Source organism: Paracoccus sp. S3-43 (assembly GCF_029027965.1).
GTDB lineage: Bacteria > Pseudomonadota > Alphaproteobacteria > Rhodobacterales > Rhodobacteraceae > Paracoccus.
Genome location: NZ_CP119082.1, coordinates 515002 through 568551, shown reverse-complemented (window position 1 = coordinate 568551; position 53550 = coordinate 515002). Strand labels below are relative to the sequence as shown.

Annotated in this window: 62 protein-coding genes (2 of these 62 cut by a window edge); 26 read left to right on the top strand and 36 right to left on the bottom strand. The window is 68.2% G+C overall.

Translation table 11 applies throughout. From position 1 onward, the window contains the following. Nucleotides 1-778, top strand: partial view of an alpha-glucosidase gene (locus PXD02_RS02875; protein ID WP_275105457.1) — the 3' end only. The gene continues 824 nt to the left of window position 1, outside the view; 778 of the gene's 1602 nt are visible here — the last part of the coding sequence; the start codon falls outside the window, past its left edge; its stop codon occupies nt 776-778. Nucleotides 779-780: 2 nt separating this feature from the next. Here the strand turns inward: PXD02_RS02875 and PXD02_RS02870 are convergent, their stop codons facing one another. Continuing rightward, nucleotides 781-963 carry a hypothetical protein gene (locus PXD02_RS02870; RefSeq protein ID WP_275105456.1) on the bottom strand — a complete coding sequence of 61 codons (183 nt, stop codon included), beginning with the start codon at nt 961-963 and terminating at the stop codon, nt 781-783. A gap of 71 nt (nt 964-1034) precedes the next feature. Further along, complete coding sequence (locus PXD02_RS02865) at nt 1035-1931, bottom strand: LysR family transcriptional regulator (RefSeq protein WP_275105455.1); 897 nt, start codon at nt 1929-1931, stop codon at nt 1035-1037. A 123-nt stretch (nt 1932-2054) separates the two neighbouring features. Between PXD02_RS02865 and PXD02_RS02860 the strand changes: the two genes are divergently transcribed. Genes PXD02_RS02860 through PXD02_RS02850 form a run of 3 tightly spaced genes read left to right on the top strand, consistent with a single transcriptional unit; the run spans nt 2055 to nt 4362 of the window. Beyond that, complete coding sequence (locus PXD02_RS02860; RefSeq protein ID WP_275105454.1) at nt 2055-2996, top strand: ring-cleaving dioxygenase; 942 nt, start codon at nt 2055-2057, stop codon at nt 2994-2996. A 50-nt stretch (nt 2997-3046) separates the two neighbouring features. Next, nucleotides 3047-3607, top strand: a complete 561-nt coding sequence (locus PXD02_RS02855) for an NADPH-dependent FMN reductase (protein WP_275105453.1) — start codon at nt 3047-3049, stop codon at nt 3605-3607. Next, nucleotides 3604-4362: a VOC family protein gene (locus PXD02_RS02850; protein WP_275105452.1), complete on the top strand. Its 759-nt coding sequence runs from the start codon at nt 3604-3606 to the stop codon at nt 4360-4362. The genes PXD02_RS02855 and PXD02_RS02850 overlap by 4 nt, the downstream gene beginning before the upstream one ends. Before the next feature lie 28 nt (nt 4363-4390). On the opposite strand, the gene PXD02_RS02845 is transcribed toward PXD02_RS02850, so the two are convergent. Both PXD02_RS02845 and PXD02_RS02840 read right to left on the bottom strand, forming a co-directional pair. Then, on the bottom strand, nt 4391-4717 hold the full coding sequence (locus PXD02_RS02845) for a GNAT family N-acetyltransferase (RefSeq protein WP_275105451.1): 327 nt from the start codon (nt 4715-4717) through the stop codon (nt 4391-4393). Beyond that, nucleotides 4710-6233: a VOC family protein gene (locus PXD02_RS02840; RefSeq protein WP_275105450.1), complete on the bottom strand. Its 1524-nt coding sequence runs from the start codon at nt 6231-6233 to the stop codon at nt 4710-4712. Before PXD02_RS02840 ends, PXD02_RS02845 begins: the two co-directional genes overlap by 8 nt. 162 nt (nt 6234-6395) lie before the next feature. On the opposite strand from PXD02_RS02840, the gene PXD02_RS02835 reads away from it, so the two are divergent. The 5 genes from PXD02_RS02835 (at nt 6396) to PXD02_RS02815 (ending at nt 9658) form a co-directional block, all read left to right on the top strand. Then, the gene (locus tag PXD02_RS02835; protein WP_275105449.1) at nt 6396-7337 is read left to right on the top strand and encodes a pirin family protein; all 942 of its coding nucleotides are present in this window, start codon (nt 6396-6398) and stop codon (nt 7335-7337) included. Nucleotide 7338: 1 nt separating this feature from the next. Next, nucleotides 7339-7896, top strand: coding sequence for a DUF924 family protein (locus PXD02_RS02830; RefSeq protein WP_275105448.1), 558 nt, complete (start codon nt 7339-7341; stop codon nt 7894-7896). Nucleotides 7897-7935: 39 nt separating this feature from the next. Then, nucleotides 7936-8577, top strand: a complete 642-nt coding sequence (locus tag PXD02_RS02825) for a GntR family transcriptional regulator (RefSeq protein WP_275105447.1) — start codon at nt 7936-7938, stop codon at nt 8575-8577. A 74-nt stretch (nt 8578-8651) separates the two neighbouring features. Further along, nucleotides 8652-9215: a biotin transporter BioY gene (locus PXD02_RS02820; protein ID WP_275105445.1), complete on the top strand. Its 564-nt coding sequence runs from the start codon at nt 8652-8654 to the stop codon at nt 9213-9215. After that, complete coding sequence (locus tag PXD02_RS02815) at nt 9212-9658, top strand: DUF1284 domain-containing protein (RefSeq protein WP_275105444.1); 447 nt, start codon at nt 9212-9214, stop codon at nt 9656-9658. The genes PXD02_RS02820 and PXD02_RS02815 overlap by 4 nt, the downstream gene beginning before the upstream one ends. Here the strand turns inward: PXD02_RS02815 and PXD02_RS02810 are convergent. Together PXD02_RS02810 and hmuQ are read right to left on the bottom strand one after the other, a co-directional pair. Next, the gene (locus PXD02_RS02810) at nt 9634-11241 is read right to left on the bottom strand and encodes an acyl-CoA synthetase (protein WP_275105443.1); all 1608 of its coding nucleotides are present in this window, start codon (nt 11239-11241) and stop codon (nt 9634-9636) included. The two genes, PXD02_RS02815 and PXD02_RS02810, sit on opposite strands and share 25 nt — an antisense overlap. Before the next feature lie 41 nt (nt 11242-11282). Continuing rightward, entirely contained in the window at nt 11283-11603 is a 321-nt protein-coding gene (hmuQ, locus tag PXD02_RS02805) for a heme-degrading protein HmuQ (protein WP_275105442.1), read from the bottom strand. 184 nt (nt 11604-11787) lie between these two features. Here hmuQ and PXD02_RS02800 point away from each other — a divergent pair, with 184 nt between their 5' ends. After that, entirely contained in the window at nt 11788-12477 is a 690-nt protein-coding gene (locus tag PXD02_RS02800; RefSeq protein ID WP_275105441.1) for a fumarylacetoacetate hydrolase family protein, read from the top strand. Nucleotides 12478-12559: 82 nt separating this feature from the next. Here the strand turns inward: PXD02_RS02800 and PXD02_RS02795 are convergent, their stop codons facing one another. Genes PXD02_RS02795 through PXD02_RS02785 form a run of 3 tightly spaced genes read right to left on the bottom strand, consistent with a single transcriptional unit; the run spans nt 12560 to nt 17022 of the window. Beyond that, a complete protein-coding gene (locus tag PXD02_RS02795; RefSeq protein ID WP_275105440.1) occupies nt 12560-12712 on the bottom strand; it encodes a hypothetical protein in 153 nt (50 codons plus the stop codon). Then, nucleotides 12709-15819 carry an efflux RND transporter permease subunit gene (locus tag PXD02_RS02790; RefSeq protein ID WP_275105439.1) on the bottom strand — a complete coding sequence of 1037 codons (3111 nt, stop codon included), beginning with the start codon at nt 15817-15819 and terminating at the stop codon, nt 12709-12711. Before PXD02_RS02790 ends, PXD02_RS02795 begins: the two co-directional genes overlap by 4 nt. Before the next feature lie 3 nt (nt 15820-15822). Continuing rightward, nucleotides 15823-17022 carry an efflux RND transporter periplasmic adaptor subunit gene (locus PXD02_RS02785; RefSeq protein WP_275105438.1) on the bottom strand — a complete coding sequence of 400 codons (1200 nt, stop codon included), beginning with the start codon at nt 17020-17022 and terminating at the stop codon, nt 15823-15825. Nucleotides 17023-17126: 104 nt separating this feature from the next. On the opposite strand from PXD02_RS02785, the gene PXD02_RS02780 reads away from it, so the two are divergent. Further along, nucleotides 17127-17720: a TetR/AcrR family transcriptional regulator gene (locus tag PXD02_RS02780; protein WP_275105437.1), complete on the top strand. Its 594-nt coding sequence runs from the start codon at nt 17127-17129 to the stop codon at nt 17718-17720. Between the two features lie 10 nt (nt 17721-17730). Here the strand turns inward: PXD02_RS02780 and PXD02_RS02775 are convergent, their stop codons facing one another. The 7 genes from PXD02_RS02775 to PXD02_RS02745 form a co-directional block, all read right to left on the bottom strand. Further along, complete coding sequence (locus tag PXD02_RS02775; RefSeq protein ID WP_275105436.1) at nt 17731-17943, bottom strand: hypothetical protein; 213 nt, start codon at nt 17941-17943, stop codon at nt 17731-17733. Further along, nucleotides 17940-18548: an RBBP9/YdeN family alpha/beta hydrolase gene (locus tag PXD02_RS02770; RefSeq protein ID WP_275105435.1), complete on the bottom strand. Its 609-nt coding sequence runs from the start codon at nt 18546-18548 to the stop codon at nt 17940-17942. The genes PXD02_RS02775 and PXD02_RS02770 overlap by 4 nt, the downstream gene beginning before the upstream one ends. 223 nt (nt 18549-18771) lie before the next feature. Further along, nucleotides 18772-19698 carry an AEC family transporter gene (locus tag PXD02_RS02765; protein ID WP_275105434.1) on the bottom strand — a complete coding sequence of 309 codons (927 nt, stop codon included), beginning with the start codon at nt 19696-19698 and terminating at the stop codon, nt 18772-18774. A 14-nt stretch (nt 19699-19712) separates the two neighbouring features. Further along, entirely contained in the window at nt 19713-19991 is a 279-nt protein-coding gene (locus tag PXD02_RS02760) for a sulfurtransferase TusA family protein (RefSeq protein ID WP_275105433.1), read from the bottom strand. Between the two features lie 10 nt (nt 19992-20001). Beyond that, a complete protein-coding gene (locus PXD02_RS02755) occupies nt 20002-20514 on the bottom strand; it encodes a DUF2478 domain-containing protein (RefSeq protein ID WP_275105432.1) in 513 nt (170 codons plus the stop codon). 5 nt (nt 20515-20519) lie between these two features. After that, the gene (locus tag PXD02_RS02750) at nt 20520-21143 is read right to left on the bottom strand and encodes a response regulator (RefSeq protein WP_275105431.1); all 624 of its coding nucleotides are present in this window, start codon (nt 21141-21143) and stop codon (nt 20520-20522) included. Between the two features lie 14 nt (nt 21144-21157). After that, nucleotides 21158-22480 (bottom strand): ATP-binding protein, encoded by a 1323-nt coding sequence (locus PXD02_RS02745; RefSeq protein ID WP_275105430.1) that lies wholly within the window; start codon nt 22478-22480, stop codon nt 21158-21160. 85 nt (nt 22481-22565) lie between these two features. Between PXD02_RS02745 and PXD02_RS02740 the strand changes: the two genes are divergently transcribed. Genes PXD02_RS02740 through PXD02_RS02725 form a run of 4 tightly spaced genes read left to right on the top strand, consistent with a single transcriptional unit; the run spans nt 22566 to nt 24658 of the window. After that, entirely contained in the window at nt 22566-23018 is a 453-nt protein-coding gene (locus PXD02_RS02740; protein ID WP_275105429.1) for a GAF domain-containing protein, read from the top strand. Next, on the top strand, nt 23011-23388 hold the full coding sequence (locus tag PXD02_RS02735; protein WP_275105428.1) for a GFA family protein: 378 nt from the start codon (nt 23011-23013) through the stop codon (nt 23386-23388). The genes PXD02_RS02740 and PXD02_RS02735 overlap by 8 nt, the downstream gene beginning before the upstream one ends. Further along, entirely contained in the window at nt 23385-24011 is a 627-nt protein-coding gene (locus PXD02_RS02730; RefSeq protein WP_275105427.1) for a LysE family translocator, read from the top strand. The genes PXD02_RS02735 and PXD02_RS02730 overlap by 4 nt, the downstream gene beginning before the upstream one ends. Next, complete coding sequence (locus tag PXD02_RS02725) at nt 24008-24658, top strand: pseudouridine synthase (protein WP_275105426.1); 651 nt, start codon at nt 24008-24010, stop codon at nt 24656-24658. Before PXD02_RS02730 ends, PXD02_RS02725 begins: the two co-directional genes overlap by 4 nt. Here the strand turns inward: PXD02_RS02725 and PXD02_RS02720 are convergent. Next, complete coding sequence (locus PXD02_RS02720) at nt 24655-25107, bottom strand: RrF2 family transcriptional regulator (protein WP_275105425.1); 453 nt, start codon at nt 25105-25107, stop codon at nt 24655-24657. The genes PXD02_RS02725 and PXD02_RS02720 overlap by 4 nt on opposite strands. Before the next feature lie 147 nt (nt 25108-25254). Here PXD02_RS02720 and PXD02_RS02715 point away from each other — a divergent pair, with 147 nt between their 5' ends. Next, nucleotides 25255-25728 carry an Lrp/AsnC family transcriptional regulator gene (locus PXD02_RS02715; RefSeq protein WP_275105424.1) on the top strand — a complete coding sequence of 158 codons (474 nt, stop codon included), beginning with the start codon at nt 25255-25257 and terminating at the stop codon, nt 25726-25728. Between the two features lie 175 nt (nt 25729-25903). On the opposite strand, the gene PXD02_RS02710 is transcribed toward PXD02_RS02715, so the two are convergent. Beyond that, nucleotides 25904-26389, bottom strand: coding sequence for an Lrp/AsnC family transcriptional regulator (locus PXD02_RS02710; protein WP_473092044.1), 486 nt, complete (start codon nt 26387-26389; stop codon nt 25904-25906). A gap of 130 nt (nt 26390-26519) precedes the next feature. Here PXD02_RS02710 and hppD point away from each other — a divergent pair, with 130 nt between their 5' ends. Both hppD and PXD02_RS02700 read left to right on the top strand, forming a co-directional pair. Continuing rightward, nucleotides 26520-27632, top strand: a complete 1113-nt coding sequence (gene hppD / locus PXD02_RS02705) for a 4-hydroxyphenylpyruvate dioxygenase (protein WP_275105422.1) — start codon at nt 26520-26522, stop codon at nt 27630-27632. Nucleotides 27633-27692: 60 nt separating this feature from the next. Next, nucleotides 27693-28118 (top strand): Rieske (2Fe-2S) protein, encoded by a 426-nt coding sequence (locus PXD02_RS02700; RefSeq protein WP_275105421.1) that lies wholly within the window; start codon nt 27693-27695, stop codon nt 28116-28118. On the opposite strand, the gene PXD02_RS02695 is transcribed toward PXD02_RS02700, so the two are convergent. After that, nucleotides 28033-29070: a trypsin-like serine peptidase gene (locus PXD02_RS02695; protein ID WP_275105420.1), complete on the bottom strand. Its 1038-nt coding sequence runs from the start codon at nt 29068-29070 to the stop codon at nt 28033-28035. The two genes, PXD02_RS02700 and PXD02_RS02695, sit on opposite strands and share 86 nt — an antisense overlap. A gap of 85 nt (nt 29071-29155) precedes the next feature. After that, nucleotides 29156-31453 (bottom strand): multicopper oxidase family protein, encoded by a 2298-nt coding sequence (locus tag PXD02_RS02690; protein ID WP_275105419.1) that lies wholly within the window; start codon nt 31451-31453, stop codon nt 29156-29158. A gap of 332 nt (nt 31454-31785) precedes the next feature. On the opposite strand from PXD02_RS02690, the gene PXD02_RS02685 reads away from it, so the two are divergent. After that, nucleotides 31786-32573, top strand: a protein-coding gene (locus PXD02_RS02685; RefSeq protein ID WP_275103592.1) for an IS5 family transposase whose coding sequence is annotated in 2 segments (ribosomal slippage) — nt 31786-32125 and nt 32125-32573 — 789 coding nt in all. Because the reading frame shifts where the segments join, the coding sequence is not laid out codon by codon here. Between the two features lie 404 nt (nt 32574-32977). On the opposite strand, the gene PXD02_RS02680 is transcribed toward PXD02_RS02685, so the two are convergent. The 3 genes from PXD02_RS02680 to PXD02_RS02670 form a co-directional block, all read right to left on the bottom strand. Further along, nucleotides 32978-33304 (bottom strand): DUF6525 family protein, encoded by a 327-nt coding sequence (locus PXD02_RS02680; RefSeq protein WP_275105418.1) that lies wholly within the window; start codon nt 33302-33304, stop codon nt 32978-32980. Then, nucleotides 33301-33954: a DUF1826 domain-containing protein gene (locus tag PXD02_RS02675; protein ID WP_275105417.1), complete on the bottom strand. Its 654-nt coding sequence runs from the start codon at nt 33952-33954 to the stop codon at nt 33301-33303. Before PXD02_RS02675 ends, PXD02_RS02680 begins: the two co-directional genes overlap by 4 nt. Before the next feature lie 87 nt (nt 33955-34041). Then, complete coding sequence (locus tag PXD02_RS02670; RefSeq protein WP_275105416.1) at nt 34042-35265, bottom strand: GTP-binding protein; 1224 nt, start codon at nt 35263-35265, stop codon at nt 34042-34044. Between the two features lie 133 nt (nt 35266-35398). Here PXD02_RS02670 and hisI point away from each other — a divergent pair, with 133 nt between their 5' ends. The 4 genes from hisI (at nt 35399) to PXD02_RS02650 (ending at nt 38265) form a co-directional block, all read left to right on the top strand. Continuing rightward, on the top strand, nt 35399-35863 hold the full coding sequence (gene hisI, locus PXD02_RS02665; RefSeq protein ID WP_275105415.1) for a phosphoribosyl-AMP cyclohydrolase: 465 nt from the start codon (nt 35399-35401) through the stop codon (nt 35861-35863). 43 nt (nt 35864-35906) lie between these two features. Next, nucleotides 35907-36143 (top strand): hypothetical protein, encoded by a 237-nt coding sequence (locus tag PXD02_RS02660; protein ID WP_275105414.1) that lies wholly within the window; start codon nt 35907-35909, stop codon nt 36141-36143. A gap of 38 nt (nt 36144-36181) precedes the next feature. Beyond that, nucleotides 36182-37381: a CobW family GTP-binding protein gene (locus tag PXD02_RS02655; protein WP_275105413.1), complete on the top strand. Its 1200-nt coding sequence runs from the start codon at nt 36182-36184 to the stop codon at nt 37379-37381. An 86-nt stretch (nt 37382-37467) separates the two neighbouring features. After that, complete coding sequence (locus PXD02_RS02650) at nt 37468-38265, top strand: class I SAM-dependent methyltransferase (protein WP_275105412.1); 798 nt, start codon at nt 37468-37470, stop codon at nt 38263-38265. Nucleotides 38266-38293: 28 nt separating this feature from the next. Here the strand turns inward: PXD02_RS02650 and PXD02_RS02645 are convergent, their stop codons facing one another. Then, nucleotides 38294-39310, bottom strand: a complete 1017-nt coding sequence (locus PXD02_RS02645; protein WP_275105411.1) for a GlxA family transcriptional regulator — start codon at nt 39308-39310, stop codon at nt 38294-38296. 127 nt (nt 39311-39437) lie between these two features. Between PXD02_RS02645 and PXD02_RS02640 the strand changes: the two genes are divergently transcribed. Beyond that, on the top strand, nt 39438-40601 hold the full coding sequence (locus PXD02_RS02640; protein ID WP_275105410.1) for an S-(hydroxymethyl)glutathione dehydrogenase/class III alcohol dehydrogenase: 1164 nt from the start codon (nt 39438-39440) through the stop codon (nt 40599-40601). A 43-nt stretch (nt 40602-40644) separates the two neighbouring features. Here PXD02_RS02640 and PXD02_RS02635 read toward each other — a convergent pair whose 3' ends face one another. From PXD02_RS02635 to PXD02_RS02600, 8 genes are all read right to left on the bottom strand, one after another. Further along, nucleotides 40645-41526 (bottom strand): NAD(P)/FAD-dependent oxidoreductase, encoded by an 882-nt coding sequence (locus tag PXD02_RS02635; protein ID WP_275105409.1) that lies wholly within the window; start codon nt 41524-41526, stop codon nt 40645-40647. Nucleotides 41527-41545: 19 nt separating this feature from the next. After that, a complete protein-coding gene (locus PXD02_RS02630) occupies nt 41546-42649 on the bottom strand; it encodes a CobW family GTP-binding protein (RefSeq protein ID WP_275105408.1) in 1104 nt (367 codons plus the stop codon). Further along, complete coding sequence (locus PXD02_RS02625; RefSeq protein WP_275105407.1) at nt 42633-43553, bottom strand: arsenic resistance protein; 921 nt, start codon at nt 43551-43553, stop codon at nt 42633-42635. The genes PXD02_RS02630 and PXD02_RS02625 overlap by 17 nt, the downstream gene beginning before the upstream one ends. A 136-nt stretch (nt 43554-43689) precedes the next feature. Then, the gene (locus PXD02_RS02620; RefSeq protein ID WP_275105406.1) at nt 43690-44133 is read right to left on the bottom strand and encodes a VOC family protein; all 444 of its coding nucleotides are present in this window, start codon (nt 44131-44133) and stop codon (nt 43690-43692) included. Nucleotides 44134-44159: 26 nt separating this feature from the next. After that, entirely contained in the window at nt 44160-45518 is a 1359-nt protein-coding gene (gene cysS, locus PXD02_RS02615; RefSeq protein ID WP_275106342.1) for a cysteine--tRNA ligase, read from the bottom strand. 45 nt (nt 45519-45563) lie between these two features. Beyond that, nucleotides 45564-46715 (bottom strand): NAD(P)/FAD-dependent oxidoreductase, encoded by a 1152-nt coding sequence (locus tag PXD02_RS02610; protein ID WP_275105405.1) that lies wholly within the window; start codon nt 46713-46715, stop codon nt 45564-45566. After that, nucleotides 46712-47794, bottom strand: a complete 1083-nt coding sequence (locus PXD02_RS02605) for a CobW family GTP-binding protein (protein WP_275105404.1) — start codon at nt 47792-47794, stop codon at nt 46712-46714. Before PXD02_RS02605 ends, PXD02_RS02610 begins: the two co-directional genes overlap by 4 nt. After that, nucleotides 47791-48267: a helix-turn-helix domain-containing protein gene (locus PXD02_RS02600; protein WP_275105403.1), complete on the bottom strand. Its 477-nt coding sequence runs from the start codon at nt 48265-48267 to the stop codon at nt 47791-47793. Before PXD02_RS02600 ends, PXD02_RS02605 begins: the two co-directional genes overlap by 4 nt. A 198-nt stretch (nt 48268-48465) precedes the next feature. On the opposite strand from PXD02_RS02600, the gene PXD02_RS02595 reads away from it, so the two are divergent. Next, nucleotides 48466-48759 carry an ArsR/SmtB family transcription factor gene (locus PXD02_RS02595; RefSeq protein ID WP_275105402.1) on the top strand — a complete coding sequence of 98 codons (294 nt, stop codon included), beginning with the start codon at nt 48466-48468 and terminating at the stop codon, nt 48757-48759. Between the two features lie 19 nt (nt 48760-48778). Next, nucleotides 48779-49138 (top strand): hypothetical protein, encoded by a 360-nt coding sequence (locus tag PXD02_RS02590; RefSeq protein ID WP_275105401.1) that lies wholly within the window; start codon nt 48779-48781, stop codon nt 49136-49138. Nucleotides 49139-49159: 21 nt separating this feature from the next. Here PXD02_RS02590 and PXD02_RS02585 read toward each other — a convergent pair whose 3' ends face one another. The 4 genes in view from PXD02_RS02585 to PXD02_RS02570 are tightly spaced (each overlapping or abutting the next) and all read right to left on the bottom strand, a layout consistent with a single transcriptional unit that may run on beyond the window. Next, nucleotides 49160-50596 carry an ABC transporter ATP-binding protein gene (locus tag PXD02_RS02585; RefSeq protein ID WP_275105400.1) on the bottom strand — a complete coding sequence of 479 codons (1437 nt, stop codon included), beginning with the start codon at nt 50594-50596 and terminating at the stop codon, nt 49160-49162. Beyond that, nucleotides 50593-51417, bottom strand: a complete 825-nt coding sequence (locus PXD02_RS02580) for an ABC transporter permease (protein WP_275105399.1) — start codon at nt 51415-51417, stop codon at nt 50593-50595. The genes PXD02_RS02585 and PXD02_RS02580 overlap by 4 nt, the downstream gene beginning before the upstream one ends. Further along, nucleotides 51414-52349, bottom strand: a complete 936-nt coding sequence (locus PXD02_RS02575) for an ABC transporter permease (RefSeq protein WP_275105398.1) — start codon at nt 52347-52349, stop codon at nt 51414-51416. The genes PXD02_RS02580 and PXD02_RS02575 overlap by 4 nt, the downstream gene beginning before the upstream one ends. Then, nucleotides 52346-53550, bottom strand: the 3' portion of a protein-coding gene (locus PXD02_RS02570; RefSeq protein WP_275105397.1) for an ABC transporter substrate-binding protein. Its footprint extends 313 nt past the window's final position; 1205 of the gene's 1518 nt are visible here — the last part of the coding sequence; its start codon lies off the right edge, out of view; the stop codon is at nt 52346-52348. Before PXD02_RS02570 ends, PXD02_RS02575 begins: the two co-directional genes overlap by 4 nt.

Genomic DNA, 53550 nt, shown 5'->3' with positions numbered 1-53550 from the left:
ATACACGGCGGGCGGCGACCGGCTGCACATGTGCTACAGCTTCGAGATGCTCAGCCCGCAATTCACCGCCGAACATTTCCGCCACACGATCGAGGGCGTCCATAACAGCGCGCCCGACAGCCATGCCTGCTGGTCCTTTTCCAACCACGACGTGTTCCGCCACGTCACCCGCTGGCTGCCCCATGCGGAATCGCCCGAAGCGATCGCCCGGCAGGCGGCGGCGATGCTGCTGTCCTTCCCCGGCACCATCTGCCTGTATCAGGGCGAGGAGCTGGGCCAGACGGAAACCGAACTGACCTATGACGACCTGACCGACCCCCCGGCCCTGCGCTTCTGGCCCGAGGTCAAGGGCCGCGACGGCTGCCGCACGCCGATGGTCTGGGACGACGGCGCCAATGCCGGGTTTTCCGACGCCAGGCCGTGGCTGCCGGTCAAGGAACCCCAGGCCGCGCGCCATGTGGCGGGCCAGCAGGAAGGCAACGACAGCGTGCTGTCGGCCTATCGCGCGACCATCGCCTTTCGCAAGTCCCAGCCGCCGCTGCGGCGGGGCGAAACGTCCTTCCTGGACCTGCCCGAACCGATCCTGGCCTTCCATCGCGGCATCGGCGGGCAGGCGCTGACCTGCGTGTTCAACCTGTCCAAGACCCCGGCGACGCTGACGCTGTCGGACAAGGCGGATCTGACCGGCCCGTCGCAGGCCGCCCTGTCGGGCCGGGTGCTGAGCCTGCCGCCCAACGGCTTTGCCTGGCTGGACCGCGCGGTCGGCCTGCTGGCCTGACCTCAGCCGGGATCGCGGCGCAGGAACAGCTCATAGGCCAGATAAAGACCGGCGGCCCCCGACAGAAGCGCCCAGAAGGGGCTGCCGGCATAAATCTCGACCCCCGCCCAGGCCAGCGGCACGGCCACGCACAGGATCCGCACCCACAGGTGCCGGAAGAACGGCGCATTCGGATCAACCAGCATCTTTACGGCTCCTGCTTTTGCCTTGGTTCAAATATCCTCGGGGGGTCCGGGGGGCGAAGCTCCCCCGGCCTTTACAATCCCGCCAGCCACGGCGGCGCCCCGGCAAAGGCGTCGGCCACATGATCGACAAAGGCGCGGGTCTTCCTCGGCATCGGCCGGACCGGCGGCCAGACCACGCTGATCGGCAGGGACCGCTGCGGCAGGCCCGGCAGCAGCCGCACCAGCCGCCCGTCGCGCAGCGCGTCATGGACGATGAACATCGGCAGCAGCGCAAGCCCCAGCCCGCCGATCGCCAGGTCACGGATCGCATCGCCATTGTTCGCGGTGATCGGTCCCAACGGCGGCGGCGCGATGCCGTCGAAGGGCCAGATGTCGCCCAGCCGGGCGTTCAGATATCCGATGGCGCGGTGCCGAGCCAGGTCGGCGGGCGCGCGGATCGCGCCATGCACACCCAGGTAATCGGGGCTGGCCACCAGGACGCGCGGATCCTCGCAGACGCGGCGGGCCATCAGGCTGCTGTCCTTCAGCTCACCGATGCGCAGGCCCGCATCGAAACCCGCCCGGCCCAGGTCGGCCAGCTGGTCGTCGTAATCCAGCACGATCTCCAGCCCCGGATGGGCGCGGGCGAAACCGGCGATCACCGGGCCGAGATGGCGGATGCCAAAGCTCATCGGCGCGGCGATGGCCAGCCGGCCGCGCAGATCGTCCTGCGCGCCCACGCTTTCGGTGGCGGCAATCAGTTCGGCAAGCGCCGGGCGCAGCCGCTCGGCCAGGGTCAGCGCGGTGTCGGTGGGCGCGATCCGGCCCGCGTTGCGGACGAACAGGGCCACGCCCAAAGCGGCCTCGAAATCGCTGATGCGCTTGCTGACGACGGATTTCGACAGATCGGCCCGTGCCGCGGCGGCCGATATGCTGCCCGCGTCCAGAACGGACAGGAAGGTCTGGATGTCGCTGATCGACCAGTTCATGCCGCAACCATAACCGCCGCCCGCCCGTTCGCAAGAAGCGAACGCCGCTTTGCGCAGGGGGCGGCTGTTCCGAACGGGACCGCCGCGCCATATTGGCGTCGACCAAGGACAAGGAACCGCATCATGCAACTGACCGGCATCCATCACCTGACCGCCATCACCGCCGACGCGCCCGGCAACAACCGCTTCTATACCGAAACGCTGGGCCTGCGCCGGGTGAAGAAGACCGTGAACCAGGACGACACCTCGGCCTATCACCTGTTCTTCGCGGATGGCGCGGGCACGCCCGGCACCGACATCACCTTCTTCGACTGGCCCGCCGCCCGCGAACGGCGCGGCACCCATTCGATCAGCCGCACCGGGCTGCGGGTGGCGGAAGCCAGCCTGGAGTTCTGGGCCGCGCGCCTGGCCGACCTGGGCGTGTCGACCGGCAGGGTGGCCGCGCTGGACGGCCGCGCCAGCTTGGATGTCGAGGATCCCGAAGGCCAGCGCCTGCGCCTGGTCGCCGCCCCCGATCCGGCGGGCCAGCCCTGGGACCGAAGCCCGGTTCCGGCAGAACACCAGATCCGGGGCCTGGGGCCGGTCACCATCTCGGTCCCCGACCTGGCTCCGACCGAGGCCGTGCTGACCCAGGCGATGAACATGCGGAAGGTCCGCGACTATCCCAGCCCGGACGGCGAAGGCCAGATCCATGTCTTCCAGATGGGCGACGGCGGGGCGGCGGCGGAACTGCATGTCGCGGTCCAGCCCGGCCTGCCCGTGGCCCGGCAGGGCGCGGGCGGCGTCCATCACGTCGCCTTCCGCGTGCCCGACCCCACGGCCCTGACCGAATGGACCGCCCGCCTGCGCGGATTGCGGATCGCCAATTCGGGCGAGGTCGAACGGTATTACTTCCGCTCGCTCTATTTCCGCGAACCGGGCGGCAACCTGTTCGAACTGGCGACCGACGGTCCCGGCTTCGACGTGGACGAACCGCGCGAGACGATGGGCCAGGGCCTGTCGCTGCCCCCCTTCCTGGAGGGCCGCCGCGCCGCCATCGAGGCCGGGCTGAAACCGCTGGACTGACCCCGGCGCCGGGGGCACCCTGCCCCGGCATCGTCACAGGAGATCCCATCATGACCACCATCCTCGGCCTGTCGGGCAGCCTGCGCCGCGCCTCGTTCAACAGCGGGCTGCTGCGGGCCGCGCGCGACGGGGCGCCCGAAGGCGTCACCATCCGCATCGGCGACATTTCCCAAGTGCCGCTGTATAACGGCGATCTTGAGGCTGCGGACGGCACGCCCCCCGCCGTCGCGGCGCTGAACGATCAGCTTGCCCAGGCCGATGGGCTGCTGCTGGTGACGCCGGAATACAACAACGGCATCCCCGGCGTCTTCAAGAACGTCATCGACTGGATGTCGCGCGGCGACGGCCTGGCGCTGTTCGTGAACAAGCCCGTCGCGGTCATCGGCGCCTCGCCCGGCGGGTTCGGGACGACGCTGGCACAGACGCACTGGCTGCCGGTGCTGCGGACCCTGCGGACCCGGCCCTGGTGGGACGGGCGGCTGATGGTGTCGCGCGCGGGCGGGCTGTTCGACGCGGACGGCAGCCTGACCGACGACAAGACCCGGCAGCTGCTGGCCGATTTCATCGCGGGCTTCGCGGCCAGCCTGCGCACCGGAAAGGAAACCTCATGACCCCCGCCATCGACCACGTCGCCCTGACGGTGCGCGACCTGCCCGCCATGACGGCGTTCTATCGCGACGCTCTGGGCCTGAACCCGCTGGGCGGCGACGGCGAAACCGCGCGGCTGGGCGCGGGCGGGCGGACACTGCTGGAACTGCGCGGCGACCTCGCCGCCCGAACCCGCGATCCGCGCCAGGCGGGGCTGTTCCACACCGCCTTCCTGCTGCCGGAACGCGCCGATCTGGCCCGCTGGCTGCGCCATGCCGCCGAAACCCGCCTCCACCTGACCGGCGCCAGCGACCACGGCGTCAGCGAGGCGATCTATCTGGACGACCCCGAAGGCAACGGGATCGAGATCTATTGGGACCGCCCGCCATCCGAATGGCAGCGCGACGGCGACCGGATCCGGATGGTCACGCTGCGGCTGGATCCGGACGGCCTGCTGGCCCTGGCCGACCGGCCCTGGTCCGGCGCGCCCGACGGCAGCCGCATCGGCCATGTCCATTTGCAGGTGGGCGACCTGGACCGGGCCGAGGATTTCTTCGCGGGCGATCTGGGGCTGACGCGGACCTTCGACGGGCCGGGCGGGGCCTGGTATGGCTGGAACGGCTATCACCACCACCTGGCCGGGAACGTCTGGAACAGCCGGGGCGCGGGTCCGCGCGACCGCGGCACGACCGGTCTTGCCGAGATCGCCATCCGCGATCCTGCCCGCGCGGGCAGGACGATCGCCGACCCTTGGGGAACCCCGTTCCGCTTCCTGTGACGCCGCAGGGGGCGTGCCTGCACGCTCCTTATCCCAGATCCGCCCGTTCCCCCGGCGCCGTCGCGAAGGCATCCGCCCATTCCGGGTGCCGGGCATAGCGCGCCGCGACATAAGAACACAGCGGAACGATCCGAAAGCCCGTCTTGCGGGCATCGGCGACCATCGCATCCACCAGGGCGCCCGCCGCGCCGGTGCCGCGCAGGGCCTCGGGCGCGCCGGTATGATCGGCGCTGATCCGGTCCGGGCCGCGACGGGTGAAGGTCAGTTCGGCCTCGGCACCGATGCCCGCCACGCGCGCCACATAGCGGCCGTGGCGGGGGTCGATGTCTTCCCTGGAAATCGCGATCTCAGCCATCCTGCGGTCCTTTCATCCAATCCGCGGCCTCTGCCAGGTCGTCGGGCGACAGGTCATGCCCGCCCGCGACCACCCGCGCGTCCAAGGTCGCGCCGCGCGCCGCCAGCCAGTCGTTCAGGCGCGGCGCGTGCGGACCATAGGGATCGCGCGCCCCGGTCAGGGTCAGCACCGACAGGCCGGTCAGGTCGGCCTGCGGCAGATCCTCCAGCACCGCCATCGGCCGCATCAGGATCGCGCGGCGGATCAGGCCGGGAGAGAGGCCCATCACGGCGGCCGCGAAATTCGCGCCGTTGCTGTATCCCATCACCGTGATCCGCGCCGGATCCAAGTCATAGGCCGCCACCGCGCCCTGCCAGAAGGCCGCGAAAGCTTCGGCCTCGGCGCGGATGTCGTCCTGGTCGAAGCTGGTCATCGAGGTGCGGCGGAAGAATCGCGCCACGCCCTCCTCGGTCGATCTTCCGCGCACGCCCAGCAGGGTCGCGTGCGGCGCGATCCGGTGGGCCAGCGGCATCAGGTCGGCCTCGTTCCCGCCGGTGCCGTGCAGCAGCACCATGACCGAGCCGTCGGGCTGGTCGGGCTGGCGCAGCCGGTGAACGAAGGGAAGCTCTCTCATCCTTATCCTTTCCTCGCCCGGCCGGGCGAATTGAGGCAGTCGCAGGGGCAAATCCTCGGTCCCGGCAAGATGCGGCGGGATCATCAGGATCCGCCCCAGGCGATCCGCATCCTCGTCCACCGCCATGCCCGGCCCGTCGGTCGCAAGCTCGATCAGCGTATCGCCCGGTTCACGGACGTATAGGGACATGAAATAGGTGCGGTCGTGAACCGTCACATCGCCCGCGTGGCGGGCCTTCAAGGCATCGTGATGGCGCTGCAATGCCGCCGCATCGGGCACCCGCAGCGCCACATGGTCGACGACCCCGGTCCCCGGAATACCCGGCACGAAGCCCGAGGCGTCGCGAATGTCGATGGCGTCGGTGTCCGACAGCAGCCGCCGCAGCCCGCCGTCGGCGCCGCCGTCGCGATAGCCGAAGGGGCGCAGAAAGGCGGCGGTCTGATCGGGAACCTCGGACCACAGGGTCACGGCGCGCAGGGCGGCGGGGGCGGCGGGCCAGCCGGTATCGGGCAGCTCCAGGCCCACCAGCTTGACGATGATGCCATCAGGATCCTTCAGCCGCAGCACGGATTCGCCGAATTCGCGGACCGGGCCTTCGATGCGCAGGCCGCGCTGCATGGCGCGGGTCAGCCAGTCGCCGATCCGGGCGCGCGGGATCGCCAGCGCGATTTCCGCCACCCGGCCATGGCCGGTGCGGCCCGGCGCGCCGTCCTGCCAGACCAGGAAGCTGACCAGGCTGCCGGGCGTCCCGGCGGGATCGCCATAGAACAGGTGCAGCTGCTCGGCATCCTCGAACCCCGCCGTCTGCTTGACCAGAGACAGGCCCAGAAAGCCCATCCAGAAATCGACATTCGCCTGAACGTCGCGGGTGATCGCCGTCACATGATGGAGTCCGCTGGTCATCGCCCTTCCCCCGGCTTGAAAAACTATCGCGCCAAGATGCGGTTCCGCGCGCGGCCGCGCCACCGGCCTGCCCGCCAAACCGGCGTTCGGTCCCGCCGAACATGCGCGGGCTTGGCACCTTGCGGCAACCGACCATATCCTTGTGACGACAGGAGGAACGACATGAGCTGGAACCCCGCCCTGACCCCCGGCTGCCCCGACGAGATCGGCGCGGACGCCATCGAGACGCTGATCATCCCCCGCGCCCGCGACCTGGGCGGGTTCGAGGTCCGCCGCGCCCTGCCCGCGCCGAAACGCCAGATGGTCGGCCCGTTCATCTTCTTCGACCAGGCCGGCCCGGCCGAATTCCTGACCGGCAAGGGCATCGACATCCGCCCCCATCCCCATATCGGCCTGGGCACCGTCACCTATCTGTATCGCGGCGATTTCCACCACCGCGACAGCATCGGGTCCGACCAGATCATCACGCCGGGCGCGCTGAACTGGATGGTGGCGGGCCGGGGCGTGACCCATTCCGAACGCACGTCAAAGGCCGGGCGCGAGGGGCCGCACAGCCTGTTCGGCATCCAGACCTGGATCGCCCTGCCCGAGGCGCACGAGGATATCGCCCCCGCCTTCGAACATCACGGCCGCGACGCGCTGCCGGTGATTCGCGACGCGGGCATCGACGCCCGGCTGATCCTGGGCCGGGCCTATGGCGAGACGGCGCCCGCGACGATCTATTCCGACACCTTCTATCTGGACGTGACGCTGGATCCGCGCGCCCGCTTTCCGCTGCCCGGCGATCACGAGGATCGCGGCCTCTATGTCACCCAGGGCAGCATCCGCATCGCCGGGCAGGATTTCGAGGCTGGGCGGATGATGGTGTTCCGCCCCGGCGACGCGATCACCGTGCAGGCGGGCGACCGGGGCGCGCGGCTGATGGCCCTGGGCGGGGCGACGCTGAACGGGCCGCGCCATATCTGGTGGAACTTCGTGGCATCGTCGCGCGACCGCATCGAAGAGGCGAAACGCCAATGGCGGGCCGAGCGTTGGGGGGCGGGTCTGTTCGACCTGCCGCCCACCGACCGGGCCGAACATATTCCGCTGCCGGAAAGGAACTGACATGACCATCAAGACCGCCGCCGCCACGGCCCAGGACGTGCTGGATTTCTGGTTCTCGGACCGGATGGAGCCGAACTGGTTCGCCAAATCCGATCAGGTCGACGCGGCCATCCGCGACCGCTTCGCCGCCACCTACGAGGCCGCGCATCGGCGCGAACTGGACGACTGGGCCGCCGCGCCCGAGGGCGCGCTGGCCCTGGTGATCGTGCTGGACCAGTTTCCCCGCAATATCTTCCGGGGCGACGGCCGGGCCTTCGAATCGAACGACCTGGCCCTGGAACATGCCCGCGCCGCCATCGACGCGGGCTTCGACCAGCAGGTGGACGCCAGGCGGCGGCAGTTCTTCTATTTGCCCTTCATGCACAGCGAGGATTTGCCGGACCAGACCCGGTCGGTCGAGCTGTACGAGGCCCTGGGCGATCCGGGCGGGCTGGATTATGCCGTTCAGCACCGCGACATCATCCAGCAATTCGGCCGCTTCCCGCATCGCAACGCCGCCCTGGACCGCCCGAACACCCCGGACGAGGATGAATTCCTGAAGACCCATCAAGGCTTCTGACGGCTGGACGGCGGGCTTGGACCGGATTATCTATAATCCATGACCCAGGAACCCCTTGCCCATCGCATCAGCCGCGAACTGGCGGCCCGCATCGTGTCCGGCCGGATCGCCCCCGGCGAACGTTTGCGCCAGGATCACGTCGCCGCCGAATTCGGCGCCAGCCATGTCCCGGTGCGCGAGGCGTTCCGGCAGCTGGAAAGCCGGGGCCTTGCCGTCAGCGAGCCCCGGCGCGGCTTCCGTGTCGCGGGCTTTTCGCTGGCCGAGGTGCGCGAAGTGGCCGAGATGCGCGCCGCGCTTGAGGTTCTGGCCCTGCGCCACGCCGCGCCGCACCTGACCCGCGCCCTCCTGGACCGGGCCGAGGACGCCACACGGGCGGGCGATCATGCGGGCGACGTGGAAACCTGGGAACGGGCGAACCGGCAGTTCCACCGGCTGATCCTGGATCCCTGCGGGATGCCGCGCCTGCTGAAATCCATCGCCGACCTGCATACCGCAAGCGCGCGCTTCCTGTTTTCCGGCTGGCGCGCGGAATGGGAGGCGCCGACCGACCGCGACCACCGCGCCATCCTGCACGCCCTGCGGTCGGGCGACGTGGACCGGGCGGCATCCGTGCTGGCGCGGCATGTCCAGTTCAGCGGCCAGAGACCGCGTTCGGGAAGTAAAGGGAATCCTTTCTCTTGATCTGATAGATAATTCATGGAGTATCTGGTCACGACGACTCAACAATTATCTATAATACAGAAAGAGGGATAACCATGACCACATCCTCCGCCTTCAGCCCCGTGGACCTGCAATCCCGGTCCCTGCCCGTCCGCCTGCTGGCCGTCGCCTTGGGCACCGTGCTGCTGGCCGTCTCCTCTCGGATCGAGGTGCCGATGGTACCGGTGCCGGTCACCATGCAGACATTCGCCGTGGCGATGGTCGGCGCGCTGTATGGCTGGCGGCTAGGCACGATCACCGTGCTGGCCTGGCTGGGCCAGGCGGCTGCTGGCCTGCCGGTTCTGGCGGGCGGCGCCGCGGGGCTGGCGCATTTCGCGGGGCCGACCGGTGGCTATCTGGCTGCCTTCCCGATCATGGCGGCGCTGATCGGCTGGCTGGCGGAACGCGGCTGGAACGGCAACCGCGCCGGGCTGGCCTTCCTGTCGATGCTGGCCGGGAACCTGCTGTGCCTGGCCCTGGGCGGGGCTTGGCTGGCGCGCGGCATCGGCTGGGACGCGGCGATCACCCATGGCGTCACGCCCTTCCTGCTGGGGGCGGTGCTGAAATCCGCTGTGGGCGCGCTGGCGCTGCGCCAGGTGGGCCGTCCGCGCCGCGCATGACCATCCGCCTGCGCGCGCATCACCTGCTGTGCCTGCTGACCTGGGCGGGCAAGGGCTACAGCCCCGCCTTCACCGCGGGGTTCACCGCCATCGCCGCCCGCATCGCGGCGGGCGAGGCGGTGACGGTCGTGGACGGTCCCGACGATGTCTGCGCGCCGATGCTGGACGACCCCGGCTGCCATTGCCGGGGCGACAGCGTGGCGCGGCGCGACGCGCGGGCCGCGCGCGACGTGGCGGCCCTGCTGGGCCGTCCGGTCGCGCCCGGACAGCGCCTGGTGCTGGACCCGGCCGCCCTTGACCGGATGCGGCGCGCCTTTGCCCAGGGCCGCATCCGCAGCGCCTGCGCGGGCTGCGACTGGGCGGGCCTGTGCCGCGACATCGCCAAGGACGGCTTTGCCGCGACAGTGCTGCCCGCCCCTCAGCCCGACAGGCTGCGGGCCTGATCGCGCAGCACGAATTTCTGGATCTTGCCCGTCGAGGTCTTGGGCAGCGGCCCGAACAACACCGTCTTGGGCGCCTTGAAATGGGCCATGTGGTCGCGGCAGAAGGCGATGATGTCGGCCTCGGACGCCTGCTTGCCGGGCCGCAGATCGACGAAGGCACAGGGCGTCTCGCCCCATTTCGCGTCCGGCCGGGCGACCACGGCGGCCTCGTTCACGGCGGGGTGGCGATACAGCACATCCTCGATCTCGACCGAGGAGATGTTCTCGCCGCCCGAGATGATGATGTCCTTGCTGCGGTCCTTGATCTCGACATAGCCATCCGGGTGCATAACGCCCAGATCGCCGGTCGCGAACCAGCCGCCCCGGAACGCCTGGGCCGTGGCCTCGGGGTTCTTGAGGTATCCGCGCATGACATTGTTGCCGCGCATGAAGATCTCGCCGATCGTCTCGCCGTCATGGGGAACCGGGACCAGCGTGTCGGGATCGGCGACCATCAGCCCGGCAAGGGCCGCGTTGCGCACGCCCTGGCGCGCCTTCAGCCGGGCGCGGCGATCCGGCGGCAGGCCGTTCCATTCCGGCTTCCAGACGCAGACGACCGAGGGGCCATAGACTTCGGTCAGGCCATAGACATGCGTGACCTCGACGCCCATGTCCTCCATCGCCTGGATGACGGCGGCGGGGGGCGAGGCACCCGCGGTCATCGCCTTGACCGCATGGTCGAAGCGTTTCAGATGCGCGTTCTGCGCCAGCATGTTCAGCACGATGGGCGCGCCGCAGAAATGCGTGACGCCCTCGTCCGCGATCAGGTCGAAGATCGGTTCCGCCCGCACCGCGCGCAGGCAGACCGACACCCCGGCATTCGCGGCCATCGCCCAGGGGAAGCACCAGCCGTTGCAGTGAAACATCGGCAGCGTCCACAGATAGACCGAATGCGCGGGCATCCCCCAGTCCTGCAACTGCGAGATCGCGTTCAGCGCCGCGCCCCGGTGGTGATAGACGACGCCCTTGGGATTGCCGGTGGTGCCTGACGTATAGTTCAGCGCGATGGCGTCCCATTCGTCGGCGGGCGGCTGCCAGTCATAGGCGGGATCGCCCTGGGCCAGCAGCGCCTCGTAATCAAGGCTGCCCACGGGATCGCCATGCGCGATCGTCGGATCCAGGATATCCACCACCAGCCCGATGTCGCAGCCTTGCAGCGCCTCGGCCGCGAGGGGGGCGAATTCGCTGTCCACCAGCAGGGCCTTGGCCTCTCCATGTTGCAGGATGAAGCGGACGGCCTCGGCGTCCAGGCGGGTGTTGATGGCGTTCAGCACCGCGCCCAGCATCGGCACGCCGAAATGCGCCTCGTAGAGTTCGGGGATGTTGGGGGCGATCACCGCGACAGTGTCGCCGCGCCCGATGCCGCGCTCGGCCAGGGCGCTTGCCAGGCGGGCGGCCCGGTCACGGACCTGCGCCCAGGTCCGCCGGATCGGGCCATGGACCAGGGCCAGCCGGTCGGGATGGATCGCGGCGGTACGCGCCAGGAAATCCAGCGGCGTCAGCTGCGCGAAATTGGCCGCGCAGGCATCCAGCCCCCCGGTCATAGATGGTCTTGGTCATGTCCCCCTCTCCTTTTCGATCCTATCTATCCGGCGCGGCCGATGGCCTGGATGGCGGTGAAGCCTTCGAACCGGGGCGCGCCTTCGTGCAGTTTCTTCGTGTCGCCCGCGCGGGCATGGGCGTCGCGGAACTGCTGGCTGCGGGTCCAGCCCCGGAAATGTTCCTCGCTTTCCCACACGGTGTGCGAGGCATAAAGGCGCCGCCCGTCTTCCTCGGGGCCTTTCAGCATGTGGAATTCGACGAAGCCGGGAAGCTCGTTCAGCTTGCTGTCGCGCGACAGCCACAGGGCCTCGAACGCCTCGGCATTCTCGACCGGCACGGTAAAGCGGTTCATGGCGATGAACATCGTTCGTCCTTTCCAAAGGGTTCCGGCTGGCGATCCCGCAGGCTTCGGTGCCCCTGGATAGGCCCTTGTCCGCCCGCTGTCACGCGGTTGTAAAGAGGGCGATGCGATGCGGCGATCCGTCCCGGCCTTGACGGGGCGCGGCGGGCGCGGGACAGTCCGCCGCGAACCAGCAAAGGCCCGGCCCATGCCCGATTTCGTCATCCCGCCCGCCGCCATCCCGTCCCTGCCCGTGTCGGGCGACAGCCGCCGCTTTCCGGTGCGGCGGATTTTCTGCGTCGGCCGCAACTATGCCGACCACGCGCGGGAAATGGGTCACGACCCGGACCGAGAGCCGCCGTTCTTCTTCGGAAAGCCCGCCGATGCGCTGCTGACCGATGGCGGCGATCTGCCCTATCCGCCGCAGACCGGCGACCTGCATTTCGAGGCGGAACTGGTCGTCGCCCTGGCCGGCGGCGGCACCGGCATCGCGCCCGGCGATGCGCGGGGGCTGATCTGGGGTTATGCGGCGGGCAACGACTTCACCCGGCGCGATCTCCAGGCGGCGGCGAAGAAGGCCGGGCGGCCCTGGGATCTGGCCAAGGGCTTCGATCTGTCGGCGGCCTGCGGGCCGCTGCATCCGGCGGCGCAGACCGGCCCGCTGGATCGGGGCCGCATTGCGCTGACGGTCGATGGCGACCTGCGGCAGGACGGCGACCTGTCGCAGATGATCTGGCCGGTGGCCGACGTGATCGCGCATCTGTCGCAATCGGTGCGGCTGGCGGCGGGGGATCTGATCTTCACCGGCACGCCCTCGGGGGTGGGCGCGGTCACGCGCGGCCAGGTGGTGACGGTCGAGATCGAGGGGCTGACGCCGCTGGTCACGCGGATCGTTTAGGGCGATTCAGCAGTCTTTGGCTGAACCGTCCCTGATGGGGTAAAACCCCCACCCCACCAGGCTGCCGGGCGGGCCGGCGCCGTCAGAACTGCGCGGTCTGGCCCGGCCCCTGCCCGATCAGCCGGTTCAGGCTGGCGTCGCTACATCCCGACCAGAGGCCGCCGGGGGCGGGGATCGCCGCGCCAGGCGCCAGATCCGATCCCAGCGGCGCGCGGCGGCGCATTCCCCTCGTCATGCGGGTCGTCCCTTTCTTCTTCCGAGAAGCTCGACCGCCTTCAGCACGGCCACATAGAAGACCGGCACCAGGAAGATCCCGATCACGGCCGAGGACGCCATGCCGCCCAGAACCCCGATCCCGATCGAGTTCTGCGCCCCCGCCCCCGCGCCCGAGGCGATGGCCAGCGGCAGCACCCCCAGCATGAAGGCGAAGGTGGTCATCAGGATCGGGCGCAGGCGCATCTTCGACGCCTCGATGGCGGCCTCCAGCAGCGGACGCCCCTGGGCCACCAGCGATTGCGCGAATTCCACGATGAGGATGGCGTTCCGCGCGGCAAGGCCGATGGTCGTCAGCAGCCCGACCTTGAAGTAGACATCGTTGGTCTGGTCGAAGAACAGCGCCGCGGCCAGCGCGCCCAGGATGCCCACCGGCACGGTCAGCATCACCGCCAGCGGCACCGTCCAGCTTTCATAGAGCGCGGCCAGCGCCAGGAACACCACCAGCCCCGAAAGCGCGAACAGCAGGGGCGCCTGGTTGCCCGACAGCCGTTCCTGATAGGACAGGCCCGTCCAGGCGGCGCCATAGCCGCCGGGCATGTCGGCCACCATCTCCTCCATCGCATCCATCGCCGCGCCAGAGGACAGGCCCTGCGCCGCAGCCCCCGACAGTTCCAGCGCGCGGGTGCCGCCATAGCGGGCCAGGGCCTGCGGCTCCTGGTCCCAGACGCGGGTGGTGAAGGCGCCGAAATTCACCATGTCGCCGTCGGAATTGCGGGCGAACCAGCGGTCGATGTCTTCCGGCTGGGATCGGGCATAGGCCTCGCCCTGAACGATCACCGGGCGCAGTTCGGCGCCAAGCGCGAAATCGTTCACGTCCCGGCCCGAGAAGATGATCGACAGCATCGCGTTCACCTCGGAGATCGACAATCCGAAGGCGGCGGCCTTCTGCTGGTCGATGTCCAGCCGCAGCGAGGTCTGGAACGGCGCCTCGTTGCCGCGCAGGTTGGTGACGCGGCCATCGGTCTGGGCCGTGGCGACCAGCTGGTCGGCGGCCGCCGTCAGCGCCTCTTGCCCGCGCCCCGACTGGTCGACCAGATACATCGAAAAGCCCGAGGACGCGCCCATGCCGGGAATCGCCGGCGGTTGCAGGAAATAGGCCTGCCCCGCGCGGTTGTTCATGAAGAAATAGCCGTTGGCCCGCGTCACCAGCGAGGCCACGTCAAGGTCGGGGCGATCCTCGTATTCGCGCAGCTTGGCAAACAGCATGGCGTTGTTCTGGCCCGCGCCGCCGAAGCTGAAGCCCAGGACCGAGAAGGTGGATTCCACCGTGTCGGCTTCCTGGACGCGCAGATAGTCCTCGACCCTCTCGACCAGGGCCAGGGTCTGCGCGGTGGTCGATCCGTCGGGCGTCTCGATCATCACCATCATCACGCCCTGATCCTCGTCCGGCAGGAAGGAGCCGGGCAGGCGTTCATACAGGGCAAGCGCGCCAAAGCCGATGGCGGCCAGCACCACCAGCATCCTGAACGGACGGCGCACCAGCCGGGCCACGGCATGGCCATAGCCGTTCGTCGCGCGGTCCAGGTTGCGGTTGAACCAGCGGGCGGGCGCGATGCCGTCGCCATGCCCGCGCGGCTTCAGCAGGCTGGCGCACATGGCGGGCGTCAGGATCACCGCGACGCCCAGCGACAGCACCATGGCGGTGATGATCGTCAAGGAAAACTGGCGATAGATCACCCCGGTCGCGCCCGACATGAAGGCCATCGGCAGAAACACCGCCGACAGCACCATGACGATGCCGACCAGGGCCGAGGTGATCTCCTCCATGCTTTTCTGGGTGGCCTCGACGGGGCCGAGACCCTCTTCCTCCATCACCCGCTCGACGTTTTCGACGACGACGATGGCGTCATCGACCAGCAGGCCGATGGCCAGCACCAGCGCGAACATGGTCAGCGTGTTGATGGAAAAGCCCGCCGCCGCCAGCACCCCGAAGGTGCCCAGCAGCACCACCGGGATGGCGATCACCGGGATGATCGTGGCGCGCCAGCTTTGCAGGAAGGCCAGGATCACCAGAAAGACCAGCACCACGGCCTCGGCCAGGGTCTTGTAGACTTGGTGGATGGATTTTTCGACGAAGGGCGCGGTGTCATAGGGATAGACGACCTGCACGCCCGCGGGCAGCGACGGCGCGATACCGTCGATCACCGCGCGCACGGCATGGGCGGTGTCCACGGCATTGGCGCCCGTCGCCAGGTTGACGCCGAAACCCGCCGCCGGATTGCCGTTATAGCGCGCAGCCCCGCCATAGGATTCCTGGCCGATCTCGATCCGGGCCACGTCGCCTAGGAAGACCGTCGATCCGTCCGGGTCCACGCGCAGCAGGATGCGTTCGAATTCCGGCACGGAGCTGAATTGCGACTGCGCCGACAGGGTCATGGTCAGCCGCTGGCCTTCCGCCGACGGCTCGGCGCCCAGTTCACCCACGGTGACGTTGGTGTTCTGTTCGGATACGGCGGCGGTCACGTCGGCGGGCGTGACCTGGTATTGCGCCATCTTCATCGGATCCAGCCAGATGCGCATCGCATAGCCCGACCCGAAGGTGTTGATGGACCCGACTCCGGGGGTCCGCTTGACCGGATCCTCGATCATCTGCGCCACCAGATCGCCCAGTTCCACCGACGAAAAGCTGCCGTCCGTGCTGGTCAGCGCCCCCACCAGCAGGATCGACGAGGTGGAGCGCGACACGTTCACCCCCCGCTGCTGCACGATGTCGGGCAGCTGGCTGGTCACCAGTTGCAGCTTGTTCTGGACCTGGACCTGCGCGATGTCGGCATCGACCGTATCGTCGAAGGTCAGCGACACGGATGCCGATCCCGGCGTCGAATTCGAGGTCATGTAGATCAGCCCGTCGATCCCGGTCATGCCGTCCTCGATCACGGTGGTGACGGAATTCTCGACGATCTCGGCCGATGCGCCGGTATAGGTGGCGCTGATGCGGACGGTGGTGGGGGCGATCTGGGGATATTGCTCGATCGCAAGGGTTTGCAGACCAAGGGCGCCGACCAGCATGGTCACGAAGGCCAGAACCCAGGCGAAGACGGGGCGATGGATGAAAAAGCGTGCCATGGGTTACTCTGCCGCGGCCGGGGCGGGTTGGGCGTCGGCGGCGGCATCGGGGGCGGCGGCGGGCGCCGCTTCGCGGACCACGCCGTTGTCGTCCAGCGTGACGGGCACGGTCGTGACCGTCGCGCCTTCGGTCAGCGCGGCCAGGTTGTCGACCGCCAGCAGGTCGCCGGGTTCCAGCCCGTCCGTCACGATCCAGTGGTTCCGATAGCTGCCGTCGTCGGTCAGGTTCACCTCTGCGGCCCTGCCGTCGCGGATCACCCAGGCCGTCAGTCGCCCCGTCTTGTCGCGGGTCGCGGCGTTCTGCGTGACCAGGAAGGCCTCGGTCGTGCCCATCTCGATCTGGCCGCGCAGGAACATGCCGGGCAGGATCAGGCGGCGCGGGTTGTCGAAGCGGAACCGCGTATCCACCGCCCCGGTCGAGGTCGAGACGGTGACCCCCGGCGCGACCAGCCTGCCCGTGGCCTCATAGGTCTCGCCGGTTTCCAGCGTCAGCGTCGCTTGCAGCGTTTCGTTCAGCCGCAGCCGGCCCGCGCTGATATCCTCGCGCAGCGACAGCAGCCGGGCCGAGGGTTCGTACATGTCCACGTCGATCGGATCCAGGCTGGTGACGGTGGCCAGCGCATCGGCCTGCCCCGCCGTGACCAGATCGCCGACCGAGACCGCCGCGACGCTGGCCACGCCGTCGATCGGGCTGGTGACGGTGGTCCAGTCCAGTTCCGCCTGCGCAAGGGTCAGCGCGGCCTCGGCCGATTGCAGCGCGGCCTGGGCCTGTTCCAGCGTGGCGCGCGATGCGTCGACCTGCGCCTGGGTGGTGCCCGATCCCAGCAGCCGTTCGGTCCGCCCGAACGAGGTTTCCGCCTGGGTCAGTGCTGCGCGGGCGGAACTGACCTGCGCCTCGGCGCTGGACAGGTTGGCCCGATAGGTCGCCGGGTCGATCTGGAACATCGGCGCGCCCCGTTCCAGGGCGGTCCCCGGCTCATACAGGATTTCCGTCACCAGCCCGCCCACGCGCGGACGGATCGCGGCCTCGGACTGGGCCACGGCGCGGCCCGGCAGCGTCACGATGCGCGGCACCCGCTGAGGCTGCACCGTCACCACGCCGACCGCGGGCGGCGGCATGTCGTCCTGTTGGGCAAGGGCCGGCAGGGACGAAAACCAGACGGCGATCAGGACCACACAGGCCAGCAGGCGGAAAAGGGGCATCGGAATCGGTCCTTCGGACAGGCGGAGGGGCTTTGCCGCCTTGTTGCACATCAATGCACAGTGTGCAATGTTTGCCTGATATGAATATCCGGGGGAAATGCGCCATGGCCGTGAAATCATCGCTTCGTGATCGAAGGCGGTTGCAGACCTCGCGCGAGATCCAGCGCGCGGCGCTGACTCTGGCGCTGCGCCACGGCCATGACAGCGTGACGACCGAGGCGATCGCGGCCGAGGCGGGGATCAGCCAGCGCACGTTCTTCAACTATTACCTGAACAAGGATGCCGCGATCATCGGCACGGCGCCCAGTTTCGACGACGATACCGTGGCCCGGTTCCGCGACTCGTCGGGACCGCTGCTGGCGGATCTGTTGCAGGCGCTGCGGCAGCTGCTGTCGAACAGCGACCTTGACCGCGCCACCTCGCGCCTGATTGAGCGGCTGCTGGACCGTTCGCCCGATCTGCTGCCGATCTTCTACGGATCGCTGAAACGCCTGCGCGACCAGATCGCCGATCTGGCCGTCATGCGCCTGGGCGAGGATGCCCGTCCCGACGCCGAACTGCTGGCCGAGGCGATTTCCCACGCCCTGGCCGACACGTTCCGCATCTGGGCCAATGACGACGGCATGTCGGGGGACAGCATCGTCGACACCGCCGCCGCCAAGTTGCAGGTCTTGCGCGGTTTCCTGGCGCAGGCCTGACGCCCGGCGCTTAGCCCAGCGCCGCCGCCAGCACCGTCAGGCCGGACAGGCTGGCCAAGACCAGCAATGCCGCGGCCCCGATCCGGCCGTGATCGGCGGCCGGGGCGTCCTGGTCGAGGCGGCGCAGGTGCAGCTCGGTCTGGATCTCGAACATGAAGGGCACCCCGAAGTCGATGATCGGGCAGGGTTCCGCGCGGCGGTCAAAGCTGCGGGCGGGCATCATGCACCTGCCACCGGCACCCGGCGCGGGGCCGTTGCCTGGCTCAGCAACCTGCGCAGCATCGACGGCCGGGCGGTCCGGTCCAGCAGCCCGTCGCGGATCACCTTGCCCCCTGGCCACGGCCCAAAACCCGAGGCGACGTTGATATGCCCCGCATGGCCCAAGTCGATCAGATCCGCCCCCAGGTCGTCGGCCAGATCCTGACAGCGGCCGAAGGACATCCAGGGATCGTTGCGGCTGGCCACCACGACCGCAGGCACGTCCAGCGCCCGTTCCGGCAGCGGCCCGAAGCGGCGGATGCGCTTGCAATCCTCGAACCCCGCCAGCGGATCGGCGGGGGCCACCAGGACGGCGCCGCGCACCCGCAGCCCCGCCCAGCGGTCCAGCATCTGCGCGATCAGCACCGATCCCAGCGAATGGCCGACCAGGATGCTGCCCGGATGGCGCAGGACCATTTCGGCCAGCGTCGCCTCCCACGCCTCGCGCACGGGGCGGCGAGGGTCGGGCAGATCGACGATCATCGCGTTCGGATCGGTGCGCGCCCACCAGTCCTGCCAATGCGGCGCGGGCGATCCGTCAAGACCGGGAACGATCAGAGTCTTGGACATGGTGCGCTTCCTTTCATCCGTCCCGATAAGACTACAATCCTGGTCGTGATTTTGTTCCCAAAGATCCCGGCCCAAAGAGAACGGGGATCTCTGACGGTCGTCGCCAATCTGGACCGGATGGAGAACGCGGACGAGGATATCACGCGGTGAGCTGGGAACACCCAGGCGACCCGCAAGCTGCGCCTCGGCGGTTTCCGGCGCGGCCCCGCGCGCGGTCCCCGGCCTATCCCTGCCCGATCAGCAGGATGATCAGCGGAACCGTCACGATGCTGCCTGCGGTGGACATCAGGATCGCGGCCGACACGCGCTGCTGCGCCACGCCGAAATATTGCGCCAGGATATAGACGTTGCCTGCGACCGGCAGGGCGGCGGCGGCGACCATGACACCTGCGGCGAAGGGCTCGACGTGAAAGGCCCAGGCGGCCAGGCCCACGGCCAGGGGATGCAGGATCAGCTTGGCGACCGTCAGCCAGGCCGAGGCCGCAAGTCGGCCGATGCGCCGCCCCGCCAGGCTGGCGCCGATGGCGAACAGCGCGCCGGGGGTGGCGGCGGCGCCCAGCATCACCAGGAACTCGTCGAAAGGGCCGGGCACGGGCAGGCGCATCTGCGCCCAGGCCAGGCCCGCCAGCATCGACAGGACCATCGGATTGGCGACGATGCCGCGCAGGATCGGAACCGCCGTGGCAAGGCGCAGCCCGCCGCTGCGGCCCGCATGGATGATCAGGGTGATCAGCGTGGAAAACACCAGCATGTCGATGGTCAGGACCATCAGCACCGGCCCCACGGCGCGTTCGCCCAGCAGCGCGACCAGCATCGGCACGCCCAGAAATCCGGTATTGCCGATCATGCAGCACTGCGCCTCCATCGCGGCCTCGGGCAGGGACAGGCCCCGGCCGCGCGCCACGGCCATGCCGACCAGCCAAAGCCCGAAGGATCCCGCCAGATAGGCCAGCGCGAAGGACCGGTCGAACAGCGCCGCCAGATCCAGGCGCGCGGCAAAGCGGAACAGCATCGCCGACAGCGCGAAGTAAAAGACGAATTTGGTCAGCCAGGCCGCCCCCTCATGGGGAAAGAACCGCGTCCGCGCGGCCAGCCAGCCCAGGCCGATCATCCCGAAAAAGGGCAGGGTCTTCAGGAACACGGCCAGCATGGCTTCTTCTTCGCTCAAATATCCTCGGGGGTGAAGGCCGCCCTGGCGGCCGAGGGGGCGGAAAGCCCCCTTTCGACGATGAATTCCCGCACGCCGCCGCCGATGTCGCGCTGTTCGACCAGCCGGTGCCCCGAGCCTTCGCAGAAATGCGGCACATCGACCAGGGCCATGGCGTCGGTCGCCCACAGCCGCACCCGCGCGCCCGGCGGATGGTCGGGCAGCAGCTTGCGCAGCCGCAGGACCGGCAGCGGGCACAGCAGCCCGCGCGCGTCGATCAGCGGAAGGTCGGTCACCGGACGCCCGTCACTGAAGACCCGTCACCTGGTCCAGGCACCATTCGGCCAGCTGGCCCGGCGGAACGCGCTGGCCCAGCCCCTCGCAGAAGCGGTCGAAATCGGCGCGCTGTTCGGGGGGCACATGCAGCAGGATCGGCACGTCCTGGGCCACCGCCTGCGCGATCACGCTGCGAAAGCCCCGGCCGATGGCCTCTTGGCGGCCGAACTTGGGCAGGATCAGCAGTTCCGCCCCCGCCAGCCGGGCCGAGACCCGCGCCGCCGCCATTTCCAGCGCGCCGGGATCCAGGCGGCAGCCGGTCGATCCGCTGCCGAGGGACTGGGAAATGCGGATCGGCATGTCTTCCTCGCCCAGCACCAGCACGTCCATGTCGCAGGCGCAGTCGGCGCCCCGGTCGGTGTTGACCTGGATGGCGCCCGCCAGCCGCAGGCCCGCATCCGCCAGACCGGCCGACAGGCGCGCCAGGATCCGGTCGGCCTCGCCCGGTGCTGCGTCGTCGTCCAGACTGAACCATCCCAGCATCGCCGTCATATCCCGCTGTCCAGGGCGAATTTCATCAGCCCGTTGATGCCGTCCACGCCCAGCTTCTTCTTCAGCGCCGAGGAGGTGTTGGCCGCCGTCTTGTAGCTGACATCCAGGTGATCCGCGATGGCTTGCAGGCTGAGCCCCCGGCCGATCAGCGCCAGCACCTGCCGTTCCCGGTCCGACAGCGCCCCCAGCGGATCGGCCGAGGCCCCGGCCCGCAGCGTCGCCAGCGCCATCGCGTGGCGGGGCGACAGATAGAATTCGCCCGATTCCAGCATCCGCACCGCCTCGCGGAAATCGGCGGGGGGCGCGTTCTTCGACAGAAACCCCTGCGCGCCCGACTGCAAGGCGCGAGCGGCAAAGCCGGTCTGGTCGTTCATCGAAAAGATCAGGATCGGCGCATCCGGCGCCGCGTCGCGCAGCGGCGCCACCAGATCCAGCCCGCCCTGGCCCGGCAGGCTGATGTCCAGGACGATCAGGTCCGGCGCGTCGCCGCCCGCCAGTTGCGACAGCGCCTCCTCGCCCGACATGGCCTGGCCGATACGCTCGTATCCCAGTTCGCGCAGCAGGCGGTTCGCGCCCAGATGGGTGATCGGATGATCGTCGATGACAAGCGCGGACTTCATCTGCGGTCGGGCCTTCATTCAGGCTGTTGCAAGGGCAGGCTGGCGCCGATGGTGGTCCCCCCGCTGCCCGAGGACAAGGTCAAATCGCCCCCCAGCAGGGTGATGCGTTCGCGCATCCCGGTCAGGCCGGTGCCTTCGCGCGCGTCCGGCGCCATGCCCCGCCCGTCATCGGCCAGGACCACCCGCCAATGCGCCGGATCGGCCCACAGGCGCACCGTCACGCGGGACGCCGCGGCATGGCGCAGGGCGTTGGTGGTGCCTTCCTGGACGATGCGGAACAGCGTCAGGGCGGTCGCCTCGTCCGGTTCCGGCAGGCCGGGGGCCAGATCCAGGCCGATGTCCAGATCCGGGAAGCGCCGCTCCAGGTCGGCCAGGTAATCGCCCAGCACCGCTGCCCGCGGCAACTGCCCGATGGCGGCGGGGCGCAGGTCGCCCAGCAGGGCGCGGTTCACGCGGGCGATTTCCTCGGCGATGTCGGCGATGGCCTGGGCATGGGCCTCGACGGCGGGGGTGGGGGCGGCCTTGCGCAGGGCGTCGGCCTCGACCCGCAGGCCGAACAGGCAGGGGCCCATCTCGTCATGCAGGTCGCGGGCCACGGCCTTGCGTTCCTCGTCGCCGCGCGTGACGACGCGACGTTGCAGCCGGGCGCGGTCGGCCTGGGCCTGCCCAAGCGCCTGGGCCAGGTCGTCCACCCCGGCGGCGATGGGTGCCAGGTCGCGCTGCGCCACCGGCCCCACCCGCGCCGTCAGATCACCCCGGCGCAGGTCGCCCAAGCGGCTGGCGATGGCCGCCACGGGCCGCAGCGCCTGGCGCGTGGCCCACAGGATCAGCAGCCCCTGGGCAACCGCCGCCATCGCCGCCAGCCCCAGGAAGGCCGACAGGTCGCGCCAGGCCAGCGCGATTTCCGCCCCCGGATCGGTCGCGATGAAGACATAGCCGCGCGGCCGCCCCTCCAGCACCACGGGAAGGCGGGTTTCCAGCAGGTCGGGCGCGACCAGGGACGCGAACCAGGGCGGTGCCGGGGCCTGCGCCTGCACCGGCGCGCGGGCGCGGCGCACCACCCCGTCCAGGATGTCGACGGTCCCCAGCGTGACATGGCGCGGCACCACCAGCCGTTCGGGCAGAAGCTGCATGATCCGGTCGGGCGGGACCGCCCCCTGCATGGTTCCGATCGTCGCCAGCACCAGGGCGCGCGCGGTTTCCACCGCCAGCCGGGTCTCGGTCGCGATGTCGCGGCGCGCGCCCTCCAGGCTGGCCACGGCCAGGGCGGCGAACAGCGCCGCCTGCACGGCCAGGATCACCAGGAAGATGCGTTGCGTCAGGGTCAGGCGGGTCATGGCGCGCAGATTGGCCGAGAGGCGAGGCTGCGTAAATGGCAAGATCGCGGCTTTTCGCGCCGCATCGCCGGGCATAGAAGAGGCCATGACCGATTACGACGCCCTTGCCTCCCGCATCCGCGCCCTGACCGAAGGCGAGACCGACGAGGTCGCGCTGATGGCCACCCTGGCCTGCGAGATCCACCATGCCGACGACCGCTTCGACTGGACCGGCTTCTATCGGGTCGTGGCGCCCGATCTGCTGAAGATCGGTCCCTATCAGGGCGGCCATGGCTGCCTGGTGATCCCGTTTTCTCGCGGGGTCTGCGGGGCTGCGGCGCGCACCGGCCAGGTCCAGCTTGTGCCCGACGTGGACGCCTTTCCCGGCCATATCGCCTGCGCCAGTTCCACCCGGTCGGAAATCGTCCTGCCGGTTTGGGGAAACGGCGGGCGGCTGATCGGCGTTCTGGATATCGACAGCGACCGGCCCGATGCCTTCACCGAAACCGACGCCGCCCGGCTGGCCGCCATTCTGGAGGAGGTTTTCGGCCATGTCTGATTTCACCGGGCGCTGCCTGTGCGGCGCCGTCACCTTCAAGGGCAGCGGGGGGTCCGAGCCGCCGAGCGCCTGCCATTGCAGCCAGTGCCGCCGCTGGTCGGGGCATGTCTGGGCCTCTGCCTCGGCCAGCGACGTTTCCGTGGCCGGACCGGTGCGGTGGTATCGGTCCTCGGACAAGGCCGAACGCGGCTTCTGTCCCGAATGCGGCAGCAGCCTGTTCTGGCGGCAGATCGGCGTGACGAACCCCGAGATCGCGGCGGGTGCCATCGACAATCCCACCGGGCTGCGGCTGGCGGGCCATATCTACGTGGCCGACAAGGGCGATTACTATGACATCGCCGACGGCTTGCCGCAGGAACCGCAGGGATGATCTGGGACACAATCGCCGCCATTCCGCTGGCGCAGCTGACCGCCTTCGTCGCAGGCGGGCTGCTGCTGAACGTCGCGCCGGGCCAGGATGTGTTCTTCGCCAGTGCCTGCGGCATCCAGGGCGGGCCGCGCGCGGGCGCCCTGGCGGGCTTCGGCGTGGGCCTGGGCGTTCTGATGCATGTGACGCTGGCGACCCTGGGCCTGGGCGCGGTGGTCGCCGCCCACCCCGAGGCGCTGCGCGCGATCAAATACGCGGGCGCGGCCTATCTGCTGTGGCTGGCCTGGAAAAGCTGGCGGGCGGGGCCGGTCGATCCCTCCGCGCGCGGCAGCGTCAGACCCTGGACCATCGTCCGGCGCGGCTTTCTGTCGAACGCGCTGAACCCCAAGCCGGTGCTGTTCCTGCTGGCCTTCCTGCCGCAGTTCACCAACCCCGCCTGGGGGCCGATCTGGCAGCAGATCCTGGGCTTGGGGCTGATCTTCGCCTTGACCGGCACGCTGGTCACGATGGGTTACGGCGTCGTCGCGGGCCATGCGGGCCATGTGATCGGGCGGCGGCTGGGCCTGATCAACAGGATCGCCGCCGTGATGTTCGCGGGCCTGGCGATCCGGCTGGTCGCCAAGTGACCGGTTTCGTCTATGCCCCGCCCCCCGACGCGCCCCAGGTGATCCATGCCGATCACGAGATCCTGGTGGTGGGCAAGCCCGCCGGGCTTCTGTCGGTGCCGGGCCGGGGCGAGGGCAAGGACGATTGCCTGATCAACCGCCTGCGCGGCCCCTTCCCGACGGTGCTGCTGGTGCACCGGCTGGACCAGGACACATCGGGCGTGATGGTCTTCGGCCTGACGCCGCACGCGCAGCGGGTGCTGTCCAAGCAGTTCGAGGATCGCAAGGTCAAGAAGGCCTATGTCGCCCGCCTGGCCGGGCGGTTGCAGCCGAAGACCGGCCGGGTCGATCTGCCGCTGATCGTCGACTGGCCGAACCGCCCGCGCCAGAAGGTCGACCACGAGGCGGGCCGCCCGGCGCTGACCGAATGGCGGGTGATCCGCGCGACGGATGACGAAACCCGCGTGCGCCTGTTCCCGCTGACCGGGCGCAGCCACCAATTGCGGGTCCACATGGCCGAAACCGGCCATCCGATCCTGGGCGATCCGCTCTATGCCTCGGGCGCCGCGGCCGATCATCCGCGCCTGATGCTGCACGCCGAAAGCCTGCGCCTGCGCCATCCCGACAGCGGCGTGCAGGTCAGCTTCAGCCAGGCGGCGCCGTTCTAGGCCCCGATCACCTGTTCCGCCACCTGTTCTGACCGCAGCATGTCCTCCAGCGTCAGCGATTCGATCAGGATCAGATAGGACCAGAAAATCTCGGCAAAGACCTTGCGGATGCGGCAGGACGCCTCGTCCCGGCAATCCTCGCAGCGTTGATAGGCGCGCCGCGACAGGCAGGGCAGCGGTGCTATGGGGCCGTCGATCAGGCGCAGCAGTTCGGAAATGGAAATGTCGCCGGGCCGCTTGATCAGCAGATAGCCGCCCGACCGGCCGCGAATCGAGCTGACCATGCCCGCGTTCCTGATCTCCAGCAGGATCTGTTCCAGGAACCGCTTCGGCGTGTCGGACCGCCGGGCGATCTTCTCGATGGTCAGCGCCTCGGGGCTGGGCTGGGCGGCCTCGTCCCCCAAAACCAGCATCGCCTTGAGGGCGTATTTCATCTTCTGCGTGATCATGGCCCACCCTACGGTGATAAAATACCCGCTTCAAGGTCGACATTTGCCGCAGGTCAGGGCAATTCCAAATATACGACAATAACGGTGGACATTTGCTATTTTTCTGGCAACCTGTGGCCCGAGACCGACCCCGAGGAAAAAGACCAAATGGCCAGCCTGGACCTGATCGACCGCAAGATCGTCGCCGCCCTGATGCAGGACGCGACCCAGCCGATCGCGCAGATCGCCGATCAGGTGGGCCTGTCGCAAACCCCCTGCTGGAAGCGGATCCAGAAGCTTGAGGCGACCGGCGTCCTGACCGGGCGCGTGGCCCTGGCCGATCCGGCGAAGCTGGGCCTGGGCCTGACCGTCTTCGTGGGGATCGAGGCGACGGACCACGGCGCAGCCTGGCGCGACGCCTTCCTGGCCGCCGTCAAACAATTCCCCGAGATCATGGAGGCCTATCGCATGGCCGGGGAAATGGACTATCTGCTGCATGTCGCTGTGTCCGACATGGCTGCCTATGACGATTTCTATCGCCGGCTGACCGATGCCGTGCCGATCAAGAACCTGACCTCGCATTTCGCGATGGAACGGCTGCGCCATACCACCGCCTATCCCATCAATACCCGCGACCGTTAAGCGGTCCGATCCGCGGAAGGCCAGGATTCCCGACGCCAGCCCGGTCATGGGCGGCCCGGCCCCGGGTTGTCGGCGCGCAGGGCAAGCCGCGCACCGGGCCCGCTGCAATCGGCCGCGCGTTGCGTTGCGAACCGGCCCCGCCTCGCGGTCGGCATGGCCTGCCCTTGACGCAGCCTCAGGACGGATCGGGCGGCGCGACCAGTCCGGGCGCGACGCCCTTTTCGTCTTTCAGCGTCTTCAACACGATCTCGGACCGGACCTGCGACACCTGCGGATGCGGCAGCAAATGCCGATGCACGAAATCGGCAAAGGACTCCAGATCGCGGACCCGCACGTCCAGGACGTAATCCGCATCCCCCGACACCGAAAAGGCCGAGCGGATCTGCGGCTGCATGGCGACGAAGCGGGCGAAGTCATCCTCTTTCCGCTGACCGTGGCTGGACAGGTTGACGCGGATAATCGCGCGCAGCCCGTATCCCAGCTTGGCCGCGCCAAGCCGCGCCGAATAGCCTTCGATCACGCCCGCCTCCTCCAGCGCCGCGCGCCTGCGCGAGCATTGAGAGGGCGACAGCTTCACGATCTCGGCCAGGGCGGCGTTGGTCAGCGCGCCGTCGCGCTGCAAGGCGGTCAGGATCGCGATGTCGAAGCCATCCAGTTTCAAGCCATGCATCCTTCGCAGATTCCGTGCACGTTTCGTGCGAAGAACGCCCCAAATGCCGCGATTTCGCAACCCCCGTGCATGAACATCGTGGCATTCTGACCCGGAACCCCAGCGAAGAGGAGGAGCGCGCATGGGTCCGTTTCCGCACAACGCCCCCAAGGCGACGATCAGCGACATCAACCCCGCCGGCACCGACGGCTTCGAATTCGTCGAATACGCCCATCCCAACCCCGAGGTTCTGGACCGCATCTTCCGGCAGATGGGCTTCACCCCGGTGGCCAAGCACAAGACCAAGAACATCACGCTGTATCGCCAAGGCGACATCAACTATCTGCTGAACGCCGACGCGGACACCCATGCGGCCGGTTTCGTCAAGGACCATGGCCCCTGCGCGCCCGCGATGGCCTGGCGCGTCGTCGATGCGCAAGTGGCGCTGAAGCGCGCCCTGGATCTGGGCGCCACGGAATATACCGGCCCCGGCAAGTCCATCGAGACGCCCGCCGTCTATGGCATCGGCGGCTCGCTTCTGTACTTCATCGACAGATACGGCGGCGAGGGCAGCGCCTATGACGCCGATTACGACTGGCTGGGCGAAGCCGATCCGCGCCCCGAGGGCTTCGGCTTCTACTATCTGGATCACCTGACGCATAACGTGATCCGCGGCAACATGGACACCTGGTACAAGTTCTATCACGACACGTTCAATTTTCGCGAGATCAAGTATTTCGACATCAAGGGCAAGCAGACCGGCCTTGTCAGCCGGGCGCTGACCTCTCCGGACGGCAAGATCCGCATCCCGATCAACGAATCCACCGACGATCACAGCCAGATCGAGGAATATCTGCGCGAATACAAGGGCGAGGGCATCCAGCACATCGCCATCGCGACCGAGGACATCTATCAGGGCACCGACCGCATCCGCGACGCAGGCATGGAGTTCATGCCGGGACCGCCCGACACCTATTACGAGATGTCGCATCGCCGCGTGAAGGGTCATCAGGAACCCATCGAACGCATGAAGAAGCATGGCATCCTGATCGACGGCGAGGGCGTGGTCGGCGGCGGCGAAACCCGGATCCTGCTGCAAATCTTCTCGAAGACGGTGATCGGCCCGATCTTCTTCGAATTCATCCAGCGCAAGGGCGACGACGGCTTCGGCGAGGGCAACTTCCGCGCCCTGTTCGAATCGATCGAGGAAGACCAGGTGCGCCGCGGCGTCCTGAACGCCACGCCCGCCGAATAGCTTGCCGTCCCCCCTGCCCCGCCCGCCGCCGGCGGGCGGGGCTTGCGCATCAGGATGCCCATGCCCTGGACCGATTATTCATCCGCCCCCGCGACGGGCACGCCCATCTGCGCCATGGCGCAGGTCACGGACGTGCTGTCCCTGACGGTCACGACGGACAAGGGCGCCTTTCCGATGCTGGTCGTACGGGCGGGCGACGACTTGCGCGCCTATGTGAACGCCTGTCCGCATCAGTATCTGCCGCTGGACTATCGCGGCGACCGGCTTGTGTCGGCCGACGGCACGAAGCTGATCTGCACCGCCCACGGTGCCCGCTTCGACATCCGCACCGGAGAGGCGGTCGAGGGGGCCGAGTGCGGGCTGGATCCGGTGCCTGTCGCGGTTGTCGGCGGAACGGTGTTTATCGCAGAGGCGGGTGGCGCGACGTCTGGGGTTGCGAGCGGGGGCTGCCGGGACGGGACAGGTCGCGCAGCGCCTCGGCGATGACCGGGGCGGGCACAGCGTAATTCGCGCGCAGGAAAAAGCCGGTGAAATGCAGCCCGACCGCCTTGCCGCTGTCCAGATCCAGCACCACCGAGCCGGAATTGCCGCCCAGGCTGGTGCAGTCGTGCGTCAGTTCGCGTCCCTCCATGCCGAGGACCTTGCCGGGGGCCAGCCGCTTGTGGTTGTAGACCCGTCCGAACAGGCGTTCCATCAGCTGGAAATCGGGGATGCGGCTGTCGAAGGCGGGATAGCCGATCACCGCCACGTCGCGTCCGGCGGCGGGCAATTCGGTGTCAAGCTCGATCGGTTGCGCCGCGACCGGGGCGGCGGTCTTCAGAAAGGCGATGTCGGGGCCGCGCTCGGGCGCCATCCACAGGATCTCGGCCAAGGGAACCTCCTGGCTGCCGCCGCCGCGTTCCTCCTGAAAGTCGATGCGGGCGGTCTGCGGATGGCCGCTGACCAGGCCGGGCCGGAAGACGAAGCGGCCCCGTTCGCGGATCGCGAAATATGCGGCGACATGGCGGTTTGTGACGATGAGGCCGTCACCCAGCAGCCAGCCGGTGCCGAACCATTCGCCCTGGGGGTTGTCCGACACCTCGATCCGGCCGACGGCCGGGATCGCCCTGCGCAGGTGGGATTCGGCGCGCTTCAGCCGGTCGCGGATGATGTCGGCGGCATCGTCGTCGATGATCTGAACGTCGGCTTCGCCGTTCACCACGTCCAGAACGGGGCGCCCCTGGGTCAGGATGATGGATTCCAGCCCGGCTTCCACGCCGGTTTCCAAAGCGGTTTCCGGTTGCGCCCCCGCTTCTGGTCCGGCGACCACGTCCAGCAGCGCCCGCGCGGCAGGGTCCAGTTGGTCGCGGATGGACAGCGGCGCCGATCCGGCCTTGCGGCGGATCGCATCGACCAGATCCGGGTCGCGGCGGCCCAGATCCTTGATCCAGGCGTGCAAGTCGACCCCGGTCCCTTTTCCCTGACGCAACATGGATGCCCCCTGCGGATGGCCCGGCCGCGCGGTCGCGCGACCGGGGATGGCGTCAGTTGTGGCCGGCATGGGCGCTTTCCAGCACGCCGGTTTCGGTCAGCCGGCCGGGATCGTGGATTTCGACGATCCGCATCATGCCGGCATCCTCGTGCGACAGGATGTGGCAATGCAGCACGAAACGGCCGATATAGCGTTCGTAATGCGACCGCAGGACCACCTCGACGCCGACCTCGGTGAAGATGGTGTCCTTGAAGACACCCTTCATGCCGTAATACTGCGACAGGACGGTCTGGCCGCTTTCATCGACATAGCTTTCGACCTCGGTCAGGTCGATCACCTCCTCGACCCCGTCTCGGGTGACGGTGCGGTTGACGGCCATCACCTCGAACGGGTTGATGTGGATGTGGAAGGGGTGGCCGACCGGCGCATTGGCGGTCAGCACCCATTCGTCCACATCGCCCAGGGTCAGGTTGATCGCATCCTCGGGCCGGGTGCTGAAGCGGCGGTCGTCGAAGACCGGCGGCTCGTCCGTGGCGTCCTCGGCCGACACGAAGCCATAGCCGATGCCCGCCCCCTGGGGCGCATCGGGAACCCCCACCTGCTGCGCGTTCAGAAGGTTGAAGCGGATGTAACGATAGTTGTCGATCTCGGCGTCGGCCAGGCTGCCGTGGGGCGAGAACCGCGTCAGCTTCAGCCCGTCGAACAGGTCGCGCACGATGGCCAGCCGTTCGGAGGACGACTGGTCGGCGGCGATGATCGCTGCATTGACCAGCATGTCCAAGATCGCGGTTTCCGCCGGGGCAATGTCGCCTTCGGGTTCCTGAACGCGCACGGTGAACAGCAGGCGGCGATCCACCACCGATCCCTCGACGCTTTGCGCCTGGGCCAGCGGCACGTCGACGACGCAGTATTCGCCCGGCTCATCGAAGGACACCAGCACGTCGCTGCGATAGCCGGGATGCAGCGGCCGGTTGTCGGTCCGCAGGATCGACGGGCGGGTCAGGCCGTCGGCGGCGATCTCGAACATCGCGACAGGCTCGTCGTCGATCCGGCATTCGCGGCGGATCACCGCGTCCTGCTGGTCGGCGGCGGCGCTTTCGAAGACGGTGGGTTCGCCCGGCCGGTCGGGGGTGTCGGACTGGCGGCGGAAGATCTGGACCTTGATCGAATCCCCGAAACCGCCATGGATGAAGCGCCAGCGTTCCGGCTGCCCGGCCACGACCGGCCGGGGCGGCTGGCCGCTGCCGGGATCGTCGGCCCCCAGCACGGCGGCGACGGCACCGTTCACGGTGGTGAAATGGCCGGAATTCGCCCAGTTCGCCCCGCCCAGGATGCCGTAACCGTCGATCGAGCCCAGCTCCCCCTCGGCGCAGGCCCAGCCTGCCCAGACCTGCGGATTGGGGGTTCCGGCGGGCGCGGCGGGTTTCGGCGTGCCATCGGCCAGGGTCTTGCAGGCATATTGGATCTGCTGGAACAGGAACAGCCGGTCGGGGATCGGGCTGCCATCCGCCTTGCGCAGCAGCACGTCGATATCGCCCGACCGCAGGCGTCCGTCGGGCAGCGTGCCCGGCCAGCGGTCGCCCTCGATGACCAGCGGACCGGCCATGCCGCTGCCGACCTGGATCGCAGTCGCGCCGTGGACATGCGGATGATACCAGAACGTCCCCGCCGGATGGTCGTTGGGGATGTTGTATTCGTATTCATAGACCCGGTCCGCCGCCGGGTGAAGCTCTCGCAGCACGTTGTCGCTGTTGCCCACCGGGCTGACCCATGACCCGTGGAAATGCATGTTCGTGACGTTGAAGCATTTCAGCAGATCCGGCACGTTCATCGTCTGCGGCGTGTGATTGCATTCGTCCGGCGGCATCAGCGTGTCATAGCGGTCGGCGATGTCGTCGTAAGAGGGGCGCTGCTCGATCGGCAGGTCGTCATAGGGCAGCAGGTGGTTGTGCAGGTCGATCCGCACCGTCTCTCCGGGCACGGCCCGGATCAGCGGCGCGGCATAGCGATGATCCTCGCCCTCGGGGGGCGGATTGGCAAGATCGACATAGCCGCGGTGCCAGACGGTATCGAAGCCTGCCACCCCCGGCCCGCCCTTGCCGGGGTTCAGGATCGCCGAGCGCAGCAGGCGCAATTGCAGCCTGGCGCCGGGATCGGTCGCCCGCGTCCGGGTGCGCGAGGTGGTGCCCGGCGCCTCCAGCCCGTCCACGCGCTGCGCGGACAGAGTGGCGGTCAGGTCCAGGTCGGGCGGATCGGCGATGCCCCCCTGGATCTGCGCCGAGGCGGCGGTGGCGATGCACAGCGCCGCCCCGGCCAAGGGAAGACGCCGGGAGAACGATGGGACTTTCATGAAGTGTTCCTCCTTTCAGGACTGCGGCGTCTTGAAGCGGTCGGCCCGCAGTTCGCGGGACCGAGGCCAGCGTGGCGCGCGCAGGCCGCCAGCCCAATCATCTGTGGACGAGTTGTCGGGATCGTCCCGCCTGCCGGGCAGTTCCGGCAGGGCCATTCGCGGCGGGACTGCAACAGCATCCAAGGTCATCGCTTCACCCGATGAAAAACGGATCGATTGCTGGGGGCGCGGGTATAACCAGCAAAGGCACTTGGCAAAGTCTGAAGTATTAGGCCGTGTTGACAAAAGGGATTCACAGGACGTGCTGAACGTGATTCAAGCTGGTATCTGCGATGGAGACCAGCTTGGCACGAGACCTGATGTCTGACGAGGAATGGGCGTTTCACGAACGCTTCATTCTGGCCGTCCGCGCACCGAACGGGCGCAAACCCATGAACCATCGTCTTGTTCTGGATGGGATTTTCTGGATAGCCCGCACAGGTTCGCCGTGGCGTGACCTGCCGGAAGAGTTCGGCAAGTGGTCGTCGGTCTACCGCCAGTTCCGGCGCTGGACCCTGGCCGGGCTGTGGGAAGGGATACTGGAGGCCCTGAACGAGAGCGGGGTGGTTCCAGCGGCCTTGCAGATGATCGACAGCACCGTGGTCCGCGCCCATCATCAGGCAGCGGGCGCTAAAGGGGGACTCCGCGACAGGGTTTTGGCCGTTCGCGAGGTGGCTTCACGACAAAGATCCACCTCCGCGTCAATGGCGCAGGCCTGCCCATGAGGTCGGACATCACGCCGGGCCAGACATCGGACTATCTGGGCTTTGACCTCATCATGGACGACAACCTGCCAGAGCCCTCCGTCCTGCTGGCGGATCGCGGCTATGACTCTGACAGGGTTCGAGAAACCATGGAGGCGCGCAACGTCGTGCCGGTGATCCCGATGCGAAAGTCCCGCAAGCTGCGCGTGGCCGTGGACCGAACCCTTTACCGGCTGCGCAACCTCGTCGAGCGCTGCTTCAACAAGCTCAAGAATGCCCGCCGCGTCGCCACCCGCTACGACAAAACCGCAGAGAGCTTCCTGGGCTTCATCGACATCACCTCGATCCGCATCTGGCTCCGCCATTTGTCAACATGACCTAAGGTGATTACAAGGAAAACACGGATGGATTGTTATGGCAAGATTTATATCATGGGTATATCAATTGCCAAAGAAGCCGGCGGAAAGCCTGGTGAATTCGATCAACGATAAATTCGTGCAATTTATCCGCTTTGATACTGACCTTCCGAAATCTCGAAATTTTCTGGTTTGGGCTGTTTGAAACCGGACTTGGAACTTCAGCCATGGGGCTGTTCCGGTCACATGGCTTCCCCATGCGCCGCATGGCTGGACTATGGTTTTCACCCTTCCCCAACCGTGCCGACGCGGCCGGCGACAGTCCTGGCGCCCCCGAAACTGTTTTCTTGGGATATTGCAAAGGCGCGCATCGCGATTTGTCAGATGCCGCTTCGCGCGGTCTTTTTTCCGCCTTGGTCTGGGTGTCAGGTCCCTGCCCTCTTTGTCTGCCCCATTTTCCTGCCCTGGTTCTGAAAGCAGGGGTCGGCAGGATCGGTATCGCCCCAGACACGGGGCCGATCCTTCGCCAGCATCCGCTGTTCCGCAAGATCAAGTCTTTGCAGCACGATCGCCGTATCGCCGCGGGCGTCCCGGATCAGGCGCTGCCACAGCCGCAGGACGGACTGCGGACTCCACGGCAGCACCGCCTGCGCAAGCCAGTGGCGCAGTTCCGGGGGCAAGCGGTCATATTGCGCGATCGACGACGCCCTGTAGCGACGGCGCAGAGAGGTGGCCAGATTGCTGCGCGTCAATGCAGCCTCCGTGCCCCGGCGGTGTCCACGGCGGGATCGAGCGCCAGGAACAAGCGCACGTCCCCGGTCCCCTCAATGGGCGGGGAACGGTGCAGCAGCCGTGTGGCCTCCTTGCCGGGCCAAAGCGCGCCGCGCAGCACCGCGACGTCTCCGGTCCGCATCTCTCCGGCCAAGGCAACCTCGCCGCTGTCGTCTTTCAGCCCGAATTGCGTGCCCGGTCCCCGGTAGGTGCAGAGCAGGCGCGCGGGGATCTGATCCACATGGAACTTGCGGCAGGCATTCGTCGTCACGGCTTCGAAGCGGATATGCATCAGCGGATTTCGCATGATCCGGGCGAACATCAGCGCCAGCGCCGCGATGTCGCTGGCCAGCAGATCGCGCATCGGTCCGGCAGGCAGGCCGGACAGGTCGCAGGCGGCATGGATGCAGTTCTCGACCGCCCGGAAATCCACAAGGGCACGCAGGGCGGGCAGGTGTCCGGGCGAAATGGTCTCGACCCATTCCGCGAAGGCGGGCGCGCGGTCGCGCCGCCAGACCGCCGCGCCGATGCCCGGCTGCGCGATCTGTTGCAGGGCAAGCCCGCTGGCGGATTCCAGAAGCCGCAGGGCCTCGGCGGGTGCGGGCGGGCTTGCGATATCGGTCCTTGACATATGCCTGTGACGTTCCTTGCTGGGGTGCCGCGCTTGCGGCGGTGTCACCGGGGGCGTCTTCCCGCCCCCGTGCGTCGGCCATCCCGTTCAGGCGACCCGGCGCTGCCCCCATTGCGGGAAGGGATCGGGCAGGTTCGCCCAGGCCTGCGGGGTAAAGTCCCAGGCATCGACCAGGGCCGCATCGAGCCTTGCGATCAGCGCGTCCTTGTCCATGCCCGAGCCGATGAACACCAGTTCCTGGCGCCGGTCGCCCCAGGGTTCTTCCCAGACCTTTCGCACCTCGTTCAGCGCATCGGGATGGGTCGGCCAGCGTTCGCGCGGCACCGACACCCACCAGCCGCCCAGGGGCCTGACCGACGAGACGACGCCCGCCAGGCTGAACTCGACCGCCCAGTTGGGGCGGCTGGCGATCCAGAAATGCCCCTTGGCGCGGATCACGCCGGGCAGGTCGCCGTTGAACAGGTCGTGGATCTTGCGGGGATGGAACGGCCTGCGGGCACGATAGACGAAGGACGAGATGCCGTATTCCTCGGTTTCCGGCACATGGTCCTGAAATCCATACAGTTCCTTGGCCCACATCGGATGCAGATGCGCCTTGTCGAAATCGAACAGGCCGGTGTCGAAGATCGCCGTGGCCTCGACACGCCCGAAATCCGTCTCGATCAGCCTGGCGTCCGGGTTCAGCGCCCGCACGATCTTGCGCGCCCTGTCCAGCCGCTCGGGTCCGGCATCGGTGGCCTTGTTCAGCACCACGACATCGGCGAATTCGATCTGGTCGGTCAGCAGGTCGACCAGGGTGCGTTCGTCCTCTTCGCCCAGGCTCTCGCCACGCTCGGCGATAAAGTCGTCGCTGGCGAAATCGTTCGTCAGGTTGATCGCATCGACCACCGTGACCATCGTGTCCAGCCGCGCGACATCCGACAGGCTGTCGCCGTTCTCGTCGCGGAAATCGAAGGTCGCGGCGACGGGCAGAGGCTCGGCGATGCCGGTGCCTTCGATCAGCAGATAGTCGAAGCGCCCTTCCTCGGCAAGCTTGCGCACCCCTTGCAGCAGGTCGTCGCGCAGCGTGCAGCAGATGCAGCCATTGGTCATCTCGACCAGCTTTTCCTCGGCCCGGTTCAGTTCCGCCCCGTCGCGCACCAGATCGGCGTCGATATTGACCTCGGACATGTCATTGACGATGACGGCGACGCGACGGCCTTCGCGATTGTTGAGGATGTGATTCAGAAGCGTGGTCTTTCCGGCTCCCAGGAAGCCGGACAGGACGGTGACGGGCAAGCGCTTGTCGCGGCTTTGCTGGCTGATCGGCATGGCATCCTCGTAAGTGTAATGTTATCACGTTACTTGATTAGCGAGAATCACCCGACCCCGCAATGCCGTTTTCTGTCCGGCCACCGGCCCTCGCGGATGCCGTCATTGTCCCCAGCCCAGATACGAAAGCAGAATGTCCATCTTTTCCCCCCGCCTCACCGTCGAACAGGTCGAGGAAAGCCACGATCTTGCCCCGAAATTCGGACCCGACGGGCTGATCCCGGTCGTCACCACCGATGCCGCGACCGGCGAGGTGCTGATGATGGGCGCCATGAACGCCCAGGCGCTGACGCTGAGCATCCAGACCGGCGAGGCGCATTACTGGAGCCGGGCGCGCCAATGCCTCTGGCACAAGGGGGCAAGCAGCGGCCTGGTCCAGAAGATCGTCGAGATGCGCATCGACGACGATCAGGACGCGATCTGGCTGCGGGTCGAGATCGCGGGCGGCGCAAGCTGCCATGTCGGCTATCGTTCCTGCTTCTATCGCGCGGTGCCGCTGGGCGGGGACCAGCAGCCGAGGCTTGCCTTCACGGAAGGGGAAAAGGTCTTCGATCCCGTCGCGGTCTATGGCGATGCCCCCAATCCGACACAGCTTTGACGAACGCGCCCACCCCCCACCCCCCACGCCACATGAGGCAGACATGGACTTCGTGCCGCGGACCTATGAAGAATGGGAACATTGCATCACCGTCAAATGCGGCATCCCGCTGACGGCGGATTATCTGGCAGGCCGGATCGCCGCCCTGGAGGACGGCCACGATTTCCACACCGGGAAATTCATCGAAAGATGGGGACCGGCCCATCACGCCCGCACCCTCGCCTGGTTCCGTCAGGCCGAATCGCGGCTGGCGGACGCGCGGGGCGCCGCAAGACAGTGACGCCTTCCGCGCGTGAAAAACCCACGCCGCGGGTTCCGGTGACGATCCTCAACGGGTTTCTGGGCGCGGGAAAGACCACGCTGCTGCAAAGCCTGCTGGTTCAGGCCAGGGGAATGCCGCACCTGCGGATCGGCGTGATCGTCAACGAGATGAGCGAACTGGACGTCGATGGCGCGATCCTCGACACGTCCGAGGTGATCTCGCGCCGCGATCCGCGCTTTGCGGCCATTCCCGCAGGCAGCATCAGCGGCACGCGGGGACTGGACCATTTTGCCCGCGCGGTGGGCCAGGTGACGGGCCAGGGCCGCGCCACGCATATCCTCATCGAGACCTCGGGCAGCACCCATCCCTGGCCGCTGTTGCAGGCGATCGAGGCGCATCCCGGCCTGCGGCTGCACGGCTTCCTGTCGGTCGTGGATACGCTGACGCTGGCGCGGGACCACGATCTTGGCCGCGCCATCCGGCCCGCCGCCTCGCGGAACCTTGCATCCGGGCGGCGCGGGATCGAGAACCTGCTGGCCGAACAGATCATGTTCGCCAGCCGCATCCTGCTGGGCAAGATGGACAAGGTGACCGGCGAAACCCTGCGCGCCGTGGCCGAGGCCATCCATCCGATCAACCCCTTTGCCGACATCATGGGGATGCAATGGGGCAATGTCCGGCTGGCGGATGTGCTGGCGCTGCCGCCCTATGACCATGCGCGGGTCGCTACCCTTGGGGCCGAACTGACCGATTGGGACAAGGCCCATGGCACCCGGTCGATGTCCGGGCCGGAAAGCTATCGGATCGACAGCAGGGTGATCGCGGATCCCCGGCCCTTCCATCCGCGACGCCTGTGGCAGGTTTACAACCATTCCCTTGGCATCGGCATCTATCGCAGCAAGGGTTTCTTCTGGCTGCCGTCCCGCGACCGGTTGCAGCTGTTGTGGAACCAGACGGCGGGCAGCATCGGGCTGGAAATCGTCAACTACTGGAAGATCGCGGCCCTGGAGGACGAAAGCCTGAACCTGCTGCCCCAGGAACGCGCGGACATGCGGCAGCGGCTGGCCGGCATGTCGCCCGAATTCGGCGACCGCCGCTGCCGGCTGACGGTGATCGGCGACCGCGACGGGCTGGATGATTTCGTCGCCGCCGTGCGGGACTGTTTCTGCACGCCGGACGAGATCGCGGCCTGGAAAGCGGGCGCGGCCTTCGATGACCCCTGGCCCTCGACGGTGGCCAGCCTGTCGCAGGGCTGATCGTCGCCAAGCGGAAGGCAGCCCTTCCAGGCGCGGGCAGGGTCTTCTAGAAAAGCGTCCGATGGATGGGACGGAAAGGAAATCCGATGGCAGGCAATCAGGACATCCTGGACCTTCTGGACAAATGGGACCGCCAGCAGGAAGGCTATATCGAGCAGCGCGAAGAACGCTTCGGCGTGATGTTCGAGATCCTGGCCGCATGTTTCGGCGACGGTTTCACGGTCATCGACGCCGCCTGCGGACCCGGATCGCTGAGCCAGCGGCTGTTGGAACGCTTTCCCGCCGCCCATGTGGTCGCGGTGGATGCCGATGTCATGCTGCTGGACATGGCGCGGGTGGCGCTTGAACCGCATCGGGACCGCCTGCGCGTCATCGAGGCCGATCTTGCCCGGCCGGACTGGGCCGCAAAGGTGCTGGATGCCGCGCGCGCGATGGGGGCCGCGCCGCCGGTCGCCCTGGTCTCGACCACCGCGCTTCACTGGCTGACACCGGGAGAGCTGGCCGAATTCTATGGCGCGGCCGGAGAGCTGCTGCCATCGGGCGGCATCGTCATGAACGGCGACCATATGCGCTTTGACGCCCGCTGGCCGACCCTGCGGTCCATCGCCCAGACGATAAGGCAGCGCATCGAACAAGCGGCGGTCAAAAGCGGCGAGGACGACTGGGCGACGTGGTGGCAGCGTGCGGAACGCATCCCCCGACTGGCCCCGCTGAAGGCGCAACGGGACGCCTTCTACGCCGCCCGGCCCCCCAAGCGCGCCGGCAGCGGCGAGGATTGCCCGGTGGATTTCCACATCGCCGCCCTGCGCCATGCCGGATTTGCCGAGGTCGGAACCGCCTGGCAGATGCTGGACAATTACGTCGTCTTCGGACGGCGGCCCTGATCGCGCCGGATCGCCCGCCATCCGCCCGTCACGCCTGCCGCGTGGTTCTGAAGCGGTCGCGATAGTCGCGCGGCGTCAGCGAAAAGCGGCGCAGGAACGCCTTGCGCAACTGCTCGTCCGAGGTGAAGCCGCAGCGGAAGGCTATGGCCTTCATCGGCAGCTCGCTGTCCAGCAGCAGCGCCTTGGCGCGTTCGCAGCGCGCCCGTTCCAGATAGCTGGCCGGGCTGGTGCCCAGTTCGGCGGTGAACAGGCGGGTGAAGTTGCGCGGGCTCATCCCGGCGCGGGCGGCCATGTCGGGGATGCGCAGCGGCTGGTCCAGGCTGGCCAGCAGCCAGGCCTGGATGTCGCGCATCCCCGGCGGGCCGCTCATCTGGCTGGTCAGGGCGGCGCTGAACTGCGACTGCCCGCCCGGACGCTTGAGATAGATCACCAGATCGCGCGCCACGGCCAGCGCCAGGTCGCGGCCGAAATCCTGCTCGACGAAGGCCAGCGCCAGGTCGATCGCCGCCGTCACCCCGGCCGAGGTCCACAGGCTGCCGTCCTGCACGAAGATCGCGTCGGCATCGACGCGGACATGGGGAAAGCGCCGCCGCAGCAGGTCCGCCACGCTCCAATGCGTCGCCGCCCGGCGCCGGTCCAGAAGCCCCGCCGCCGCCAGGAAGAACGACCCCGAGCACAGCGCGGCAAAGCGTTCGGCGTCAAAGGCCCGCCTGCGGCACCAGTCCACCAGCCCGGTCTCGCGCGCCAGCACCGCCTCGATCTCCACCGCCCCGGCGATCATCACCGTGGCCAGCGATCCGTCCTCCGGCAATCCGGCAACGGCCTCCAGCGAGATCGGCGTGTCCGAGGGGATCATGCCGGGTTCGGGCGCGGCCAGGACGATGTCGTAGCGGCGCGGATCGCCGCGCGCGGCCAGATGGCGGTTGGCATAGCTCAGCACATTGATCGGGCCGACGGCCTCCATCGACTTGAAACCGGGATAGATGACGATATGCACGCGGTGGCTTTCCCTGCCGGGCACCCCCTGCCGTTCCGATCCTGTCATCGGCTGTCTTCCCCTTTGGCCCGAGCGTCGGGAACTCTGTCCGAAATCGACTGCCCCGCGACGTTCCCGCGACGGAGGGAACGTAATAACATTACCTCACCAAGCGCAAGTTGAGGAGATTGCCAAGATGAAAACCCGCGCCGCCATCGCATGGGAACCGAACCGCCCCCTAGAAATCGAGGAAATCGACCTCGAAGGCCCCAAGGACGGCGAGGTTCTGGTCCGCATCGTTACCACCAGCCTGTGTCATACCGACATGTTCACCCTGTCGGGCGCCGATCCCGAAGGGCTGTTCCCGGCCATCCTGGGCCATGAGGGCGTCGGCATCGTCGAGGAAATCGGCCGGGGCGTCACCTCGGTCAAGCCGGGCGATCATGTCATCCCGCTGTATATCCCCGAGGATCCGAACTGCCCCTATATCAAGTCCGGCAAGACCAACCTGTGCCAGACCATCCGCGAAACGCAGGGGCGCGGCGTGATGCCCGACGGCACCTCGCGCTTTTCCTACAAGGGCAAGATGATCCACCACTATATGGGCACCAGCACCTTCAGCGAATATACGGTGCTGCCCGAGATCTCGGTGGCGAAGATCTCGACCGAGGCGCCCTTGGCCAAGGCCAGCGTCATGGGCTGCGCCATCCCGACCGGCATGGGCGCGGTGCGCAACACCGCCAAGGTCCAGCCCGGTTCCACGGTCGCGGTCTTCGGCCTTGGCGCGGTCGGCATGGCGGTGATCCAGGGGGCGAAGATGGTCGGCGCCAGCCGCATCATCGGCATCGACACCAACCCCAACAAGTTCCCGCTGGCCCGCGGCCTGGGCGCGACCGACTGCATCGACCCCAAGGATTTCCAGCAGCCGATCCATCAGGTCATCGTCGACATGACCAATGGCGGGGTGGACTATTCCTTCGAATGCATCGGCAACGTCAATGTCATGCGCTCGGCCCTGGAAGCCTGCCACAAGGGCTGGGGCGAATGCACCGTGATCGGCGTCGCCGGCGCGGGCGAGGAGATCGCCACCCGTCCCTTCCAGCTTGTCACGGGCCGGGTCTGGCGCGGTTCGGCCTTTGGCGGCGTCAGGGGGCGCAGCCAACTGCCCGGCATGGTGGACGAATGGTTGCGGGGCGATTTCAGCGTCGATCCCTATATCACCCACAACATGACGCACGATCAGATCAACACCGCCTTCGATCTGCTGCACGCGGGTGAATCGATCCGTTCGGTCATCCATTACCAGCCGCAGGACACGATGCGGGTCAACAGCCTGCCCGGCAAGATCGTCCCGGCCTGAACGCGCCGCGCCCCGGACATGCGCCATGTCCGGGGCGCGTCAGTCAGAACACCAGCGACCGATGCAGCTGCGCCCCGGCCCAGGCCCCGTCCCCCACCGCAAGCGAGACGGAATGCGGCACCCGCGCCGCATCGCCGCAGGCGAAGGCGCCGGGCACCGTGGTCTCTTTCATCGCATCGGTGCGGATCTGGCTGCCGAAGGGGGTTTCCTCCTGCTCGCAGCCGAGGTCTTCGGCCAGGGGCGTCGCCGGGACATTGCGGGCGGCGGTGAACAGCCCGGCGAAGGACAGCCGCCGCCCGTCGGTCAGCACCACCTCGGCCTCGCCCTCCAGCCGCGCGACGGGGGTATCCTCGACGCCGACGCCGCGCGCCGCCAGATCGGCCAGCACGTCCGCATCGGGGGTCACCGCACCATTGGTGAACAGCGTGACCTGGCCCCATTCGGGCAGAAACTGCGCCTGATGCAGCGCCATCGGCCCGGTCGCCAGCACCCCGATCCGGCCCCGGTCCAGTTCGTAGCCGTGGCAATAGGGGCAAAGGAACACGCTTTTCCCCCAGCGTTCCGCCAGCCCCGGAATGTCGGGCAGGATGTCGCGGACGCCGGTGGCGAACAGCAGGCGCCTGCCCCCGTGGCGGGCACCGTCTTCCAGGGCGACATGGAAATCGTCCTTCCGGCCCTCGGCCTTGGTGGCGGTCGCCTCGACCCAGGTCAGCGTCGGATAGCGCAGCAACTGTTCACGCGCCGTGTCCCAGATCACGGCCGGGTCCACGCCGTCCTGGCCAAGGAAGCCATGGGAATGGCTGGCAAAGCGGTTGCGACGCTGGCCCGCATCGACGATCAGAACCGAACGCCGCGCGCGGACGAGTTGCAGGGCCGCGGCCATCCCGGCATAGCTGCCGCCGACGACGATAACGTCATGTTTCATGTGTCCGTCTTTCTTTGTATCAGCTTGCGGCGCCGCGCCTGAACGCCTCGAACGCCATGGTCAGAAACGGTTGCGGCTTGCCCGATAGGGCGGCGAATTCGCGGCGAAGCGCGTCCTCGTCCAGGTTGGTGCCGATCAGGACCAGGCGGCTGGACGCCTCGCCATTCGGCCAGCCATCCAGCCGCTCGATGGGATAAAGCCGGTGCTGCACGGCATGGACGACCGCCGGGGACGACGGATCGTCCTGAAGCGCGACCAGGCCCTTGATCCGCAGCAGGCCGTTCCCCGGCGTCTGGGTCAGCCGCGCCAGGAGCTGCCGCAGGGCGCGCCCATCGACCGGATCGTCGCGCAGAAGCGGGATCGCCAGCACGTTGCCGTGGCGGTTGAGGTTGTGGAAATGGCCCCCATGGCCGTGATCGTGCGTCCCCTCGGCCGCCAGCCAGTCGGCCACGCCCTCGCCCTTGCCAAAGGCGGAATAGCTGCCGGGCGCCAGCAGGGCCGCCATATCGAAATCCGGGGCGGCGGCATCCTGGATCCGCAGCGCGGGGTTGATCGCGGCCAGCCGCGCGGGCCAGTCGCCCGCCGGGGCCAGATCGGTGCGGGTCAGCACGGCATGGTCGGCAAAGGCGATCTGCTTCAGGCTTTCGGGATGGGCGTCAAGCACGTCGCCGATCCCTTGGACATCGACGACCGTGATCACCCCCGACAGGTGGAAGGCGCGCGCCACCGCATGGTCGCGAAGCGACAGGGCGGGCAGGCCGCCGGGGATCAGGCTGTTGATCAGGGGCGCCGGATCGGCAAGGCCGGTCGTCTCGACGATGATGCGCGAAAAGGGCGGCAGGCCGCCCTTTCGCCGCATCACCAGAAGCTCGTCCAGCGAGGATCGCAGATCGCTGCCCACGGTGCAGCAGATGCAGCCGGTGGTGGTCACCACCGGGTGCTCCCTGCCCTCTCGCACCAGGTCGTGATCGACCGGGACCAGACCGAATTCGTTGATGATCACCGCCGTGTCGCGAAAGGCCGGATTTTCAAGGATGCGGTTCAGCAGGGTGGTCTTGCCCGCGCCCAGAAAGCCGGTCAGCAGAAAGACCGGGATCGCGGATTGTTCATTTCGTCGTGCCATGGCGAGCCTTTCGATGACGTGAGCTGCGGCGCAGCAGAATCTGGGTCAGCGCCGCCAGATGGGGAAATTCCACCAGCATCCCGATCGCGATCCCGGCCAGGATCAGCGGCTGGCCGGGAATCGCCGCGGCGGTCACGGCCAGCATCAGGGGGGCATTGCGCGCGGCGGTGGTCATCGCCAGCAATGCCTGCTGCGGATAGGGCAGCCGGGCCAGCCGGGCCACGGCCTCGCCCATCAGGAAGGTGGCGACGAAGAACAGGAAGACCGCGATCAGGATGGTGCCGAAGGCGGCAAGGTGATCGGCGATGATCCGGGTATTGGCGGCAAAGATCAGCAGGATCAGCGCGGCGATCACCGGCGGCACCGCCTGCCCCGACCCATGCGCGACGCGGTGGAACAGCGGGGCGGGCAGCAGCCGTTCCAGCCCGAAGCGCAGTCCCTGCGCCAGCAGCAGGGGGACAAGGAACCACCGCAGAAGCGTGTCGGGGATGGCGGCGGCATCCACGATCCCGCTGTGGCGGGTGAACAGCCACAACCAGACCGGATACAGCAGAAGCTGCGAGATCAGGTTGACCGGGATCAGCGCGGCGCCAAGCGCGGTGTCGCCCCGCGCCATGCGGGTGAAGCCCAGGAACCAGTCGGTGCAGGGCGACATGAAATAGATCACCAGCCCCGTGAAAAGCAGCGGCTGGCCGGACAGGAACAGCGAGGCGATGGCCCAGCCGATCAGCGGCACGATCAGGAAATTGGCGGCCCAGGCCAGCGCCATGAAGCGCAGGTTGCCGAATCCCAAGGCCAGGGCCTGCGGCCGGATCTCGAAGAACAGCAGAGAGACCAGAACGGTCAGGACCGGATCGATGGCGCCCGACAGCCTGTCCCCGATTGCGGGATCCAGCCAGCCCATGGCCGAACCCAGACCGATCGCGCCGACGAAAAGGGCCGTTGCGCCCAGGCCCGGCCTTTCCTGTCCTGGCCCGGCCTTTCCCGAAGCCGCCTTTGCCGAGGCCACTGGATCGGACGACGTCATCTTCCCCTCGGTCTCACAGGCCGGAAACCGGCGTTTCGGGCTGCGGCCGGGGCCGTGGGGCGAAGGCGTCCATGTGCAGGATGCACAGCTTGTTCCCCTCGGGGTCGCGGCAATAGGCACCGTAATAGTCGGGGGCGTAATGGGGACGCAGCCCCGGCGCGCCCTCGTCCTGCCCGCCCGCGGCAAGGGCGGCGGTCCAGGCGGCATCGACGGCCTTGCGGGTTTCGGCGCGGAAACTGACCTGCGTTCCGTTGCCGCAGGTGGCCGGGCGCCCGTCCCAGGGCAGCTGCACCCAGAATTGCGGCCAGTCCCGGCCCGGCTGCGTCCAGCAATTGCCCGCCGGGCCGCCATCGGGTTCGGCCGGCTGGCGGACAAGCCCCAGATGCGGCAGGACGGCATCGTAGAAGGCCGTCTGCCGGTCCAGGTCACGGGCGCCCAGGATGATATGGCTGAACATGCGTGTCTTCCCTGTTGCGTCGGTTTTTACAGGCTGCGTTCCGCGGCCGGCTGGTCCTCGACCAGCACGCCCAGATCCAGCAGCGTGTCGCGCAGCCGGTCCGCGGTGACGAAGTCGCCCCGCGCCCGTGCTGCGGCGCGGTCCTGAAGCAGCGCGTCGATGTCGCCGGGGTCGCCCCCGGCCGGAATGCAGGCGGACAGCGCGGCCCGCCATCCCTCCTCGGTCTGTTGCAGCAGGCCCAGTTCCGCCCCGGCCTCGACCAGGGCGGCGATATAGCGGGGCCGCAGAGCGAGATCCGTCCTGCGGGTCGCCTCGGCCAGGGCGAACAGTTCCGCCAGGGCCGCCGGGGTGTTCAGGTCGTCCTCCAACGCGGCGCGGAACCGTTGCAGCAGCGGGCTGTCGGCGCTGAGCCGGACGTCGCCCGGCCCCTCGCCGATGGCGGAATAGAGCCGCGACAGCGTCCTGACCGCCTGCGGCAGCGTCTGGTCGGTCCAGCCCAGCGGCTGGCGGTAATGCGCCGACAGCAGCGCCAGGCGCACCGCCTCGCCCGGCGCCTGGTCCAGCAGGTCGCGCATCAGCAGCACATTGCCCAGCGACTTCGACATCTTGCGCCCGTCCACGGTGACAAAGCCGTTGTGCAGCCAGAACCGGGCGCGGGTGCCCTGGGCGATCTCGTTTTCATGATGGGGGAATTGCAGGTCGATCCCGCCGCCATGGATGTCGATGGGATTGCCCAGGTGATGGTCGATCATGGCCGAGCATTCGATATGCCAGCCGGGCCGCCCCCTGCCCCAGGGGCTGTCCCATCCCGGCTGCGCCCCATCCGAGGGCTTCCACAGCACGAAATCCGCCGGATCGCGCTTGAAGGGCGCGACCTCGACCCGCGCGCCCGCGATCATCTCGGACCGCTTGCGGCGCGAAAGCATCCCGTATTCGGGAAAGGACGGCACATGGAACAGCACATGGCCCTGCGCCTGATAGGCGTTGCCCTTCTCCAGCAGCCGCCCGATCAGGGCGATGATCTGCGGGATATGGTCCGTGACCTTCGGCTCGATGGTCGGGGGGCGCACGCCAAGCGCGGCCATGTCGGCGTGATAGGCGGCGGTGAAGCGCGCCGAAATGGCCGCGATGGGCAGCCCCGCCTGGGCCGCCGCCGCGTTGATCTTATCATCCACGTCGGTGATGTTGCGGGCATAGAGGACGCGGCCGAAGCGCCGCTCCAGCACACGCGCCAGCACGTCGAAGACGACGGCCGGGCGCGCGTTGCCGATATGGGCGTAATCATAGACCGTCGGCCCGCAGACATACATGCGGACCTCGCGCGGGTTCAGCGGGACGAAGGGCTGCTTTTCGCCGCCAAGGCTGTTGAACAGGAAAAGGGTCATCACGGATCTGCCTGATATGCCGGAGGAAAGGGGATCGGCGGCGCCTCAACAAAGGCATTTGTCGGCGTCGCAACAGGCCAGGTCGTCAAGATACATGTTGTTGGTCCGATAGGTTTCCAGCGCGGCGGTATCGGCCCCCAGCCGCCCGGCGATGGCGCGGGCGACGACGGCGAAACGCTGGCGGAACTTGTAGATGAAGCAGAACAGATGCCCGTTATGGGACACCTCGGGTCCGACCAGGAACAGCCCCGGCAGGGCGGTGGATTCGTCCTGGGCCGTCAGCAGCGGCAAGCCGCTGTCGGCATAATCGAACCACTCGGATACCCGCGCCGTGCCGCTAGCAAAGCCGGTGGCCAGGATCGGCGGCGTGGCCGACAGCCAGCTGCGCCCGTCGCCCGACAGGATGCGGATGCCCTCGGGTTCGGGTTCCAGCGCGATCACCTCGGCCCCCTTCACCAGGGTGACGGCGCCCTTCTTCAGCCCGGCATCGAGCCGCTGGCGGGTGAAGGGCGACAGCGCCCGGCCGGGATCCTTGTCGGCATCCTCCCAGGGCGCGCCGCGTCCCAGCACCGTCACCCGCTTTCCCGCGCGGGCCAGCCCCAGGGCGGCATCCACCCCGCTTTCATAGCCGCCGATGACAAAGACCGGATCGCCCGGCACATCGGCCCAGCGGGCGATGGTGGCATAATGCCGGCCAAGGTCGGCGCCGATGATCCCCGCATCCGAGGGCGTGCCGAACTGCCCGCCCGCCCAGATCACGAAATCCGCGGCGATTGCACCCCGGTCGGTCTCAAGGATGAAGCCCTCGCCCTCGGGCCGAATCCCCGCCACGTCGATGCCGCATTGGACGTTCAGTCCGAAGGCCAGCGCGGCCTGTTCCAGATAGCCGGCATAGGCGCCGCCATCGGGATGTTCCCGCTTCAGCGACCAGCCGGGCGAGCTGTCATAGCTGATCGCGTTCAGGTCGGTCAGGCCGAAGACATTGCCGGGGAATGACGGCGTCAGCAGCCGCGTGCCCGAGGGCCAGCGCAGGAAGCTCTGCCCGATCCGGCCGCGTTCCAGCACCCAGACATCGGGGATGGCCAGATCGCGCAAGACCCGCGCCACGCCCAGCCCGGCGGGACCGGCGCCCACGATCGCCACCGTGACATGATCCGGCACATGGCCGGGGATCCGGCGTTTTCCATCGAAGGTCATTGGGCCACCTGTTCGGACAGGTATCCGAGGGGCAGCGCATGTGCGGTGGTCCTGACACTGGACAGGGCCGAGAAAAGCTCTCGAAGCTCGGGGTCGGTGAAGTCGCGGACGATCAGAACCAGCTTGGTGCGCCGGTCGTCGCCCCGCCAGTCCTGCAACGGAACGGGCGGGTGGAAGATGTGCTGGACGCCATGGACCGCGAAGGGATAGGGCATGTCGGCCAGATGGATCAGCCCCTTGAAGCGAAGCAGATCCTCGCCCCGCCGCGCCATCAGCAGGTCCATCCAGATGTCGAACACCGTGCCGTTGACCGGCTGGTCGATGGTCCAGGCGACCGAGCGGATCCTCTCCAGATGCGTCGGCGCATCCGTGCCTGTCGATCGCGGGCCGGGAACCCGATCCTGCGCCAGCCAGTCCCGCGCCTGTCGCCACCCCATCCCGGTCTCGAAATGTCCAAGGCCGACCAGGACGGCCGGGTCGACATCGCCATGAAGGACGGTTCTGACCGGGGCCGCCGCATTCAGGTCCGCGATGGCGCTGCGGACGCGGGATTCCTCGGCCTGGGGCAGGTCGGTCTTGGTCAGCAGCACAAGATCCGCCAGCGCCACCTGCCGGCGGGCTTCCTCGTGGCCCTGCAAGGTTGCGGCACCAAGCGCCGCATCCACGGTCGCCACCACGCCCTCGACGGCAAAGCGCCCGGACAGTTCGATGCCCGTCATCAGCGTGTGAAGGATCGGCGCGGGATCGGCCAGGCCGGTCGTCTCGATCACCACCCGCTCGAAGGCCATCTCGCCCGCCTCGCTGCGTTGGGCAAGGTCGATCAGGGTCTCCAGCAGATCGCCGCGCAGGGTGCAGCACATGCAGCCCGATTGCAGCAGGATCATCGTCTCGGTGGTGGCGACGACCAGTTCGTGATCCAGGCCGATATCGCCGAATTCGTTGATGATCACCACGGTGCGCGCGAAGGACGGATGGTCCAGCAGCCGGTTCAGGACGGTGGTCTTGCCGCTGCCCAGAAAGCCGGTCAGCACGGTCACGGGGACAGTCACGGGGACGGCCTGGGGCGGATGCGGCGTCATGCGCGGCTTCCGGCCTGCTGTGCATCAAGGTCGGCCTTCAGGCAATCGGCGCAGGTTCCCTCGACCTCGACGACCCGGCGGCCGACCTGGAAGCCCAGCATCTCGGCGCGCTGCGCCAGTGCGTCGCCGATCGCCCCGGCACTGGTCTCGACCGCCGCGCCGCAATGGTTGCACAGGAAGAAGACGCTCCGCTGCCCGCCGCCCGGTTGCGAGCAGGGAACAAAGGCGTTCCGTGTCTCGATCCGCGACACGAAGCCCTGTTCCAGCAAGAAATCCAAAGCCCGATAGGCGGTCGGAGGCGCCAGGGGACGCCCCAGCCGCAGCGCCAGGGTTTTCAGCAGATCATAGGCGCCCACCGGACCGTCCGCTTCCAGCAGAACCTGAAAGGCCAGGCGGCGAAGCGCGGTCAGACGGACGCCACGCTCCGCGCAGATGCGCTCGACCGCTTCGGCGGGCAGAAGTCCATGGGGCATCGGCTAAGGGTTCCCGCAATTCATAATCGTAATGTTATTACGTTTCTTATGAGGATGACAAGATCATGCCGTTGCCTGGATGCGGTTTCCCAGAATCCTGCTCACTTCGGGTCCGGTTGCCGCCCCACACGGGGATTGACGCGCGGCCCGAATCGCTCTATCAATCCAACGATCAAAGGATTGAAGGAATGTAGGGCGATGCAGGGATCGCGGCAGGATCTGGACAAGGCGGCGGCCATCTTCAAGGCGCTGTCCGATCCGGCCCGGCTGAACACCCTGGTCCTGCTGGCCGAGAAAGAGCGGAACGTGGGCGAGCTTGTCGACCTGGAAGGCGACCGTATCGGCACGGTGTCGGCGCGCCTTCAGGTTCTTCTCAATGCCCGCCTCGTCACCCGGCGGCGCGAGGGCAAGGCCATCTATTACGCGCTTACCGACAGCCATGTCCTCAATCTTGTCGAAAACGCGATCGAACATGCGCGCGAAACCCACTGACCCCGAAAGGAACCTTCCGATGTCCAACTGCACGGCACCCCATCACGCCCATCACGACCACCAGCATGGCAAGGACTGCGGCCATACCGCGATCCGCCACGGCGACCATATCGACTATCTGCACGATGGCCACCTGCACCATCCGCATGGCGATCATGTCGACGAACACCGCCTTGAGGTGACGGCGGAAAATCCCGCAACCTGCACCGTCGACCATCCCGCCACAGGCCATCATGCGGGCCATATCCATGGGCCGGACTGCGGTCACGAGGCGGTTCCGCATGGCGACCATGTGGACTATCTGGTGAACGGACGCCTGCATCACCCGCATGGCGACCACTGCGACGACCACGGCCCGGTCGAAGTCGTTTCGGCCTGACCGGCAGGCCGACCCGCGCCGTCAGGACGCGAGGCTCAATTCCCCGGCCATCGCCCGTTCGGGCTGTCCCAGACTGACCACCCGGTCCGCCGTCTTGCGGATCAGGTCGGGATCGTGGCTGACCAGTAGGAGGGCCATGCCCGTCTGGCGCGCGGTATCGGCCAGAAGCCGCGTCACCTCGGCCTGGGTGATCAGGTCCAGCCGCGAGGTCGGCTCGTCCGCGAACAGAAAGACCGGATCCAGCAGCAGCGCCCGAAGCAGCGCCAGGCGCTGCAACTCGCCGCCCGACACCTCGGTGGGGCGGCGGGTCAGCAGGACGGGGGCAAGGCGCAGCCGCTCCATCAGCGGCGGTATCCGGCCCGCGTCGAGGCGGTGCATGCGGATCAGGTCGTCAAGCGCGGTGCCCAGCCGGACATGGCGGGGAAAGGCGCTTGGCGGATCCTGATAGAGCTTCTGGAACCGCACGCGCGACGGGCCCTGGGCGCGGGCGACGGTGCCATGATCCGCGCGCGTCAGCCCCAGAAGCACATCGCCCAATGTGGATTTGCCGCAGCCGCTTGGTCCCCAGATGCCGACGATCTCGCCCGGATGCAGGGTCAGGTCCAGCCCGTCGAACAGCATCCGCCCGCCGCGCGCGATGCCCAGGCCAGATGCGCGCAGCACCGGCGTTCCCCGCGGCGCGCGGGGCTGCGCGGGCGGCCAGCTGGACGGATCGGCGGCGATCAGGCGGCGGGTATAGTCGTGCTGCGGGTTCGACAGCACCTGTTCCGCCGGGCCGCGTTCGATCACACGCCCCTTCAGCACCACGGCCAGATCGCCCCCCATGCGGCGCGCCAGCACCAGGTCATGGGTGATGGTCAGAAGCCCGCCGTCGTCCCGCACCTCGCGCATCAGCAGGTCGATCACGTCGTCGCGGCGCGCGGCGTCAAGCCCCTTGGTCGGCTCGTCCGCGACCACGATGCGCGCCCCGCCGGTGCGGGCGGCGGCAAAGGCCACCCGCTGCGCCATGCCGCCCGACAGCTGGTCGGGGCGCCGGTCGCCCGCGCCCTCCAGACCCAGTTCCGCAAGGTCGCGGTCGGCGGCCCGGCGCGCATCGTCCCATGACAGCCCGCGCACAAAGGCATGGCCTTCGGCCACCTGCCCGCGCGCGGCCATCAGCGGATCCAGCGACAGCCAGGGTTCCTGCGGCAGCACGCCGATCACCCGGCCCCACAGCGCCCGGTGCCCGCCCGGTCGCGACAGGTCCAGATCGTGGCCGTCCAGCGTCACCCGCCCCGCGGCTCGCAAGCCCCCCGGCAGGGTGCCGATGATCGCCTGGGCCAGCAGGCTTTTCCCCGATCCGGTCTCGCCCAGAATCGTGAAGGGACGGCCCGCGTGCAATGCCAGCGACAGCGGGGCGACCAGCGTCTCGGCTCCGGCATGGACCGAGACGGTCTCGGCGTTCAGCAGGACGGTCATGCGCGGCGCCCCCCGGCGATCAGGTTCAGGCCCAGCAGGGTCAGGAAGGTTGCCAGGACGGGGGTCAGCAGGGCCATCGGCGCCTCTCGGTAATAGGGCAGCAGTTCGACCATCATCAGCCCCAGTTCGGGGGTGGGCGGGCGCATCCCGACGCTGACGAAGCCAAGCGCCGCGATCATCATGATCGCCGTGGCCGCGCCGAAGGCCGCCACCGTCATCAGCATCGGCGCCAGTTCCGGCCACAGATGGCGGCGGAACACATAGACCGGCCCGAATCCCAGCAGGCGCGACGCCTGCACGCCGGGCGCGGCGATCAGGCGGCTGACGGTGGCGCGGGTCAGGCGGAAATATTCGATCCACAGGACCAGCGTCAGCCCGATCCAGAAGGCCAGCGGCGTCGAGGGCACGATGGCCGAGACGATCAGCACCAGAAGCAGCCCCGGCAGCGCCAGGAAACTGTCGGCGATCAGCGCGGCCAGCCGGTCGGCCCAGCCGCCCCGCCAGGCCGCCAGGACGCCGACCGCCACCCCCAGCACCGCCGAGGTCACCACCGCCGCCGCCGCGATCACCAGCGACAGCCGCAGCGCCGCCGCCAGCCGCGCGGTCAGCGACCGGCCCAGATGGTCATAACCCAGCGGCGAGGCCGCGTCGGGACCGCCAAGCGTGTTGCGCAGGCTCTGGCGCAGCGGGTCGGCGGGAAACAGGACCGGCGCCAGCAGCGCGAAACCCACGATCAGCGCCAGGATCGCCGCGCCCACCCATTGCGTCCGGGTCCAGCCGCGCCGGGGGGCGAGGGGAATGTCGGTGGTGAGCACGCTCATGCCCTGGCTCCTCGCGGGTCGATCCAGTGCGCCGCCAGGTCCACGGCGGCGTTCAGCGCGACGAAGCCCAGCCCCAGCAGCAGCGCGGTGCCCTGCACCATCGGCACGTCGCGCCCGAAGATCGCATGGACCAGGGCGTGGCCGATGCCTGGCCAGCCGAAGATCGATTCGATCACCACGACCCCCTCGACCAGCATGACGAATTGCAGGCCGAGGAATGTCACCAAGGCCACGCCGATGTTGCGCAGCCCGTGGCGGCGGAACATCTGCCCCTCGGACAGTCCTTTCCACCGCCCGAAGGCATAGAACGGGCTTGCGGCCACGCCCGCCATCGCGTCGCGCGCGATGCGCGCCGAAACGGCGGCCAGGCCAAGCGCCAGCGTCAGGGAAGGCAGGATGAAATGCGCGGGCCTGCCATGGCCCGCAGCCGGCAGCCAGCCCAGATGGATCGAGACCAGAACGATGAGGATCAGCCCCATCAGGAACTGCGGCACAGACCGCAGCGCGGTCGAGACGACCAGCAGGCCCCGGTCCAGCCAGCCTCCGGCGCGCAGCCCGGCCAGAACCCCGACCGGCGGGCCGATCAGCAGCGACAGCGCCAGCGCGGCTCCGGCCAGTTGCAGGCTGGCGCCCAGCTGGTGGCGGATCTCGTCTATGACCGGCGCGCCCGAGATGACCGAGGTTCCGAAATCCAGCCGCAGCAGATCGCGCAGCCACAGGCCGAAGGCCTCGATAGCGGGCCGGTCGAGGCCCAGTTCCTGGCGCACCGCATCCGCCGCGGCCGCGTTCACCGCGTCGTAGCCATAGCGCCCGGCGGCGATCCGGAAGGCCATGTCGCCCGGCAGCGCCTGCATCATCAGGAAGGTCAGCACGCCGACCAGCAGCGCGACCAGCACCGCCTGCGCCGCGCGGTATCCCAGGGCCCTGATCATTCGGCCCACCGGATGTCCTTCAGGCCGATGTTGCGTTCATAAGGGTCGATCACCGCCCCGGTGATGCCTTTCGACACGGCCGCCGTCTGCTGATACCAGGCGATCGGGATCACCGGCAGGTCGGCCTGAAGGATCTCGATGGCGCGCAGACGCTCGGACGGACCGCCCTTGCCCTGGGCAAGCGCGCGGATCAGCGATGTGAATTCGGGATTGTCCCAGTTCATCGCCCCCCAGTCCCCGGACGGGGCATAATCGGTCAGCAGCGTCCCGAGCGGATCGGGGACCAGGGCGAAGTTGCGGTTGATCAGCGCCAGATCCAGCGTGCCGTCGGCATGGCGGACCGGGATTTCCGACGAGTTGGTCGAATCGATGACCATCTCGACCCCGATCTCGGCGAACATCTGTTGCAGCACGGCGGCCGACAGCGGCAGTTCGGGACGGTCGGGGAAGGTGGTCAGCACAAGGCTGAAACGCTCATCCCCGCGCGTCAGGATGCCGTCGTCACCGGGGGTCCAGCCCAGTTCGGCCAGAAGCGCGCGCGCCGCATCCGGGTCATAGGCCAGCGGTTCAAGGTCGTCCGAATGCCATTCGCCGACCGCAGGCGGGAAAAGCTGCGTTCCGCCCGCCGGGAAGCGCAGGATCGCCTGGGCCAGCCCCTCGCGGTCGATGGCCATGCTGAGTGCCTGCCGGGCGCGCGGATCGGACAGGGCCGGATGCCCGGCATTCACCTTGAGCAGCAGCGTTCGTGGCACCGATACGGTCAGGATCTCGACCGTATTGACCGAGGCCAGGCGGGTGGTCGAGGCCGGGTCGAGGTTGAAGACGTAATCCGCGTCCCCGCTCTCGGCCAGCAGCGCGCGGGTTTCGGCCCGGCCCACCGCCTGATAGGTGGCGCGGTCGATCCCCGGCGCCCCGCCCCAGTAATCGGCAAAGGCCTCGGCCTCCAGCCGCAGCGGCGCCTCCAGCCGGGTCACGCGATAGGCGCCGGTGCCGATCACCTCGGTCACGCGGCCGTCCTGGGCATAGGCGGCGGGCGCATAGATCAGCGAGCGGTATTCCGACAGGAAGGCGGGCAGCGGGGCGAAGGATTCCGACAGCCGGACCACCAGATCCTTGCCGTCCGCCGCGATCCCGGCGATCGGGGCCGTCTCCAGCAGGCCCGGCTTGGCGCGCGCGACGTTCAGCGCGTTGGCCGCCGCCT

Excerpts from the sequence above, each read along its gene's own strand:
- PXD02_RS02870 (WP_275105456.1), bottom strand. The coding sequence starts at position 963 with ATGCTGGTTGATCCGAATGCGCCGTTCTTCCGGCACCTGTGGGTGCGG.
- PXD02_RS02865 (WP_275105455.1), bottom strand. The coding sequence starts at position 1,931 with ATGAACTGGTCGATCAGCGACATCCAGACCTTCCTGTCCGTTCTGGAC.
- PXD02_RS02860 (WP_275105454.1), top strand. The coding sequence starts at position 2,055 with ATGCAACTGACCGGCATCCATCACCTGACCGCCATCACCGCCGACGCG.
- PXD02_RS02855 (WP_275105453.1), top strand. The coding sequence starts at position 3,047 with ATGACCACCATCCTCGGCCTGTCGGGCAGCCTGCGCCGCGCCTCGTTC.
- PXD02_RS02850 (WP_275105452.1), top strand. The coding sequence starts at position 3,604 with ATGACCCCCGCCATCGACCACGTCGCCCTGACGGTGCGCGACCTGCCC.
- PXD02_RS02845 (WP_275105451.1), bottom strand. The coding sequence starts at position 4,717 with ATGGCTGAGATCGCGATTTCCAGGGAAGACATCGACCCCCGCCACGGC.
- PXD02_RS02840 (WP_275105450.1), bottom strand. The coding sequence starts at position 6,233 with ATGACCAGCGGACTCCATCATGTGACGGCGATCACCCGCGACGTTCAG.
- PXD02_RS02835 (WP_275105449.1), top strand. The coding sequence starts at position 6,396 with ATGAGCTGGAACCCCGCCCTGACCCCCGGCTGCCCCGACGAGATCGGC.
- PXD02_RS02830 (WP_275105448.1), top strand. The coding sequence starts at position 7,339 with ATGACCATCAAGACCGCCGCCGCCACGGCCCAGGACGTGCTGGATTTC.
- PXD02_RS02825 (WP_275105447.1), top strand. The coding sequence starts at position 7,936 with ATGACCCAGGAACCCCTTGCCCATCGCATCAGCCGCGAACTGGCGGCC.
- PXD02_RS02820 (WP_275105445.1), top strand. The coding sequence starts at position 8,652 with ATGACCACATCCTCCGCCTTCAGCCCCGTGGACCTGCAATCCCGGTCC.
- PXD02_RS02815 (WP_275105444.1), top strand. The coding sequence starts at position 9,212 with ATGACCATCCGCCTGCGCGCGCATCACCTGCTGTGCCTGCTGACCTGG.
- PXD02_RS02810 (WP_275105443.1), bottom strand. The coding sequence starts at position 11,241 with ATGACCGGGGGGCTGGATGCCTGCGCGGCCAATTTCGCGCAGCTGACG.
- hmuQ (WP_275105442.1), bottom strand. The coding sequence starts at position 11,603 with ATGTTCATCGCCATGAACCGCTTTACCGTGCCGGTCGAGAATGCCGAG.
- PXD02_RS02800 (WP_275105441.1), top strand. The coding sequence starts at position 11,788 with ATGCCCGATTTCGTCATCCCGCCCGCCGCCATCCCGTCCCTGCCCGTG.
- PXD02_RS02795 (WP_275105440.1), bottom strand. The coding sequence starts at position 12,712 with ATGACGAGGGGAATGCGCCGCCGCGCGCCGCTGGGATCGGATCTGGCG.
- PXD02_RS02790 (WP_275105439.1), bottom strand. The coding sequence starts at position 15,819 with ATGGCACGCTTTTTCATCCATCGCCCCGTCTTCGCCTGGGTTCTGGCC.
- PXD02_RS02785 (WP_275105438.1), bottom strand. The coding sequence starts at position 17,022 with ATGCCCCTTTTCCGCCTGCTGGCCTGTGTGGTCCTGATCGCCGTCTGG.
- PXD02_RS02780 (WP_275105437.1), top strand. The coding sequence starts at position 17,127 with ATGGCCGTGAAATCATCGCTTCGTGATCGAAGGCGGTTGCAGACCTCG.
- PXD02_RS02775 (WP_275105436.1), bottom strand. The coding sequence starts at position 17,943 with ATGATGCCCGCCCGCAGCTTTGACCGCCGCGCGGAACCCTGCCCGATC.
- PXD02_RS02770 (WP_275105435.1), bottom strand. The coding sequence starts at position 18,548 with ATGTCCAAGACTCTGATCGTTCCCGGTCTTGACGGATCGCCCGCGCCG.
- PXD02_RS02765 (WP_275105434.1), bottom strand. The coding sequence starts at position 19,698 with ATGCTGGCCGTGTTCCTGAAGACCCTGCCCTTTTTCGGGATGATCGGC.
- PXD02_RS02755 (WP_275105432.1), bottom strand. The coding sequence starts at position 20,514 with ATGCTGGGATGGTTCAGTCTGGACGACGACGCAGCACCGGGCGAGGCC.
- PXD02_RS02750 (WP_275105431.1), bottom strand. The coding sequence starts at position 21,143 with ATGAAGTCCGCGCTTGTCATCGACGATCATCCGATCACCCATCTGGGC.
- PXD02_RS02745 (WP_275105430.1), bottom strand. The coding sequence starts at position 22,480 with ATGACCCGCCTGACCCTGACGCAACGCATCTTCCTGGTGATCCTGGCC.
- PXD02_RS02740 (WP_275105429.1), top strand. The coding sequence starts at position 22,566 with ATGACCGATTACGACGCCCTTGCCTCCCGCATCCGCGCCCTGACCGAA.
- PXD02_RS02735 (WP_275105428.1), top strand. The coding sequence starts at position 23,011 with ATGTCTGATTTCACCGGGCGCTGCCTGTGCGGCGCCGTCACCTTCAAG.
- PXD02_RS02730 (WP_275105427.1), top strand. The coding sequence starts at position 23,385 with ATGATCTGGGACACAATCGCCGCCATTCCGCTGGCGCAGCTGACCGCC.
- PXD02_RS02720 (WP_275105425.1), bottom strand. The coding sequence starts at position 25,107 with ATGATCACGCAGAAGATGAAATACGCCCTCAAGGCGATGCTGGTTTTG.
- PXD02_RS02715 (WP_275105424.1), top strand. The coding sequence starts at position 25,255 with ATGGCCAGCCTGGACCTGATCGACCGCAAGATCGTCGCCGCCCTGATG.
- hppD (WP_275105422.1), top strand. The coding sequence starts at position 26,520 with ATGGGTCCGTTTCCGCACAACGCCCCCAAGGCGACGATCAGCGACATC.
- PXD02_RS02700 (WP_275105421.1), top strand. The coding sequence starts at position 27,693 with ATGCCCTGGACCGATTATTCATCCGCCCCCGCGACGGGCACGCCCATC.
- PXD02_RS02690 (WP_275105419.1), bottom strand. The coding sequence starts at position 31,453 with ATGAAAGTCCCATCGTTCTCCCGGCGTCTTCCCTTGGCCGGGGCGGCG.
- PXD02_RS02675 (WP_275105417.1), bottom strand. The coding sequence starts at position 33,954 with ATGTCAAGGACCGATATCGCAAGCCCGCCCGCACCCGCCGAGGCCCTG.
- PXD02_RS02670 (WP_275105416.1), bottom strand. The coding sequence starts at position 35,265 with ATGCCGATCAGCCAGCAAAGCCGCGACAAGCGCTTGCCCGTCACCGTC.
- hisI (WP_275105415.1), top strand. The coding sequence starts at position 35,399 with ATGTCCATCTTTTCCCCCCGCCTCACCGTCGAACAGGTCGAGGAAAGC.
- PXD02_RS02660 (WP_275105414.1), top strand. The coding sequence starts at position 35,907 with ATGGACTTCGTGCCGCGGACCTATGAAGAATGGGAACATTGCATCACC.
- PXD02_RS02650 (WP_275105412.1), top strand. The coding sequence starts at position 37,468 with ATGGCAGGCAATCAGGACATCCTGGACCTTCTGGACAAATGGGACCGC.
- PXD02_RS02645 (WP_275105411.1), bottom strand. The coding sequence starts at position 39,310 with ATGACAGGATCGGAACGGCAGGGGGTGCCCGGCAGGGAAAGCCACCGC.
- PXD02_RS02640 (WP_275105410.1), top strand. The coding sequence starts at position 39,438 with ATGAAAACCCGCGCCGCCATCGCATGGGAACCGAACCGCCCCCTAGAA.
- PXD02_RS02635 (WP_275105409.1), bottom strand. The coding sequence starts at position 41,526 with ATGAAACATGACGTTATCGTCGTCGGCGGCAGCTATGCCGGGATGGCC.
- PXD02_RS02630 (WP_275105408.1), bottom strand. The coding sequence starts at position 42,649 with ATGGCACGACGAAATGAACAATCCGCGATCCCGGTCTTTCTGCTGACC.
- PXD02_RS02625 (WP_275105407.1), bottom strand. The coding sequence starts at position 43,553 with ATGGGCTGGCTGGATCCCGCAATCGGGGACAGGCTGTCGGGCGCCATC.
- PXD02_RS02620 (WP_275105406.1), bottom strand. The coding sequence starts at position 44,133 with ATGTTCAGCCATATCATCCTGGGCGCCCGTGACCTGGACCGGCAGACG.
- cysS (WP_275106342.1), bottom strand. The coding sequence starts at position 45,518 with ATGACCCTTTTCCTGTTCAACAGCCTTGGCGGCGAAAAGCAGCCCTTC.
- PXD02_RS02610 (WP_275105405.1), bottom strand. The coding sequence starts at position 46,715 with ATGACCTTCGATGGAAAACGCCGGATCCCCGGCCATGTGCCGGATCAT.
- PXD02_RS02605 (WP_275105404.1), bottom strand. The coding sequence starts at position 47,794 with ATGACGCCGCATCCGCCCCAGGCCGTCCCCGTGACTGTCCCCGTGACC.
- PXD02_RS02600 (WP_275105403.1), bottom strand. The coding sequence starts at position 48,267 with ATGCCCCATGGACTTCTGCCCGCCGAAGCGGTCGAGCGCATCTGCGCG.
- PXD02_RS02595 (WP_275105402.1), top strand. The coding sequence starts at position 48,466 with ATGCAGGGATCGCGGCAGGATCTGGACAAGGCGGCGGCCATCTTCAAG.
- PXD02_RS02590 (WP_275105401.1), top strand. The coding sequence starts at position 48,779 with ATGTCCAACTGCACGGCACCCCATCACGCCCATCACGACCACCAGCAT.
- PXD02_RS02585 (WP_275105400.1), bottom strand. The coding sequence starts at position 50,596 with ATGACCGTCCTGCTGAACGCCGAGACCGTCTCGGTCCATGCCGGAGCC.
- PXD02_RS02580 (WP_275105399.1), bottom strand. The coding sequence starts at position 51,417 with ATGAGCGTGCTCACCACCGACATTCCCCTCGCCCCCCGGCGCGGCTGG.
- PXD02_RS02575 (WP_275105398.1), bottom strand. The coding sequence starts at position 52,349 with ATGATCAGGGCCCTGGGATACCGCGCGGCGCAGGCGGTGCTGGTCGCG.